Annotated in this window: 57 protein-coding genes (1 of these 57 cut by a window edge); 12 read left to right on the top strand and 45 right to left on the bottom strand. The window is 55.2% G+C overall.

Features of this window, described 5'->3' with window-relative positions:
• Positions 1-44, bottom strand: partial view of a histone deacetylase family protein gene (locus DU506_RS09630; RefSeq protein ID WP_114486724.1) — the 5' portion only. The gene continues 907 nt to the left of window position 1, outside the view; only the first 44 of its 951 coding nucleotides appear in the window; the start codon lies at positions 42-44; its stop codon lies beyond the left edge, outside the window.
• 104 nt (positions 45-148) lie between these two features.
• On the opposite strand from DU506_RS09630, the gene DU506_RS09625 reads away from it, so the two are divergent.
• Complete coding sequence (locus DU506_RS09625; RefSeq protein WP_114486723.1) at positions 149-2,896, top strand: bifunctional acetate--CoA ligase family protein/GNAT family N-acetyltransferase; 2,748 nt, start codon at positions 149-151, stop codon at positions 2,894-2,896.
• A 71-nt stretch (positions 2,897-2,967) separates the two neighbouring features.
• On the opposite strand, the gene pdxH is transcribed toward DU506_RS09625, so the two are convergent.
• The 3 genes from pdxH to DU506_RS09610 all read right to left on the bottom strand — a co-directional run bounded on the left by pdxH (position 2,968) and on the right by DU506_RS09610 (position 4,742).
• Positions 2,968-3,612 (bottom strand): pyridoxamine 5'-phosphate oxidase, encoded by a 645-nt coding sequence (gene pdxH / locus DU506_RS09620; protein WP_114486722.1) that lies wholly within the window; start codon positions 3,610-3,612, stop codon positions 2,968-2,970.
• Positions 3,613-3,706: 94 nt separating this feature from the next.
• A complete protein-coding gene (locus DU506_RS09615; protein WP_235825495.1) occupies positions 3,707-4,060 on the bottom strand; it encodes a branched-chain amino acid transporter permease in 354 nt (117 codons plus the stop codon).
• Positions 4,044-4,742, bottom strand: a complete 699-nt coding sequence (locus tag DU506_RS09610; RefSeq protein ID WP_220254337.1) for an AzlC family ABC transporter permease — start codon at positions 4,740-4,742, stop codon at positions 4,044-4,046. The genes DU506_RS09615 and DU506_RS09610 overlap by 17 nt, the downstream gene beginning before the upstream one ends.
• Before the next feature lie 122 nt (positions 4,743-4,864).
• Here DU506_RS09610 and DU506_RS09605 point away from each other — a divergent pair, with 122 nt between their 5' ends.
• Positions 4,865-5,554, top strand: coding sequence for a cytochrome b/b6 domain-containing protein (locus DU506_RS09605; RefSeq protein ID WP_114486721.1), 690 nt, complete (start codon positions 4,865-4,867; stop codon positions 5,552-5,554).
• Between the two features lie 30 nt (positions 5,555-5,584).
• On the opposite strand, the gene DU506_RS09600 is transcribed toward DU506_RS09605, so the two are convergent.
• From DU506_RS09600 to DU506_RS09590, 3 genes are all read right to left on the bottom strand, one after another.
• Entirely contained in the window at positions 5,585-5,980 is a 396-nt protein-coding gene (locus tag DU506_RS09600; protein WP_114486720.1) for a DUF2069 domain-containing protein, read from the bottom strand.
• Positions 5,977-6,600 (bottom strand): NAD(P)H:quinone oxidoreductase, encoded by a 624-nt coding sequence (gene wrbA, locus DU506_RS09595; protein ID WP_114486719.1) that lies wholly within the window; start codon positions 6,598-6,600, stop codon positions 5,977-5,979. Before wrbA ends, DU506_RS09600 begins: the two co-directional genes overlap by 4 nt.
• A gap of 110 nt (positions 6,601-6,710) precedes the next feature.
• Positions 6,711-7,169, bottom strand: coding sequence for a gamma-glutamylcyclotransferase family protein (locus DU506_RS09590; protein ID WP_114486718.1), 459 nt, complete (start codon positions 7,167-7,169; stop codon positions 6,711-6,713).
• Between the two features lie 112 nt (positions 7,170-7,281).
• On the opposite strand from DU506_RS09590, the gene smrA reads away from it, so the two are divergent.
• On the top strand, positions 7,282-7,872 hold the full coding sequence (gene smrA / locus DU506_RS09585; RefSeq protein ID WP_114486717.1) for a DNA endonuclease SmrA: 591 nt from the start codon (positions 7,282-7,284) through the stop codon (positions 7,870-7,872).
• A gap of 22 nt (positions 7,873-7,894) precedes the next feature.
• Here smrA and DU506_RS09580 read toward each other — a convergent pair whose 3' ends face one another.
• The 4 genes from DU506_RS09580 to metH all read right to left on the bottom strand — a co-directional run bounded on the left by DU506_RS09580 (position 7,895) and on the right by metH (position 15,221).
• Positions 7,895-8,407: a DUF934 domain-containing protein gene (locus tag DU506_RS09580; RefSeq protein WP_235825494.1), complete on the bottom strand. Its 513-nt coding sequence runs from the start codon at positions 8,405-8,407 to the stop codon at positions 7,895-7,897.
• On the bottom strand, positions 8,400-10,052 hold the full coding sequence (locus DU506_RS09575; RefSeq protein ID WP_114486715.1) for a nitrite/sulfite reductase: 1,653 nt from the start codon (positions 10,050-10,052) through the stop codon (positions 8,400-8,402). The genes DU506_RS09580 and DU506_RS09575 overlap by 8 nt, the downstream gene beginning before the upstream one ends.
• A 115-nt stretch (positions 10,053-10,167) precedes the next feature.
• Complete coding sequence (locus tag DU506_RS09570; RefSeq protein ID WP_235825499.1) at positions 10,168-11,523, bottom strand: MATE family efflux transporter; 1,356 nt, start codon at positions 11,521-11,523, stop codon at positions 10,168-10,170.
• A 2-nt stretch (positions 11,524-11,525) separates the two neighbouring features.
• Positions 11,526-15,221: a methionine synthase gene (metH, locus tag DU506_RS09565; protein WP_114486713.1), complete on the bottom strand. Its 3,696-nt coding sequence runs from the start codon at positions 15,219-15,221 to the stop codon at positions 11,526-11,528.
• Between the two features lie 287 nt (positions 15,222-15,508).
• Between metH and nfuA the strand changes: the two genes are divergently transcribed.
• Positions 15,509-16,114 (top strand): Fe-S biogenesis protein NfuA, encoded by a 606-nt coding sequence (gene nfuA / locus DU506_RS09560; RefSeq protein ID WP_114486712.1) that lies wholly within the window; start codon positions 15,509-15,511, stop codon positions 16,112-16,114.
• Positions 16,115-16,159: 45 nt separating this feature from the next.
• Here the strand turns inward: nfuA and DU506_RS09555 are convergent, their stop codons facing one another.
• Positions 16,160-17,242: a DNA-binding protein gene (locus DU506_RS09555; protein WP_114486711.1), complete on the bottom strand. Its 1,083-nt coding sequence runs from the start codon at positions 17,240-17,242 to the stop codon at positions 16,160-16,162.
• Between the two features lie 198 nt (positions 17,243-17,440).
• Here DU506_RS09555 and DU506_RS09550 point away from each other — a divergent pair, with 198 nt between their 5' ends.
• Positions 17,441-18,592: a tyrosine-type recombinase/integrase gene (locus tag DU506_RS09550; RefSeq protein ID WP_114486710.1), complete on the top strand. Its 1,152-nt coding sequence runs from the start codon at positions 17,441-17,443 to the stop codon at positions 18,590-18,592.
• Positions 18,593-18,688: 96 nt separating this feature from the next.
• On the top strand, positions 18,689-19,108 hold the full coding sequence (locus DU506_RS09545) for a SufE family protein (protein ID WP_114486709.1): 420 nt from the start codon (positions 18,689-18,691) through the stop codon (positions 19,106-19,108).
• 24 nt (positions 19,109-19,132) lie between these two features.
• Here DU506_RS09545 and yidD read toward each other — a convergent pair whose 3' ends face one another.
• The 10 genes from yidD to gorA all read right to left on the bottom strand — a co-directional run bounded on the left by yidD (position 19,133) and on the right by gorA (position 28,138).
• Positions 19,133-19,513 carry a membrane protein insertion efficiency factor YidD gene (yidD, locus tag DU506_RS09540; protein WP_114486708.1) on the bottom strand — a complete coding sequence of 127 codons (381 nt, stop codon included), beginning with the start codon at positions 19,511-19,513 and terminating at the stop codon, positions 19,133-19,135.
• Positions 19,513-19,980: a phosphoribosyl-AMP cyclohydrolase gene (gene hisI / locus DU506_RS09535; RefSeq protein WP_114486707.1), complete on the bottom strand. Its 468-nt coding sequence runs from the start codon at positions 19,978-19,980 to the stop codon at positions 19,513-19,515. The genes yidD and hisI overlap by 1 nt, the downstream gene beginning before the upstream one ends.
• Positions 19,977-20,432, bottom strand: a complete 456-nt coding sequence (locus tag DU506_RS09530) for a transcriptional repressor (RefSeq protein WP_114486706.1) — start codon at positions 20,430-20,432, stop codon at positions 19,977-19,979. The genes hisI and DU506_RS09530 overlap by 4 nt, the downstream gene beginning before the upstream one ends.
• 31 nt (positions 20,433-20,463) lie before the next feature.
• A complete protein-coding gene (locus DU506_RS09525) occupies positions 20,464-21,459 on the bottom strand; it encodes an alpha-L-glutamate ligase-like protein (RefSeq protein WP_114486705.1) in 996 nt (331 codons plus the stop codon).
• Positions 21,456-22,979, bottom strand: coding sequence for an inactive transglutaminase family protein (locus tag DU506_RS09520; protein WP_114486704.1), 1,524 nt, complete (start codon positions 22,977-22,979; stop codon positions 21,456-21,458). Before DU506_RS09520 ends, DU506_RS09525 begins: the two co-directional genes overlap by 4 nt.
• A 37-nt stretch (positions 22,980-23,016) precedes the next feature.
• On the bottom strand, positions 23,017-23,856 hold the full coding sequence (locus tag DU506_RS09515) for a putative ATP-dependent zinc protease (protein WP_114486703.1): 840 nt from the start codon (positions 23,854-23,856) through the stop codon (positions 23,017-23,019).
• Between the two features lie 290 nt (positions 23,857-24,146).
• Positions 24,147-24,557: an ectoine synthase gene (locus tag DU506_RS09510; RefSeq protein WP_114486702.1), complete on the bottom strand. Its 411-nt coding sequence runs from the start codon at positions 24,555-24,557 to the stop codon at positions 24,147-24,149.
• Positions 24,558-24,662: 105 nt separating this feature from the next.
• Positions 24,663-25,931, bottom strand: a complete 1,269-nt coding sequence (ectB, locus tag DU506_RS09505; RefSeq protein ID WP_114486701.1) for a diaminobutyrate--2-oxoglutarate transaminase — start codon at positions 25,929-25,931, stop codon at positions 24,663-24,665.
• 81 nt (positions 25,932-26,012) lie between these two features.
• Complete coding sequence (ectA, locus tag DU506_RS09500; RefSeq protein ID WP_114486700.1) at positions 26,013-26,591, bottom strand: diaminobutyrate acetyltransferase; 579 nt, start codon at positions 26,589-26,591, stop codon at positions 26,013-26,015.
• 170 nt (positions 26,592-26,761) lie between these two features.
• A complete protein-coding gene (gene gorA, locus DU506_RS09495) occupies positions 26,762-28,138 on the bottom strand; it encodes a glutathione-disulfide reductase (protein ID WP_114486699.1) in 1,377 nt (458 codons plus the stop codon).
• A gap of 151 nt (positions 28,139-28,289) precedes the next feature.
• Between gorA and can the strand changes: the two genes are divergently transcribed.
• Positions 28,290-28,937 (top strand): carbonate dehydratase, encoded by a 648-nt coding sequence (gene can, locus DU506_RS09490; RefSeq protein ID WP_114486698.1) that lies wholly within the window; start codon positions 28,290-28,292, stop codon positions 28,935-28,937.
• Positions 28,938-29,023: 86 nt separating this feature from the next.
• Positions 29,024-29,563, top strand: coding sequence for a YaeQ family protein (locus DU506_RS09485; RefSeq protein WP_114486697.1), 540 nt, complete (start codon positions 29,024-29,026; stop codon positions 29,561-29,563).
• A gap of 89 nt (positions 29,564-29,652) precedes the next feature.
• On the opposite strand, the gene DU506_RS09480 is transcribed toward DU506_RS09485, so the two are convergent.
• From DU506_RS09480 to galU, 7 genes are all read right to left on the bottom strand, one after another.
• A complete protein-coding gene (locus DU506_RS09480; protein WP_114486696.1) occupies positions 29,653-30,159 on the bottom strand; it encodes a c-type cytochrome in 507 nt (168 codons plus the stop codon).
• A gap of 119 nt (positions 30,160-30,278) precedes the next feature.
• Positions 30,279-30,848 (bottom strand): peptide-methionine (S)-S-oxide reductase MsrA, encoded by a 570-nt coding sequence (msrA, locus tag DU506_RS09475; protein ID WP_114486695.1) that lies wholly within the window; start codon positions 30,846-30,848, stop codon positions 30,279-30,281.
• 102 nt (positions 30,849-30,950) lie between these two features.
• Positions 30,951-35,003 (bottom strand): autotransporter assembly complex protein TamB, encoded by a 4,053-nt coding sequence (gene tamB / locus DU506_RS09470; RefSeq protein ID WP_328587966.1) that lies wholly within the window; start codon positions 35,001-35,003, stop codon positions 30,951-30,953.
• Positions 35,004-35,084: 81 nt separating this feature from the next.
• Entirely contained in the window at positions 35,085-36,935 is a 1,851-nt protein-coding gene (tamA, locus tag DU506_RS09465) for an autotransporter assembly complex protein TamA (protein ID WP_114486694.1), read from the bottom strand.
• A 50-nt stretch (positions 36,936-36,985) separates the two neighbouring features.
• A complete protein-coding gene (locus DU506_RS09460; RefSeq protein ID WP_114486693.1) occupies positions 36,986-37,783 on the bottom strand; it encodes a hypothetical protein in 798 nt (265 codons plus the stop codon).
• Positions 37,784-37,798: 15 nt separating this feature from the next.
• Positions 37,799-39,088: a nucleotide sugar dehydrogenase gene (locus DU506_RS09455; protein WP_114486692.1), complete on the bottom strand. Its 1,290-nt coding sequence runs from the start codon at positions 39,086-39,088 to the stop codon at positions 37,799-37,801.
• Between the two features lie 3 nt (positions 39,089-39,091).
• The gene (gene galU / locus DU506_RS09450; RefSeq protein WP_114486691.1) at positions 39,092-39,982 is read right to left on the bottom strand and encodes a UTP--glucose-1-phosphate uridylyltransferase GalU; all 891 of its coding nucleotides are present in this window, start codon (positions 39,980-39,982) and stop codon (positions 39,092-39,094) included.
• A gap of 128 nt (positions 39,983-40,110) precedes the next feature.
• On the opposite strand from galU, the gene ubiG reads away from it, so the two are divergent.
• A complete protein-coding gene (ubiG, locus tag DU506_RS09445; protein WP_114486690.1) occupies positions 40,111-40,863 on the top strand; it encodes a bifunctional 2-polyprenyl-6-hydroxyphenol methylase/3-demethylubiquinol 3-O-methyltransferase UbiG in 753 nt (250 codons plus the stop codon).
• Positions 40,860-41,549 carry an HAD-IA family hydrolase gene (locus tag DU506_RS09440; protein WP_114486689.1) on the top strand — a complete coding sequence of 230 codons (690 nt, stop codon included), beginning with the start codon at positions 40,860-40,862 and terminating at the stop codon, positions 41,547-41,549. Before ubiG ends, DU506_RS09440 begins: the two co-directional genes overlap by 4 nt.
• Positions 41,550-41,560: 11 nt before the next feature.
• On the opposite strand, the gene DU506_RS09435 is transcribed toward DU506_RS09440, so the two are convergent.
• The 13 genes from DU506_RS09435 to DU506_RS09375 form a co-directional block, all read right to left on the bottom strand.
• On the bottom strand, positions 41,561-42,319 hold the full coding sequence (locus DU506_RS09435) for a YciK family oxidoreductase (RefSeq protein ID WP_114486688.1): 759 nt from the start codon (positions 42,317-42,319) through the stop codon (positions 41,561-41,563).
• Positions 42,320-42,403: 84 nt separating this feature from the next.
• Positions 42,404-43,201: a tol-pal system protein YbgF gene (gene ybgF, locus DU506_RS09430; protein WP_114486687.1), complete on the bottom strand. Its 798-nt coding sequence runs from the start codon at positions 43,199-43,201 to the stop codon at positions 42,404-42,406.
• An 11-nt stretch (positions 43,202-43,212) separates the two neighbouring features.
• Positions 43,213-43,770, bottom strand: coding sequence for a peptidoglycan-associated lipoprotein Pal (gene pal, locus DU506_RS09425; protein ID WP_114486686.1), 558 nt, complete (start codon positions 43,768-43,770; stop codon positions 43,213-43,215).
• A 40-nt stretch (positions 43,771-43,810) separates the two neighbouring features.
• Entirely contained in the window at positions 43,811-45,052 is a 1,242-nt protein-coding gene (gene tolB / locus DU506_RS09420; protein ID WP_235825497.1) for a Tol-Pal system beta propeller repeat protein TolB, read from the bottom strand.
• Between the two features lie 101 nt (positions 45,053-45,153).
• On the bottom strand, positions 45,154-46,311 hold the full coding sequence (tolA, locus tag DU506_RS09415) for a cell envelope integrity protein TolA (RefSeq protein WP_114486685.1): 1,158 nt from the start codon (positions 46,309-46,311) through the stop codon (positions 45,154-45,156).
• Entirely contained in the window at positions 46,301-46,741 is a 441-nt protein-coding gene (tolR, locus tag DU506_RS09410) for a protein TolR (RefSeq protein WP_114486684.1), read from the bottom strand. The genes tolA and tolR overlap by 11 nt, the downstream gene beginning before the upstream one ends.
• A 12-nt stretch (positions 46,742-46,753) precedes the next feature.
• Entirely contained in the window at positions 46,754-47,443 is a 690-nt protein-coding gene (gene tolQ / locus DU506_RS09405) for a protein TolQ (protein ID WP_114486683.1), read from the bottom strand.
• A 67-nt stretch (positions 47,444-47,510) separates the two neighbouring features.
• On the bottom strand, positions 47,511-47,942 hold the full coding sequence (gene ybgC, locus DU506_RS09400) for a tol-pal system-associated acyl-CoA thioesterase (RefSeq protein ID WP_114486682.1): 432 nt from the start codon (positions 47,940-47,942) through the stop codon (positions 47,511-47,513).
• A complete protein-coding gene (gene ruvB / locus DU506_RS09395; protein WP_114486681.1) occupies positions 47,939-48,976 on the bottom strand; it encodes a Holliday junction branch migration DNA helicase RuvB in 1,038 nt (345 codons plus the stop codon). Before ruvB ends, ybgC begins: the two co-directional genes overlap by 4 nt.
• A 32-nt stretch (positions 48,977-49,008) precedes the next feature.
• Positions 49,009-49,617 carry a Holliday junction branch migration protein RuvA gene (gene ruvA, locus DU506_RS09390; protein ID WP_114486680.1) on the bottom strand — a complete coding sequence of 203 codons (609 nt, stop codon included), beginning with the start codon at positions 49,615-49,617 and terminating at the stop codon, positions 49,009-49,011.
• Between the two features lie 90 nt (positions 49,618-49,707).
• Positions 49,708-50,238, bottom strand: a complete 531-nt coding sequence (gene ruvC / locus DU506_RS09385; protein WP_114486679.1) for a crossover junction endodeoxyribonuclease RuvC — start codon at positions 50,236-50,238, stop codon at positions 49,708-49,710.
• Positions 50,239-50,339: 101 nt separating this feature from the next.
• Complete coding sequence (gene aspS, locus DU506_RS09380) at positions 50,340-52,121, bottom strand: aspartate--tRNA ligase (protein WP_114486678.1); 1,782 nt, start codon at positions 52,119-52,121, stop codon at positions 50,340-50,342.
• Positions 52,122-52,186: 65 nt separating this feature from the next.
• The gene (locus DU506_RS09375; protein ID WP_114486677.1) at positions 52,187-52,516 is read right to left on the bottom strand and encodes an FmdB family zinc ribbon protein; all 330 of its coding nucleotides are present in this window, start codon (positions 52,514-52,516) and stop codon (positions 52,187-52,189) included.
• Positions 52,517-52,701: 185 nt separating this feature from the next.
• Here DU506_RS09375 and DU506_RS09370 point away from each other — a divergent pair, with 185 nt between their 5' ends.
• Complete coding sequence (locus tag DU506_RS09370; RefSeq protein ID WP_114486676.1) at positions 52,702-53,646, top strand: D-2-hydroxyacid dehydrogenase; 945 nt, start codon at positions 52,702-52,704, stop codon at positions 53,644-53,646.
• Here DU506_RS09370 and DU506_RS09365 read toward each other — a convergent pair.
• Both DU506_RS09365 and DU506_RS09360 read right to left on the bottom strand, forming a co-directional pair.
• Positions 53,643-53,963: an acylphosphatase gene (locus DU506_RS09365; protein WP_114486675.1), complete on the bottom strand. Its 321-nt coding sequence runs from the start codon at positions 53,961-53,963 to the stop codon at positions 53,643-53,645. The two genes, DU506_RS09370 and DU506_RS09365, sit on opposite strands and share 4 nt — an antisense overlap.
• A 48-nt stretch (positions 53,964-54,011) precedes the next feature.
• Entirely contained in the window at positions 54,012-54,911 is a 900-nt protein-coding gene (locus DU506_RS09360; protein ID WP_114486674.1) for a YihY/virulence factor BrkB family protein, read from the bottom strand.
• Between the two features lie 119 nt (positions 54,912-55,030).
• Here DU506_RS09360 and DU506_RS09355 point away from each other — a divergent pair, with 119 nt between their 5' ends.
• Positions 55,031-56,125 (top strand): bifunctional nicotinamide-nucleotide adenylyltransferase/Nudix hydroxylase, encoded by a 1,095-nt coding sequence (locus tag DU506_RS09355; protein ID WP_114486673.1) that lies wholly within the window; start codon positions 55,031-55,033, stop codon positions 56,123-56,125.
• A 7-nt stretch (positions 56,126-56,132) separates the two neighbouring features.
• Here DU506_RS09355 and DU506_RS09350 read toward each other — a convergent pair whose 3' ends face one another.
• Complete coding sequence (locus DU506_RS09350) at positions 56,133-57,050, bottom strand: LysR substrate-binding domain-containing protein (protein ID WP_114486672.1); 918 nt, start codon at positions 57,048-57,050, stop codon at positions 56,133-56,135.
• Positions 57,051-57,307 lie beyond the last annotated feature (257 nt).

Genomic DNA, 57,307 nt, shown 5'->3' with positions numbered 1-57,307 from the left:
TGATGCAGCTGGCAATCAGGGTGGGTAAGGTAAGCGGTGATCATTCAAAGGCTCCATTATGACTAAAGTCACCTTAATCGGGATATGCCCTTGCGCGACACTGGCAATAAGTCTTACATAGACATATATATTTTAGGGAGAAATCCACGTGAGCACCCGTTTTCTACATCATTTCTTTGAACCACGTACCGTGGCTGTGTTTGGCGCCTCCGAAAAACCTAATTCTCTTGGTGGCCTTGTATTGCGCAATCTACAGGAAGGTGGCTTTAAAGGAGAGGTGTGGGCGGTCAATTTAAAAGGTTACGACAGTGTCTTGGGTCACGTCTGTGTCAAGAGTGTTTCTCAACTACCGGAAATCCCGGATCTCGCCGTGGTTTGCTCGCCTATCGAAGGGGTTCCCAAGCTGATTAGTCAGCTTGGCCATTTTGGCATCAAGGCGGCGCTAGTGCTTTCCGGTGGAGCGTATCTTGATCGCGATAGCGACAATAAAGGCTCTATTCGGACACGCATGCTGAGTGCCGCGCGCGAGTCGGGCATCCGGGTGCTGGGGCCTGAATGCATGGGGTTGATCGTTCCCGGAAAAAATCTCAATGCATCCTATTCCAGCCAACCTGTGAAGGCCGGGCGTGTGGCATACCTGGGGCAGTCTGGCATGTTGGCCAATGCCATGATCGACTGGGCGGCAGGCAGGGGCGTCGGCTTTTCCCATTTGGTCACCGTGGGTGACAGTGTCGATGTACTGCTTCCCGATATCATCGACTACGTCAATCAATTCTCTCCTGCCAAAGCTATCTTGCTGCACCTGGAGCGGGTCAATGATGCCCAGCATTTCATGACCGCGGTGCGTGATGCCTCGCGTAATCGCCTGGTGGTGGCGATCAAGAGTGGACGTACACAGGAGTCGGATATTTCCGGCATGGCGCCTACGCCGGGTATTGCCAATCGTGACACGGTGTTCGATGCGGCTTTTTCGCGTGCCGGGGTGGTTCGTGTCAATGACTCCGACGAGTTGTTCGATGCACTCGAAACCCTGTCGCGCGTGAAGCCGCTACGTGGTGATCGTCTTGCGGTGGTATCCAATGGCCTAGCACCGGCTATGCTGGCGATTGACAAGTTGATCAGTGCCGGAGGCAAGCTTGCCGAGTTCAGCATTGAAACACGCGACGCCCTGCGCGAAAGTAACGTGGACATGAGCAAGCCCGGTGAAAACCCGGTTGATCTTGGCGGCAACGCCACTCCTGAGCTGTTTGTCGATACACTGGAAGTGGTGGCGGCAGATCCTAATGTGGATGCGGTGCTTGTCGTTCACGCGCCCACTCGCTTGGCACCTTCCAAAGTCACCGCTGAAGCGCTGATAACCCATCGCAAGCGTTTTCGGCGTAATTTACTGACCAGCTGGATGGGGTTGCAAGAAGCGCTGAAGGCACGACACGAATGCAATGTGGCGGGCATTCCCACCTATATTTCCCCGGAAAAGGCGGTAAAAGCCTTCATGCATATGGTGGACTATCAACGGGTTCAGGCCTTATTGCATGAGATTCCCCCCAGTTTGCCGTTTTCGACCAGCAAGGAAATTCGTGCGCGCTGTCGTACCTTGATCGAACGCGCCAAAGAGCAAGACCGCCAGACATTGACCCACTCGGAAACCGCTCAGGTACTTGCAGCCTACGGCATCCCTGTGGCTACCAGCCATTACGTTACGACACCGGAGGAAGGGCGAAGCGCTGCGGAGCAACTTCCCGGACCAAAAGCGCTAAAAGTAGTGCATGCTGGCAATTGTCGTCCTTATCGTTATCGCAAGCACCCTCACAAGATTTCCGCCGGTTTATTGCAAGACCTGGAAACCCCGGAACAAGTAGCCGATGCGGTGCGTCAGCTAGGCGATAAGGTGAAAGAAAAGTTTCCCGAGTATGAAATACGCGAATACTGTCTGCAGCCCATGCAACGAGGCAAGCATTCAATGCAGATATGCGCGGGCATTACCCGCGACCCGGTGTTCGGCCCCCTGATTGTATTCGGGATTGGCGGTTACAAGGTCAACATCCTGGCGGATCGCCAAGTGGCATTGCCACCGCTCAACATGAGCCTGGCAGCGGATATGGTCGGGCGAACTCATGCATCGTCGTTGATTCGTGAACATTCCGCCGATCCTCAGCGTGACATCGAACGCTTATGCCAGTTGCTGGTCAAGCTGTCGCAGATGTCTTCGGACCTGGGAGAGTTGCGTGGGCTTGAGCTGAATCCACTGTTACTGAACCATGACGGCATCCTGGCGGTCGACTTTGCCATGGATCTGGGCACACCGGCCCGCTTTGCCATCATGCCGTATCCGGAAGACTTGAGAGAGTGGGTCACACTGAAAAATGGCTGGCAAGTGGAGGCGCGGCCTATTCGGGCGGAAGATGCACCTCTGATCACCAACTTTCACCGCCAGCTGTCAGAAGAAAGCATCCGCTTCCGTTACTTTCACAACAAGTCGAATTTGACTCAGCGAGATCTATCGGTACTTTCTCACATCAATTACGACCGCCAGATGGCCTTTATCGCTGAGCATCAACGTGATGATGGCAGCAAGGAGATGCTCGGGGTGGTCAGGGTGTGGAACGATCCGGACAATATTCGTACCGAGTTTTCCGTGATCATTCGCGATGACCTTCAAGGGCTGGGTATCGGCAGCCTGTTGATGAAGAAAATGATCGACTATTGCACCAGCATCGGTACCTTGGAAATGATCGGCAAGATCATGGTGGATAACCATCCCATGCGCGCGCTAATGAAACATCTCGGCTTTCGTTGTCGCTATAACATGGAAGAGCAGGTGATCGATGCCGTGATGCGTTTGAATGAGCCGGAAAGCGAGTGGCAACGCCATCGCTTGGAAAGCCTGCCGGACTGAAAACCCGGCTCATATCGCTTTTTTAAGAGCCCGGTTTTTAGAAGCGAGCTGCGAAGCTTGAAGTAACGAGTTCAGGGGGCGAGACGAAAGCGGTTCCAGGCGCCGGCATCGCGTCTTTCGTAGCGAATACGGTCATGCAAGCGACTGGGTTGGCCTTGCCAGAATTCGATCATATCCGGGACCACACGATAACCACCCCAATGGATAGGGCGGGGAATGACCTGACCGTCATAAGCCCGCTCGAAACGTTTCTGACGTTCTTCAATCCAGTTTCTGTCTGGGATCACGACGCTTTGCGTGGCGATCCAGGCCCCCAACTGGCTGGCACGTGGTCGGCTACTGAAATATTCATCCGACTCTTCAGCGCTGATCGGCTCTACGCTGCCCTCGATTCGCACCTGGCGCGATAACGAAGGCCACCAGAACGTCAGTGCAGCGAAGGGCACGTTCATCAGTTCACTGCCCTTGTGGCTATGGTAGTTGGTATAGAACACCATGCCCTGTTCATCGAAGCCTTTGAGAAGTACCACCCGAGCATGGGGCCTTCCCTGACTATCCACGCTGGCCAACGTCATGGCATTACCATCCTGACCCTCGCTTTCCAGCGCCAAGGTAAACCACTCGTCGAACAGAATGAATGGATCCTGCGGCGTTTTGTCTTCTTCCAACTGTCCGCCTTCATAGTCACGCCTGATATCGGCAATATTTCGAGTCATCAGCTTGTTCTCCTTGACGTTTTAGTCATGTTCGCCGCTAGGCGAGTAAAGCTCAACCAGTATACGGGGTTGTTTGTCCTTGATGGAATCCTGGCTACGCTGTCCCACTCAGTTGGACCATCGCCATGTAAGCGCCAGTTCCTAACATGATGGATAGCAGAGCGTTACGCCGCCAGAGGTGAAGTATTGTCACAAGCCCCGCGGCTAGAAACATGGGAAAACCAGTTTCCCCCATGTTTAGTTGCCAATCGATTAAAGGGCGAAAATCACGCAAGGCATAGATGACCAGTATCATCATCACCGCCGGAGGAAGGTAGCGCCCCAGATGGAGAACAAGCGGATGCTCTGCCTGCTCGGCCAAAGCAATAAAGGGTAACACTCGCGTGGCGAAAGTGGCCAATGCGCAGGTAGCGATCAATAGCCACAAAGGGTCAGCTAGCATGTCCATGCGACCTCTTGCTTGCCAAGTGATAATGTACGAGCAGCAGCAGGCTCGCGGAGCCGATGGCGCCTAGCAACAGATGTTGATCCGGCAACCATAAAAGTGCGCCAAAGCCGGTTCCCAGGGCGATGATAAACGGCAATGCCTGACGCAGGCGTCTAGCCTGTTCAAGCGTGAGAACGATAAACAATGCCGTCAGGGCAAATTCGATGCCTTGGCTATCGAAAAGCTTGGCCGAACCGACGGCAACCCCAAGCAAAGTGCCCAGTACCCACCAAAATTGATTGAGTAGACTTATCCGAAACGCCAAACTGTGATTGGCAGCATTGGAGCCGCTCTGGCTGGTCAGTAAAGAGTAGGTTTCATCCGTGAGCGCGAAGATCAGATAGGGTTTTCGCCAGCCGGCTCCCTGGAAGCGCTTGAGCAAGGAGAGACCGTAGAATACATGACGAGAGTTGAGCATCAAGGTGGCGACGGCCACTTCTATTATCCCGGCACCTGACGCTAACAAGGCGATAGCCAGAAACTGGCCCGCCCCGGCATAAATCAGGAATGACATTGCCATGGCGGCGTACCAGGGTATGCCCATTTCTACAGCAAGAATCCCAAACGCCGCCCCCAGGGGCAAATACCCGAACATAACCGGGAGTGTTTGAAGACCCGCTTCACGCCATGCCTGGCTTATCAAGGCAGTACTCCTGAGGTAAGTGCGACTAAAACTCAGCGCATTCTATGAGAAACTTTGAATAAATGCGAAAATGCGGCTAGCACCCCGTCGTGTCAGTGCCATCATCCTGTCAGGAGACCGTAATGCAGCGTTTTTTCGTGTGGGATATTCCAGTCAGAGTATTTCATTGGGGCATGGTCATTTGCGTTATCTTGTCGTTTTATACGATGAAAACGGCAGGAGCTCCATTCTTGTTTCCCGTGGAGACCCACGCCAAGGCGGGCTATATCTTGCTGGGTTTGCTATTTTTTCGCTGGGTATGGGGAGTGGTGGGGAGCTTTCATGCACGCTTTGCTACCTTCATTCAGTCCCCTGCATCCATCTGGCGTTATAGCGTCAGCGTGATCAAAGGTAGGTCCAAGCCGTTTATCGGCCATAACCCGCTAGGCGGCATCATGGTGATGGCCATGCTGCTTTCACTGACCTTTCAGGGGGTAAGCGGGTTATTTCTCAGCGATGACATTTTCTTCCAGGGGCCGTTGTATGGCTTGTTCGGACGAGATGTCAGTCGCGAGCTGGGCAGTTTACACTACTGGAATTCGCAGCTACTGATCGGTTTGATCGTGCTCCACCTGACGGCCTTGGTGATCCATCGTTTGTTGGGGGAGAGACTGGTGATGCCCATGATCACCGGTCGAAAGTCAGTCAAGGAAGCACCCTGTGACGCCATCGACCAACGCCAGCCTGGTCAAAAGCAAAACGGTAACCGCTGGCTGGCGGTTACCGTAATGATCATCGCAGCGGGACTGAGCTATTGGCTTTGGACGCTATGAGTCAATTTTAGACCAGTTCAACAAACGTTATCAGCTTTGCTGACGCTGTTGGCGGCTACGAAAACGTGCGTATCCCGTGCAGCCAACGAACAAGGCTAACGACACGATAGCCTCCGTGACTCCCCGCATCCCTTGACCGGGCAGAGTGGCCACCATAACGCCTTGCATGAAATACAATAGGCTGACGAATGCCAGCCAGGCATGCCCACGTGGTCGGCGGCTGATGATGGAAGGTGAAAACAGCAGCAGCGGCAACACAAACACCAGCATCGGCGCCACATTGATTGTGTCGCTTTGAACGGCAAACCCGCGATAGACCATCAACAATATCAAGAGAACGAAGCTGCCCAGCACCAATTGACGTGAACGCCAGGTCAATTTATCAAGCCCCTGCTCGGCTTCCAGACCATCCAGCCACTTTCTCATGAAGCCTCCTTGCGCATGCCGTCCAAAGCCAGGGCCAGGCGTGCCAAGCGACGTCCTTGAGCGTAGGCAAGTTCACTTTCGTTCTCATCCAGCAAACGGTCACTGCGTTGCCCGGCAAGGTGAGTTGCGCCATAGGGCGTGCCACCGCTTTGTGTCGTAAACAGTGCCGTTTCGCTATAGGGCAGCCCCGCGTAAACCATGCCATGATGCAGCAGTGGGACCAGCATGGTGAGCAGGGTGATTTCCTGACCACCGTGCAAACTGGACGTTGATGTAAAGGCACAGGCCGGCTTGTCGATCAGTGCTCCATTCATCCATAGATTACTGGTGGTATCGAGAAAGTGCTTGAGCGGTGCTGCCATGTTACCGAAGCGTGTGGGGCTGCCCAAGGCTAAAGCGCTGCAATGGCGCAGTTCTTCAAGGTCGGCATACACTGCGCCTTCCTCGGGAATTTCTGGATCCACCGCTTCACAAGTAGGGGATACCGGCGGCACGGTACGCAAGCGTGCCTGAATCCCGGATACGCTTTCCACTCCTTTAGCTAGCTGCCGAGCCATGGAAGCAGTGGCACCAAAGCGTGAGTAATACAGAACAAGTACGTAGGGCGTCGAATCGCTCATTGGCTTTCCTGGCGTCTGGATAAATTTCGCCTATGGTAACTTTTTCCCGTGCTAACTTCTCTCTGTCTTAAGGTCTGTCTGTCTTAATGTTTCTCAGTCCTGACGTCTTGTTAGCGCAATAAAGACAATTGCCACTTGAGCGGATCAATGGCACTGGTGTCATGCTCTGGGAAACGACGATAGACCCACACTGGCGTACCATCCTTCAATTTGAGTTTGTCTCTTTGATAGCGAATACCCAGGCGTTCGTATCGGTCCAATCGACGCAACTCATCAGCGGAGACTTCCAGACGCAATCCTTCGACCTGGGCGTCGTCATCCGCTTTCAAATCCAGCCCTTCGCGACGATAACCTTCCAATACGGCGGGCTCCGGGGTGCCGGTGCTGCCCATGACCAGCCAGCGCACCGGAGCAAAGCGTAATGTGCCATAGACAAAGACGTCATGTTGACGATCCTCGACGGGCGCCAACGATTCCGGTCGGTCGTAAAACCAGGGACTGAGCATCGACAGCCATAGCCAGCCGGCCACAGCCACCACCACAAGTCCCAGACTTATCAAACCCTTCATCCACCAAGTGAATTTTATTGTATGGTGTTTTCTTCGCTGGCTTTTAATACTCACCTCCATTATCAATAGCTTTGCTAGAATGCCAGCATTCGTCAGCCGGGAGGAATCTGCCATGAACCAACCGCTTCGTGATGACGTGGACTTTCGCGCCCTGGTGGGGGAAGTCAAACCACTGCCCTCGGGCAATCGTGCCGATACGGGCAAGAAACACAGCACACCTTCGGAGGCGCAGCTCGCTCGCCGAGAATGGGCCGAAGAAGATCACGCTGAGAGCAATTTTCTCTCGGATGATTTTGTCGAGCTTATCCCACCCTTCGATCCCATGCAGTACTCCCGTAACGGCATTCAGCAAGAGGTGCTCGACCGTTTGCGCCATGGCGGCTATAGCGTCCAGGCACAATTGCACCTGTTGCGCCGCCCGCTGACAGAGTGCCGGCGGCAACTTTTTCCCTTTATTCAGGAAGCTTACGCCCATGACCTGCGCTCGGTGATGATCATCCATGGCCGTGGCAAGGAGATCGACAGCCCGGCTAACGTGTTGCGCTCGTATCTTGCCAAATGGTTGGCTCAATTTGACGAAGTACAAGCGTATACGTCCGCGCAGCCGTCGGAAGGTGGGTTGGGCGCCACTTGGGTGATGCTGAAAAAAAGCGAAAGAGCCAAAGCCGATAACCGCGAGCGCCAGCAGAAGCGTCGCGGTTAGACTGGATATAGATCAAGAAGATTCAGTGGCTTTTCAGACGCCGTTCAAACAACGCAGTGCGCTCTTCGACATCGGGTTGATAGCGCACGCTGAAAGCGCTCAAGGCGCGTAACGCATCTTCCGGATCCTGATCGTCACGCAGCGCCATCGCATCGAAACCACAGCGACGCATGTAGTCCAGCTGGTCGACCAGCACATCGCCTACCGCGCGAATTTCCCCTTGATAGCCGAAGCGTTCCCGTAATAGCCTTGCCAGGGTGTAACCGCGCCCATCGGTAAAGGCGGGGAAATCCACCGCCAGCCTCGGGCTTTGCTTGAGTTGCGCTACAAGCTCAGCCGTCAGTTCCGCATCACTGGTAAGCAAGGGAGCCAGTTCGCTGTCTTCACGATTTTCCTGCCACAGGGTAAGCGGCACGAAAGCGGGAAGTTGCTCGGGCGGTAGCGCCTCGGCGTTATACGATACGGCCCAGGCATTTTCGTCGGCAAGCTCACCCTGACGAATCAGGTGGTGTGCATGGATCAGAGATTCAGGCATAGACACGCTCCTTGAACGGCTTGAGGCCGATGCGGCGATAGGTATCCAGGAAGCGTTCTTCTTCATGACGCTGTTCGACATACACTTTCAGTATCTTGTCGATAACGTCCGGCACGTCTTCGCGGAAAAACGAGGGACCCAGAATCTTGCCAAGGGAGGCATCGTCGGTGGAATTACCCCCAATCGAGATCTGGTAATATTCCTCGCCTTTCTTGTCGACGCCCAGGATGCCGATATGGCCTACATGGTGGTGGCCACAGGCGTTCATGCAACCCGAGATATTGAGATCCAGCGGGCCAAGGTCATACAGGAAGTCGAGGTCTTCGAAACGCTCCTGCAATGCCTGAGCGATCGGTATCGACACGGCATTGGCCAGGCCACAATAATCCCCGCCCGGGCAGCAGATGATGTCGTTGAGCGTGCCGACGGTGGGGTTGGCCATGCCCAATGCTTCCAGTTCCTTCCAAAGGGCTTCCAGCTCATCCACGGGGACATCCGAGAGCACCAGGTTCTGCTCATGGGTCACTCGCACTTCACTGAAGCTGTAACGATCGGCCAGGTCGGCCACGGCATTCAGCTGATCGGCGGTAACGTCACCCGGCGCATGCTCCCGACGCTTCAACGACAGGGTGACCGCCTTGTAGCCCGGCACCTTATGCTCGGTGACGTTGTTGGTCATGAAGCGGGCAAAGGCGCGGTTTCCGCTGCGCAGGCGAACGCACTCGGCGATGGCTTCTTCCGATACCGGGCGTCGCGGTGGCTCGGGGAAGTGTGATTTGGCGGCTTCCACCGCAGCCTGGTTGAGCGTCTGAGCGCCATCCTTGAGATGCACCCATTCCTCTTCCACCCGCCGACGAAACTCTTCGATTCCCAGCGCCTTAACCAGAATCTTGATGCGCGCCTTGAACTTGTTGTCGCGGCGGCCGAACTGGTTGTAAACCCGCACGCAGGCTTCGAGGTAGGTGAGCAGGTGCTGCCAGGGCAGGTCTTCCTTGACAACATCGCCAATCATCGGTGTACGACCCAGGCCGCCCCCGGCGAGTACCTTGATACGTAACTCGCCTTCGGCGTTATGCCACAGGCGCAACCCGATATCGTGAACCTGGATTGCCGCCCGGTCTTGCGCGGCACCGCTCACTGCAATCTTGAATTTACGTGGCAGGTAGGCGAATTCCGGGTGCAGGGTCGACCACTGTCGAATCAGCTCACACCAAGGGCGGGGGTCTTCGACTTCGTCCTGGGCGATACCGGCAAATTGGTCGCTGGTGGTATTGCGAATACAGTTGCCGCTGGTCTGGATCGCATGCATCTGCACTTTCGCCAGGTCGGCCAGGATTTCCGGCACGTCGTCGAGATCCGGCCAGTTGAGCTGCAGATTCTGGCGCGTGGTGAAATGGCCATAGCCACGGTCGTAGCGCTGGGTGATTTCGGCCAAGGCACGTAACTGATAACCGGCCAACATCCCGTAGGGGATCGCAATGCGCAGCATGGGTGCATGCTTTTGAATGTACAGGCCGTTTTGCAAACGCAGCGGCCGGAATTCTTCTTCACCCAGGCGTCCGGCACGGTAACGCGCCATCTGATCGCGAAACTGGGCAACGCGTTCATCAACCAAGGTTTGGTCGTGATTGTCGTAACGGTACATTAGGCACGGTCCTGCAAAAACGAAGTGATCGCGTCCAGACGGGGACATCGAGGTTCCCATTACTGTAACGCGGGGCATATATTCTACAAAAGAATATATAATTATCTTTTTATTTCTAATTGGTCTTAAGGGCGGGGTTGCTCATCCAGCGCTGACGTTGCCAGACCCACACAAAGCCGCTCGAATTCAATATTCGATAAGCTAGCTGAACCCACCAGATGCCCAGCAGACCATAATCCAGTACAACGCCTACCCACCAGGCCAATGGCAGAAAGATCAGCCACTGCATTCCCAGCGTCAGCAACATCACGGTGCGTTGAGCGCCGGCACCCAGAAGGGCCTGGGTCAGCACCAGGGCGGCCGCATCGAGCACGATCATGATGCCGGTCAACTGCAAGGGCAGGCGCCCCATTTCAATCAGGTCAGGGGAGGCCAGAAATAACCCCAGTACCCATTCCGGGATCAGCAACATGGGCAACGCCATCGCCGCAAGGCTCATCCAGGCAACGCGCAGCGCATCCCACCCCCAACGGTGAGCGTCTTCCCCGGCATCGCGTCCCAGGGCTTCACCCACCAGGCTCATGGCGGCAATGCCTAGCCCGACGCCTGGCAGGATCAGCAGCAGGGAAAGATTCACCAGCACATGGCCCACTGCAACGCTTGCCGTGTCGAGTTGCCCGAGCAACCAGAACAACACCGCATACCCACCCGCGAACCACAGCTGCTGAAAGGAATGAGGCAAGGCTAGCGAAAGCATTTTCCAGAGGGTGGTTGCTGAGGGTAAGTTCGAAAGAAAGCCATCCTGGCGAGCGCCAAGCGAACTTACCCGAATCCACAAGACCAGCCCCAGTAGCAAGGAAAGAGTAGTACCGGCGCCAGCACCTGCCGCTCCCATCTCGGGTAAACCGGCATGGCCGAAGATCAGCCCGATACTGGCAAGCACATTGAAAGCATGCACCACAATAATGATGCGCAGGTAGACGCCAGTTTGCTGCATGCCATTCCAGTAACCGCGAAAGCACAATGTCATGGCGATCGCGATCAAGGAAAGCATCCGCCAGCGAAAATACTCCACTGCTACCGCCTGAACCTCGGGCGTTTGATTGATCAACCCCAGCAACGCGGGTGCCTGCCATATGCCCAGAATGGTCAGCGGCAGTGCCATGCCTGCCGCCAGCAGCAAGCCGGCATTGAGAGGCAGGGCACGAGCATCACGTTGATCAGTACTCTGGCTATTCGCCCCGAAACGTTGAGCGGTCTGGGATTGCACGCCGGAAGACAAGCCGAACACCAGGGCGGTAACCATGAACATGGCGTATCCGCCGACGCCCACGCCTGCCAGCGCCACTTCTCCCAATGACCCCACCAAGGCGGCGTCGACAAGATTGAGCACGCTCTGAGAGAGCATGCCGACGATGATCGGCATGGCCAGGCGGATGATCCTGCGATGGCGAGTGGCGGCAGGCAGCACGGTCAACTCGGATCGTAGGAGAGTACCGGTGACAGCCAGCGCTCCAGCTCCTCCATTGCCATGCCTTTGCGTCCGGCCAACACTTCGACCTGGTCGCGGGTGATCTTGCCGGTGGAAAAATACTTCGATTGCGGGTGCGAGAAATACCAACCCGATACCGCCGCCGCCGGCCACATGGCAAAGTTTTCGGTAAGCGCAAGGCCAGTGTTGCGTTCAGCGTCGAGCAAACGGAACAGTGCCGCCTTTTCGGTGTGATCCGGACAGGCGGGATAACCGGGAGCGGGGCGGATGCCCTGGTATTTCTCACCGATCAGGGCGTCGTTATCCAGCGCTTCTTCGGGGACATAGCCCCAGTATTCCTTGCGTACCCGTTCGTGCATGCGCTCTGCAAAAGCTTCGGCCAGGCGGTCGGTAAGTGCCTGCACCATGATGGCGTTATAGTCGTCACCGGCGGCCTCATAGGCTTTGGCCAATTCATCGACGCCGTGGCCGGTGGTGACCGCAAAGGCCCCGATCCAGTCCGGCTTGCCGCTGGCTTTGGGTGCGACGAAATCCGCCAGACTGTAGCAGATGCCATCCCGCCCCTTGGTGGTCTGTTGACGAATATGATGGAGACGCTCGATGATCTCGCTACGCGACTCATCGGCATATACCTCGATGATATCGTCATCCACGCTATTGGCTCGCCACAACCCGATGACGCCACGCGCCTGGATCAGGTTTTCGTCGAGCAGTTTCTTCAGCATCTGCTGGGCGTCTTCGAAAAGGTTGCGTGCCGCCTCGCCGACCTTCTCATCATTCAAGATCTTGGGGTATTTGCCCGCCAGCTGCCAGCTCATGAAAAACGGCGTCCAGTCGATACGCTCGACCAATTCATCCAGCGGATAGCCTTCGAATACCTTCAACCCGGTCATCTTGGGCGCCGGAGGGGTGTAGTTCGCCCAGTCGGTACGAAAGCGCCGTTTGCAGGCCTGAGCGTAATCCAGATCCGCCGCCTTGGGACGCCGCTTGGCGTTACGCTCCCGAACCTTGGCATAGTCTTCGCTAATCTCGTCGACGTAGGCTTGCTTGAGATTCGGCGCCAGCAGGCGACCGGCCACACCCACCGCACGCGAGGCATCGGTGACGTAGATCACCGGGTGTTCGTATTGCGGGGCGATCTTCACCGCCGTATGCGCTTTCGAGGTGGTCGCACCGCCAATCAACAAGGGCAACTCGAATCCCTGACGCTGCATTTCCTTGGCCACATGCACCATTTCATCGAGCGACGGGGTGATCAGGCCGGAAAGCCCGATGATGTCGGCGTTGACGGCTTTCGCCGTCTGAAGAATCTTCTCGGTGGGCACCATCACGCCGAGGTCGATCACTTCGTAGTTGTTGCACTGAAGTACCACGCCGACGATGTTCTTGCCGATGTCGTGGACGTCGCCCTTGACCGTGGCCATGACGATCTTGCCCTTGGCTTGAGTCTCGCCGCTCTTTTCCGCCTCGATATAGGGAATCAGGTAGGCAACGGCCTGTTTCATCACCCGCGCCGACTTGACCACCTGGGGCAGAAACATCTTGCCGTCGCCGAACAGGTCGCCCACCACGTTCATGCCGTCCATCAGCGGCCCTTCGATGACCTCGATGGGGCGAGGTGCACGGGCGCGAGCCTCTTCGGTGTCCTCTTCGATATAGACGGTGATGCCTTTGACCAAGGCGTGTTGGATACGCTTGTCAACGTCCCAGGAGCGCCACTCCAGGTCTTCCTTCTTGGGGCCGCTGCTGCCGTCGCCCTTGTACTTCTCGGCCAGGTCCAGCAAGCGCTCGGTGCTGTCCTCGCGCCGGTTGAGCACCACATCCTCGACCGCATCGCGCAATTCGTCGGGCAGGTCGTCATACACCGCCAGTTGACCGGCGTTGACGATGCCCATGGTCAGGCCGGCGCGGATGGCGTAGTAGAGAAATACCGAGTGGATCGCTTCGCGCACCACGTTGTTGCCACGAAACGAAAACGACACGTTGGAGACGCCACCCGAGACCATGGCGTGGGGCAGGTTTTCGCGAATCCATTGAGTGGCTTCGATGAAGTCCACCGCGTAATTGTTGTGCTCCTCGATGCCGGTACCGATGGCAAAGATGTTGGGGTCGAAAATGATGTCTTCCGGAGGGAAGCCTATCTCGTCGACCAGCAGGCGATAGGCACGTTCACAGATCTCGGTCTTGCGTGCGAAGGTGTCGGCCTGTCCCTGTTCATCAAAAGCCATGACGATGATCGCAGCGCCGAAGCGGCGACATTTGGTGGCTTGTTCGCGAAAGGCGGCTTCGCCTTCCTTCATCGAGATGGAATTGACCACCGCCTTGCCCTGGACGCATTTCAGACCGGCTTCGATGATCTCCCACTTGGAGGAATCGATCATGATCGGCACCCGGCAAATATCCGGTTCACCGGCGATCAGGTTCAGAAAGCGCACCATGGCTTCCTGGGACTCGAGCATGCCCTCGTCCATGTTGATGTCGATCACTTGGGCGCCGTTCTCGACCTGCTCCAGGGCCACTTCCAGCGCCGTGGTGAAATCTTCTTCGACGATCAAGCGCTTGAAGCGTGCCGAGCCGGTGACGTTGGTGCGCTCGCCGACATTGACGAACAGTGAGTCGGCTTGGATATTGAACGGCTCAAGGCCCGAGAGGCGGCAGGCACGCGCTCGCTCGGGCACCTCACGAGGGGCCATTCCCTTCACCGCTTCGGCAATCGCCCGAATGTGTTCAGGGGTACTGCCACAACAGCCACCGATGATATTGACCAAGCCGCTCGAGGCGAATTCGGCAACGATCTCGGCCATTTCCTCAGGTGTCTGGTCGTATTCGCCGAATTCGTTGGGCAAACCGGCATTGGGGTGCGCCGAGACGAAGGTGTCGGCCTTGACGGAAAGCTCTTCGAGGTAAGGGCGTAATTCTTCAGCGCCCAAGGCGCAGTTCAATCCAACCGACAACGGCTGCGCATGACGCACCGAGTTCCAGAACGCTTCGGTGGTCTGACCCGACAGGGTACGCCCGGAGGCATCGGTGATGGTGCCGGAAATCATGACCGGCAAGCGTTCGCCGCGATCCTCGAACAGCTCTTCAAGGGCATAGATGGCTGCCTTGGCGTTGAGCGTATCGAAAATGGTCTCGATCATTATCAAATCGGAGCCACCGTCGATCAGTGCTTCGGCGGCCTGGTAATAATTCTCGCGCAACTCGTCGAAAGTAACGTTACGCTTGGCCGGGTCGTTCACATCCGGCGAGAGCGAGGCGGTGCGAGAGGTGGGCCCGAGCACACCGGCGACATAACGGGGAATGCCGGTCTCTGCGGCGACGTCATCGCACACCTGGCGGGCCAGGCGCGCGGACTCGCGATTGAGCTCCACCACCAACGCTTCCATGCCGTAATCGGATTGAGACAGCTGGGTGCTATTGAAGGTGTTGGTTTCGATGATGTCGGCACCGGCTTCGAGGTAGTCGCGATGTATCTCGCGGACCAGGTCGGGGCAGGTCAGCGCCAAGAGATCATTATTACCCTTGAGATCCGATGGCCAGTCCTGGAAGCGCTCACCGCGGAAATCGGCTTCGTCGAGCTGAGCGTTCTGCAGCATGGTGCCCATGCCGCCATCCAGGATCAGGATGCGTTGAGCGAGGCGTTGGGTCAGAGAAGCAGTCAGAGCACTAGCAGCCATGGTGAGGGTAGATCTCCAGCATGAAAGGGAACATCAAGGGGCTTTTTTAATTCGTCGTTTAACATCTTCATACGTTCGAGCGGCGCTCATGATAGCAAAGCCCGCCACGCGGGGGCAGGTCTATCCGGCGAGGCTCGATGTTCCGGCTGAAAAAAATGCAATAAAACAGCAAAAGAATAGTCTACTAAATTACTCAGGATTGTGTCAGCCCTCGGTTTTGCTTACCATAGGGGCATTAATGTCATGTGAAGTGGCATCGCCACTGACAGGGGGAGGAACAATACCTCATGAGCACCACTACAGAACGCAACGAAATCAACATCACCGACAGTGCCCAGGAGTATCTGGCAGAGTTGCTGGAGAAACAGAGCGTCGAAGGCATTGCCGTGCGCATCTTCATTACCCAGCCGGGTACGCCTTATGCGGAAACCTGCCTGGCCTATTGTCGGCCCGGCGAGGAAGAGCCGACCGATGAGCAACTGACGCTAGAAAAGCTCAATGTGTTTCTCGACAAGAACAGCCTGGCGTTTCTCGAGGATGCAGTGGTCGACTTCAATGCCGACCGCATGGGCGGCCAGCTGACCATCAAGGCGCCTAACGCCAAGATGCCCAAGGTCAACGCCGATAGCCCACTGGAGGATCGCGTCAACTATATCCTCTACAGCGAGATCAACCCGGGGCTTGCCTCCCACGGTGGTGAAATCAAGCTGGTCGAACTCACCGAAGACAAGCACGCTATTCTGGCGTTTGGCGGGGGTTGCCAGGGTTGCGCCGCCGTGGATCTCACCTTGAAAGACGGGGTCGAGAAAACCCTGATGGAGCGCATCCCTGAACTGGGTGGCATCCGTGATGTTACCGACCACACCGACACTACGAACGCCTACTACCGTTAAGCGTTTTATTTTCAGGGCTCTGCATCGGCAGAGTCCTGTTTATTTCTAAGTGACTTTATTTTCCGGGTCGTTTTCCTCGTCTGAATTTTTCTCGCCCTTACTCTTCTCGCCCGTACTTTTTTCCAGAATCTTTTCCTCCATTCTTGCTTGCAGGCCTTCCAGGCTATGCCAGAGTTTGGCTTCCCACCGCTCTTCAATTGCCGTCAGGCGCTTTTCCCGTGCGTCGAGTTCGCATGCCTGAGATTCCAGCTGCATGACGAGCTGTTGATTTTCACGCATCAATGCGCCGTGCTTTTCCTCCTGCCGAGCAAGCGCCAGACGTGCCTCACGGTGCTGAGTTTGCTCTTCGTTCATGGCGGCTTGTTGCTGAGTCTGTTGTTGAGATAGGGCTGCCTGCAAGGAAGACGCTCGCTGTTCAAGCTGCTGGTAGCGAGCCTGGAAGCTTTTTTGTGCGCTGAGCTGTTCCTGGCGAGTGGTATCCAGCAAGCCCATCAATCGCGCTTCCGCCGCTTCATGGCGTTTTTCCTCCTGCTCCAGGCGTTGCTGGTATTCCTGCTGTTGCACCGTTTGAATCTGGCGGTGTTGCTCTGCCTGGTGTTCAAGTTTCTGGAGTGCTTCGTCTCGTTGCCGGGCAAGGGCGGCGAGCTTGCGTTTATCCGCCTCCGCTTCGGCTTGTTCCTGGCGACGCTGGGTTTCACTTTGCGCAAGTTCGCTACTCAGTGCTTCAAGGCGCTGTTCGGTATGGCGCAGATGTTCCGCCAGGGCGCGCTCGCGTTGCTCGGTGTCGGCTGCTTGTCGGCCAGCTTCCTGTGCCTGTTGCTGGGCCTTTTCCACCTGCTGATTGGCATCTTCCCGATAGTGGGCAAGGGTGTCATTGGCCGTCTGCTGTGCTTCACGCCACATCCCGGTGGCCAGCTCCACAATGACCTCCGGAACGCCCTTGGGCGGCGGCACATCACGATTCAGTTCTCGTTCGCTGCGCCAGTGGCGTAAATGCTCACTGATGGTGGTGAAGCTGCCGGTGCCCAGCACTTCGCGAATGCGCTGCACGCTTGGGGTGTCTCCGCGTACAAGCAGGGTATCGATGGCTTCTTGTACATCGGGATATTGAATGCCGTTGCGTGCCATGCGGCGGAGCTCCTTGGTTAATCCTGAGATGAATGAAGGCTATTTTCGGGCTTTTGCTGGAAATAGGCAATAATTACGTAAAGCATAATACGTAATTTTATTTATGAAATGGCTAATAAATTCAAGATTACGCGGCTTATCTTGAATTTCTAGTCACTACAGACCAAACTAGGCAAGCCAAATTCAACGAGTGCTGTCATGGCTGATTTCCCCTGGGTATTACCTGAGTTTTCGCAATCAGCGACCCGATCATCGGCGCTGCCCGCATTGCCAAGCCAATCGTCCAACTTGCACATCCGCGCGACCAGTGATGCCGAGGCGGTCATACAATGGCTGGAGGAGTACCGCGCCAGCTCGCAGACTCTGCGCAGTTATCGGCGTGAAGCGGAGCGCTTGCTGTTGTGGCTGCATGCCCGGAACATGGCGCTTGCTGACATGAACCGAGAGGTCTTGTCGCACTTCGAAGAGTTTCTCAGCGACCCTCAGCCCCGTTCGCAATGGGTGGGGCCTTCAAGGCCACGCCAGCATTCCGAATGGCGGCCTTTTCGGGGCTCGCTAGGAGCGGCCAGCCGACGCCAGAGCCTGGTTATTTTGCAAGGGTTGTTCAGCTGGCTGGTGGAAGCAGGGTGGTTGGCTCACAATCCCTTTCGCTTGATGCGCGACAAATCACGCCGCCTGAACAATCAGGCACCCGGTATCGAGCGCTACCTGGAGCGCGAACTGTGGCAATGGTTGTGGCAATGGCTGAATGAGCCTTTGTCAGAACAGGCGACACCGCGCGACCGCTACCAACAAGCTCGACGGGTATTTCTGTTCGGTTTTGCCTACTTGCTTGCTCCGCGTATAAGCGAAATGGCCAACGCCCGCATGCAGGATTTCCAGCGAACAGAAGGGCGCTGGTGGTGGCACGTGGTTGGAAAGGGGGCCAAGACAGCCCGCATTCCTGTGCCGGATGACATGCTGTACTTCTTGAAACATTGGCGAGCAGCACTCGCCTTGGTGCCGTTACCCGAGCACGACGATGACACGCCGCTGTTGCGTGCCTTGGATGGAAGGCGTGAGGTAGGGGAAAATCAGCTTTATCGCGTGATTCGAGCCACCTTTCAAGAGGCAGCTCAGGCGCTGGAAAATGCCGAGGGTGAGCGCCGTCATATTGAGGCATTAAGGCGGGCGACACCTCACTGGTTGCGCCATACCGCTATCACCCATCAGGCCCAGGCCGGGGTGGAGCTTCGCTACCTGGCGGAAAGTGCGCGTCATTCACGCCTGGATACCACGGCGCGCTATCTGCATACCGAGGATGAGGAATGGCACCGTCAGTTGACCAGCCATACCTTGTCTCGTGAGTAAGGTCTTGCAATAGATGCTTTGTCTCGAAGAGCAGGGAGGACAGACGTGGTGGGGCGGCAGGCGGTACAATAGAGAAAATTTCTTGAGGAGGTATCAATGAGCGCAGAGTTAACCGTCGAACAGGCCCAGCAAGAGCTGGTGGAAGAATTCGAGATATTCGATAACTGGATGGATCGTTACCAGTACATCATTGATATGGGCAAGCAACTGGCGGATTTCCCTGAGGCCTGGAAAACCGACGAGCATAAAATCAAGGGCTGCCAGTCCAATGTCTGGATGCATCACGAGGTCGATGGCGGGCGCTTGCATTTCAATGCAACCTCCGATGCAGCGATTGTGTCCGGTTTGATTGCCGTATTGTTGCGCATTTACAACGACCGTCCAGCAGAAGAGATCCGTAATACCGAGCCGCATTTTCTCGCGGATCTGGGGCTGGACAACCATCTGTCACCGACACGCAGCAACGGCCTGCATGCCATGTTGCAGCGAATTTTTCAGGTAGCGGGCAAGCAGTAAGCTGAGTTCAAAGCGCATAGGCAATCAGTGTCGCCTGGAGGCACATTCGCAATCGCCGGACTGATGGTGACTGCCGTTTTCTTTGCGTCCCTTATCATTAATAAACTCTTGGTCTTCACGACAAAGGGTTTCACTGGGGCCGCCGGGAACCGGGTCCATGCCGCCCGAATGGATGGGGTTGCATTTGACAATCCGTTTGATGGCTAGCCACGCGCCTTTCAGCGGCCCATGAACCTGGATCGCTTCCACCGCGTAGTTGGAGCAGCTCGGCCAGAAGCGACAGCGTGGACCCAGCAGGGGGCTGATCACATACTGGTAGACCTTGAGCAGCACAATCATCACTCCGCTTGCCAGGCGAGCCAGAAAATGCCCTGCCACATGAACCCAGCGTGACAGACAAAGCATCATCGCTCCTTGGCGTACAGCTCGGCCGGGTCGATCAACGGCGTGCTGGTGATGCGTGCACGCTGTGAACCCGGCTCCAGCGCCACGTAAAAACAGCTGCGCCGGCCGCTATGACAGGCCGGGCCGGTCTGTTCTACCTGAAGCAGCAGGGTGTCGCCGTCACAATCCAGGGCGGCACTTTTCAAATGCTGCTGCTGTCCCGAGGATTCTCCCTTGCGCCACAATTTGCCTCGTGAACGCGAGTAGTAGCACACCCGCCCGGTATCCAGCGTTTCCCTGAGCGCTTCCCGATTCATCCAAGCCATCATCAGCACTTCGCCGCTATCATGCTGCTGGGCAATGGCCGGCAATAGGCCGTCGGCATTGAAGCGCACTGCATCGAGCAGATCGGTCAATGCCAGTTGGTGGCCCTGTTCAGCACCTTCCAATTGTTTGAACAGGTTTTGGGAGACATTGGCTTGGTTCATAAAGACTCGCTCGTGGTAGGGGTGCAGGCTTCACAAAGGCCCAGGAGCTCTATGGTTTGACGCTCCACACGAAAGCCTTGGCTTGCGGCGTGCTTACTTAGCTTTCGGGTAACGTCATCCAGGTGCAGCTCTTCGACATGGCCACAAAGCCGACAGATGAGGAACTGAAAACCATGAGCATGTTCGGGACAGGCGCAAGCCACGTAAGCATTCTGTGACTCAATCCGGTGCACAAGCCCTTGTCCGATCAGAAACTCGAGCGCGCGATATACCGTGGGCGGGCGCGCCGCAGCATGTTCGGTGCTCAGTTGATCAAGAAGGTCATAAGCCTTGAGCCCACCGCCATTTTCGGCGATAAGCTCGAGCACGCGACGGCGCATCGGGGTAAAGCGAACCCCGCGTGCCTGACATTGATGTTCCGCCTGTTCGAGCAGGTTTGGGGCATGCGGCATGGGTCACTCACATCAAGAAGATGGCCATAGTCTACGCGGTAGACGTAGGCATGTCAGCGGGGAGCCCAAGCTCGCTATGTCGCGCAAAATGCTGCTGAGCAAATGCCACGCGAGCCTCGGGGCTCTGGCCTTCAGGTTGAGCTTCTATCATGTCCAGGCGCGGCCTTAGTCCTTCCCCGTTGGTCATCTGAATGGCAAGCCCGGGCCTGGCGTTCAACTCGAGCAACATGGGACCATGCCGGCGGTCCAGCACCATATCCGTTCCCAGGTAACCGAGCCCGGTCATTTCATAGCAGCCGGCAGCCAGCAGAAGCAAGGTTTTCCAGTCAGGCACCACCAGGCTGGCCAGGTCATGCCCAGTATCGGGGTGGGCATAGCAGGGGCGGTCGAATTGTACGCCGCGAAGCGCGGTACCCGTCGCAATATCCAGACCCACACCCACCGCGCCTTGATGCAGGTTCGCCTTGCCATCCGAGGCGGCGGTGGACAGCCGCATCATGGCCATCACCGGGTAACCTTTGAAGATGATCACCCTTATATCGGGAACCCCTTCATAGGTGTAAGCCATCAGGCTTTCATCGAAATGAATCAAGCTTTCGATCATTGCCACATCCGGCGAGCCACCCAGCGAGTAAAGCCCCGACAGGATATTGGACACATGCCGTTCGATATCAGTCAGGTTCAGCACGGCACCGCTGGGCTTGATATAGGCACCGTCTTTGCTCTGTTCAATCACCAGTATGCCTTTGCCGCCGCTCCCCTTGGCCGGCTTGATGACAAAGCCTGCATGACCGGTGAGCATGTCGAGAATATGCTTTACCCCGAACTGAGTGGTCACCGTGCCGATAAGCGCAGGGCTGGTGATGCCGTGCTGCTGGGCCAACAGCTTGGTTTTCAGCTTGTCGTCCACCAAAGGGAACAGTCGGCGATTATTGTAACGGCCGATATAGCGAATATTACGCCGATTCATACCGATAATGCCCTTGCTTCGCAGCTTTCCAGGGGAGGTCCAGGAAAGCCACTTCATGAGGTTTTCTCCTCATCGGTGATCGGCTGAAAGCGGCGCAATTCCAGGAGCCGGTAGCCGGTGTAATTGCCCAGCAACAGTATCAATGCCATCAAGATCAGCTGCACCCCCAGGAAGTTGAACGTGATATGGCGTACCCAAGGGTTATTCATTGCGAGATAGGCCAGCACGGCGGTAACCAAGCTACCCCCCCCCTGAATCAAGACTTCCCTGGGGCCTTCTTCCTCCCACAATATCGACATACGCTCGATGGTCCAGGCAAGAATGATCATGGGAAAGAAAGTAATCGTGAGTCCGGCATTGAGTCCCAGCTTGTAAGCAACCACCGAAAATATCGAGATGATCGCAATCACGGTGATGATCACCGCTGACACTCTGGCGACCAACAACAAATTCAAATAGGAAAGGTAGTTGCGAATGACCAGACCGACCGCCACCACCAGCAGAAAACCGATCAACCCGGTCATCAGCGTGGTTTGAATGAACGCCAGGGCAATCAGTACCGGCATGAAGGTACCGGACGTCTTGAAGCCGACCAGAACACGTAAGAAGACCACCATCAGGGCGCCAATCGGAATCAACAGGATGGTCTGGAATAGTGCCTGTTCTTCCAAAGGCAAGCTGTGAATTGAAAAATTCAGCAGAGTATCTTCAGAAATATGGTTACGCACCGCAGCGGAAGCAGGTTGCGAGTGGGTCATCATGGAAAAATTGACCCGAGAATTGGTGCCGCCCGCGACTTCCAATACGGCCTGACCGCCGGCCTCCCATAACAAGAGATTATCGGGTTTGCCTTGTTCGCCGCTAAGGGGATTAAACAGCGCCCATTTCTCTTCACTTTCATCAAAGACTTGAATCCACTGAGTCAAACTTTGACGACGACGTCCATCCTCCAACAACAACCCGCTGACTTCCCGCGCATTGACACCGGCATGGTTCAGCAAGCGAACCACCAAGGGCACCAAATCATATTGGGTAAGCAGTAACCGGGCATTTTCGCCTTGTCGCTCACCGCCCATATCCAGCATCAGTTCACGGGCAAACGTATAATTATCGGCACTGCGAGACCAGGCGCGCTCGACAATGTGATTGGCCGCGGTGTCATAGGGGCGTTCCCAGACAATATCGACAAGAGGTGGCGGGGGGGTGAGATCGGGCGTTTGGGAGTCCGGCGAGACCAGCATTTGTACGGAATAATACAGCTGCTGACTGCCTGCGGCATCACGAATCGACCATTCCGCGCGACGGCCGAAATCATCCGCTTTAAAAGCAAGACCATAGCCGGAGGAGGCGGTATTTTCAGTCAAGACTCGAAAACCCGCCTGGTGCGAGGGCAGGGCCATGTCGACCATTACCGGACCGTCCTGAGCATTGAAATTGACCAGTGCCTCTATTTCCCAGACTTTACGCTGCTCGCCAGGCACCCAAGGAATTTCAAATTGAACATGGCGCTGAACGCTCATGGCGATACCCGCCAGCATGAGCACGCCGACAATCAGGTAAAAAGGTAACCGTGACATGAAAATCCTTCAGGTAAATGACGACGAGCAAGACGTCTCATTCGTCGTTATCGAGTTGATCATCAAGCTCATCTTCTTGTGCTTGATCGGCCGGCTTGCCGCCTGGGTATTCAGGGCGGGGATGACGATAGGTTTCGGCAACGTCAATAAGAATAATATCCATCATGAAACGCCGCCCTAGAAGCACGGGATAATCCAGGTGGGTCCGGTCCGTAAGGGTGAACTCAACGTTTTCGCGAATTGGCCCTAATGTCATCAATAAGCTAATGACAGGCCTGGATTCATCACCGGACGCTTGAATAACGCGTACCCGTCTTTCCACGGGGGCTTCAATCCATTCGTCACGCTGACTGTCTACGACCACATCTTCTTCGGTAAGTGCCAATTTGAAACGCACCCAGTTTTCACCATCCCGTTCGAAGCGGGAGATTTCTCTAGCGGAAAGCGACGAGGTATTGGCACCAGAATCCACACGGGCCTTTAAATAGGTGCCGATGACTGGCAAGCCGATCCATTCGTTGCGGCCCACGATCGTCTTGGTATCCAGGATGTCATTCGCTTGGCATTCTTCGCGAATGATCACGGGCTCTCCTTCGCGCTGTTCCAATCGCTGGACATCCTGGCGAAGATTGCGCAATAGACTGCCTACTTCTCGAACGTCGGCGTTCAGCGCTTGCTGTTGATTCAGCTGCGACTGATGCCAGGCAGGGGCTCGGGAACACTGTGATGCCAGATTAGTTTCCAGCTGATCGATTCGTGTCTCGAATTGAGAGGCCTCCAAGGGCTGTAATTGCTCGGAAGGATCGGGTGAAGTAGCTGCACAGCCTGCCAGGGAAAAAACAAGGCCCATAGCAAGCCACAAAGAACCTTGGCGCATGACACGGTATCCTGAAAAATGGGAGAGGAATAATACGGAGTCGGTTAGGGCATTGTCCATTCTGGTTCCGGACGGCATGTCATGCTTTCACTTTCAAACAGCTTTTTCAAACCACCTATTTAACATAATATATATTATGCGAACCGGCGGTCCGAAAGTAACATGAATGCTTGACCAGTAAGATCCGTGAGACCGAATCGATAAGAACCCCGATGATAATTCACCGAGGTTCTTTTTGCCGCTACGTCGTGTCTTTTACTGGCGATACTGCGACGTTCAACAGCAACGACTTACAATGGCTTATCGTCACTTGTTTCAGGCGGTGCATAAGAACCATCTTGACGATGAACCTCGTTGCCAGTGATCGGCGGCGTGAAAACGCATGCCAAATGCATGGTCTTGGAGGCACGCAGCAAGTGTTCGTCATGCTGATCCAGAATGTAGATATCGCCGGGCTTTATCGGCCAGATTTTGCCATCGGCCAACGTTTCAACTTCGCCTTCGCCTTCGATGCAATACACTGACTCATAATGATGCTTGTAGTGAATGTGCGTCTCGGTTCCCTCGAAAATGCGCGTGATGTGAAACGAGAAATTTCCACCGTCGTTGGCCAGCACCAGGCGCGTGCTATCCCAGTTGCCATTTTCCGCGGTGACCAAGCGATCTGTCTGGCGAGCTTCTTCAATATTGCGAACAATCATGGAGTGACTCCTTCAAATGGCAAATGACAGTCGACCCGCGCCGACTGTCGTGGGGTGCAAGCAATTTCTCGACTGCTTTTGTTGAGCACCTTCTCAAGTACTTTCTTACTGACTTATAACAGTCTTGACAGAAGCTTCAAGAATGTCCAGACCTTCAAGCAGGTCCTCATCGGTGATGGTCAGAGGACACAAGCATTTAACGACTTCCCCGGCCTGACCACTGGTTTCAATGATAAGCCCATGCTCAAAGGCTTTTGCAGTGATCTTGTCAGCGAGGTCACCATCGACAACATCAATGCCGCGCATCAATCCACGGCCACGCTCCGTGGCAGGCATGCCGTTTTCGCTGAGCAGTGCGGCGAGTTTCTGGAAGCGTTCTTCGACGATCCGCCCCTTGCGTTGCACATCGCGCGCGAAGGTATCGTTGCTCCAGTACTTACGCATGGCGGCAGTAGCCGTGACCATGGCCAAATTAAAGCCACGGAAGGTACCGTTGTATTGTCCCGGCTTCCATTTGTCGAGCTCAGGACGCATCAGCACATGGGCGAAGGGCAAGCCAAGGCCGGAAAGTGATTTTGAGTTGGTGACAATGTCCGGCTTGATACCAGCATGCTCGAAGCTGAAGAACTTGCCGGTACGTCCGCAACCCGTCTGGATATCGTCAACGATCAATAGAATATCATTGGCATGACAGATTTTTTCGAGCCGCTTGAGCCATTCAAGACCGGCCACGTTGATACCGCCCTCGCCTTGCACGGTTTCCACAATAACGCCTGCAGGAACGTCCAGGCCACCGGATTTGTCGCCTAGCAGCTTTTCGAAGTAATCCAAGGTGTCGGTGTTTTCGCCCAGGTAACCATCATACGGCAGAAAACTTGCGCCCTGGGTGGGAATGCCGCCCGTGGCTTCGCGGAACTTGCGATTACCGGTAGTGGCAAGCGCCCCCATGGTCACGCCATGAAAACCATTGGTGAAAGTGACGATGTTATGCCGCCCTTTGACTACGCGTGCCAGACGAATGGCCGCTTCCACCGCATTGGTGCCGGTGGGGCCCGGAAGGTGGACCTTGTAATCGAGTCCTCGCGGTTTGAGGATTAATTCTTCCAGCGTTTCCAGGTAGTCACGCTTGGCGGCCGTCCACATGTCCAGGCCATGGATAACACCATCGGTCGCCAGATAATCAATCATGGCCTGTTTGATATGGTCATTATTGTGACCGTAGTTAAGAGTTCCCGCGCCGGCCAAAAAGTCGATATATTCGCGGCCGTCTTCGTCAGTAAGGCGCGCATTTTTTGCCTTAGTGAAAACTACCGGAAACGAACGTGAATAAGTACGAACGTTGGATTCCATGCGTTCCATCGACTGGGTCTGCATTCAGCGAACTCCTTTAACAATTACTTTTTTGATGATTGGTTAAATCTAAATCTTGGAAATCAGATCAAGCTCAGTGACACATTAGATCCGATCCGTTTGAAACGGGCCGATGCGCACCAGGTTCTCGGGGTCGTGCTCGCCTCCGAGCTGTTCGGTGGAAAAATATTCACGACTATTGAGCGGTGCATGCCAGCGTGCCGCTAGGCGGCGGAACAAGCCCCAAGACGCAAGGTTGTCAGGCGTGATGGTGGTTTCCAGATGATGCACATCGGCAAGTTCGGGGCGTGACATGATGGCTTCCACCAAGCGCCGGGCCAGGCCGGTACCGCGGGCTTTCTCCCCTACCGCCACTTGCCACAGAAAGTAAGTATCAGGCGCATTGTCCTTGACATAACCGGACACGAAACCGACCACCTCCCCTTCTTCATTGGTCGCCACGGCACAGGTTTCGCGAAACTGTGTCGCCAGCAGGAGGTATGCATAAGCCGAGTTCACATCCAGTGGAGGACAGGACTTGATCAGTTCATAAACACCCCAGCCATCGTCGGCGTTAGGCTTGCGTATGAACAAGGGTGTTTCAGCGTGTCCGACGACTGCATCGGCGACTGAAGGCCGTGCCAGATCGGCGGAAGGCGTAAAAGGCTGGATAGGGGTACTCATATTTTTGCTTCGCTGTAGCGAATTTACCTGTGATTATACCAGTGGCTTATCATCAATTCAAAAGTTTGGTTATCTTAGTGTCATTTTGTCATAATTTTTCGTTATATAAATAATGTCTAATTATTTTGGATGGCGCACCGCTAGCCGCTACATGCGGCTAGCGGCACCAATTAATGGCGAGCTGGGGTACGTAATGTGACGAATTCTTCGGCTCCGGTTGGATGTATACCTAACGTCGAATCGAAATCCTTTTTGGTGAGTCCCGCACGCACAGCGATCGCTACCCCCTGTATTACTTCACCCGCGTCATCACCTACCATATGGGCGCCGACAACGACATCCGTGGCATCATCCACCACCAGCTTCATCAAGGTCCGTTCCTGGCTGGCGGAAAGCGTATGCTTCATGGCCTTGAAGTCGGTTCGATAAACGCGAATTGCTGCATATTTTTCTCTGGCTTCTTCTTCCGAGAGCCCTACCGTGCCGATATTGGGATGACAGAACACCGCTGTGGGAATAGCTGCGTAATTCAGGGGTGCCGGCTCGTCCGGGCTGAAATGATGAGCTACCAGCTGCATGGCTTCAGCCAAGGCCACCGGCGTCAATTCCGGCCCGGCAATCAGGTCACCCAAAGCCAGAATCGAAGGCACCTGGGTTTCGAAGCGCTCATTTACCGGAATCTTACCAGCCTTATCCAGCGAAATTCCCAATGCCTCAAGACCTAACCCCGTCACATTGGCCTTGCGGCCTGTCGCGGAAAGAATAGCGTCCACTTCCATTTTTCGCCCGTCGGTCAGGGTTACCGAGTAGACGTCGCCCACGAGCTCGATAGTTTCAATATTGGTATTGAAGTGCAAATTGACGCCCTTGCGGGTCATTTCCGTCCGTGTGAATTCGCGCACTTCATCATCGAAACCTCTCAAGAACAGGTCGCCGCGATATATCAAGTGGGTATCGCTGCCCAATCCATTGAAGATACTGGCAAATTCCACTGAAATGTAACCTCCGCCCAGCACCATGAAACGTTCAGGGAAGCGTTCCAGATCAAAAATCTGGTTGGAATCCAGCGCGTATTGGTTTCCTGGAAAATCAGGCACCCAAGGCCAGCCGCCAGTGGCCAACAATATCTTTTTCGCACTCACCTCCTGACGGTTTCCTTCGGCATTTTTCAACACGACGGTATGGGGATCTTTCAAACTGGCGCGAGCATCAAATAAAGTGACATCGGCATTTTCCAGCATGCGCCGATAGATCTCGTTGAGGCGTTTGATTTCCCCGCTTTTGTTATCTCGTAGTGTGGCCCATTCAAAACGCGGTGGCTCGGACAGATGCCAGCCAAAACCAGCGGCATCATCGAAGGCATCATGAAAATGCGCAGCATACGAATACAGCTTTTTAGGAACGCAACCCACATTGACGCAAGTCCCCCCTAAGTAGAGATCCTCCGCTATTGCCACGTTAGCCCCTGCAGCGGCAGCAGTGCGTGCTGCACGTACGCCTCCCGAACCTGCCCCAATCACAAAAAGGTCATACTCAAATTCCGCCACACCACTCTCCTATATCTTTATTCATTGCATCTATTGAGTTGATTTTATCTACCGCTGTTTCCCTTCCGTCAAGCATGCAATATTGACCCCATTCACGCAGAAGGTTAAAAAAGCCTGGCTATTTTTTATCTCCCTGACTCATGGAATCATTATGACCGACCCTATTGCCACGCTGCTGGAGAACAACCGCAGTTGGGCTGAGCGTATGTGTGAGGAAGACCCGGACTATTTTGCCCGGCTCTCACGGCAACAAAACCCTGATTATCTGTGGATCGGTTGTTCGGATAGCCGCGTTCCCGCCAATCAGATCATTGCCCTGCCTCCCGGTGAAGTATTCGTTCACCGCAATGTCGCCAATCTCTTGCACCACACCGACATGAACGCGCTTTCCGTGGTCCAGTATGCAGTGGATGTGCTCAAGGTCAGCCATATCATGATTGTCGGCCATTATGGCTGCGGGGGCATCAGAGCCGCCGTCACCGGCGGTGAATGCGGTGTTGTGGACTATTGGCTCCACTCCGTGCGCGAGCTTTACAACCGGCACCGCGAGTCTCTGGCTCACCTCTCTTTTCAAGATCAGATCGACCGGATGTGTGAGCTCAATGTCAAAGCTCAGGTCAATAGCCTGTGCCGTACCAAGATCCTTCAGCTTGCTTGGCAGCGCGGCCAGAGTATTTCAGTTCATGGCTGGGTGTATGGTTTGGACGATGGCCGCGTCAAGGATCTCAACTGTACCGTCAGCGGACTTGATCAAGTCGCCACTCTCTACCGCATTGACCGTTTGCATCCCGAAGGTTGAGTCACCCTATGCTTGTTGAGCGAGAGTTTGCCCAGTACCCAGCATTCACTTAAAACTAATTATCTAAAACTAACGTTGGTATATTCATGGCGCAAAAAGCCAGTGTCATCAGGGTACAGCTACAGATCGCGGATATGGATCGCCATTACTATCAGGACCATAACCTGACCTTGGCGCAGCACCCTTCTGAAACCGACGAGCGCTTGCTGGTACGCCTGCTCGCTTTTGCCTTGAACGCCTCGGAGAACTTGGCTTTTTCCAGCAATCTCAGCGATGAAGGCGAGCCCGAGCTTTCTGAAAAGAATCTGCATGGAGACATCGAGTTATGGGTGGCTTTTGGACAAGGTGATGAAAAATGGCTGCGTAAAGCCAGCCAAAAAGCTAAACAGGTGAAAGTGTATGCCTATGGTGAACGCAGCGTACCCATCTGGTGGCAGCAAAATGAAAAAGCCCTGAAGCGCTACAAGAACCTGCAAGTCTGGGAAATCCCTGAAGCTGCACTCAAGGAAATGACCCAAATGACGAGTCGTAGCATGCAGTTGCAATGCACCATCAATGAGCAGCAGATATGGCTGTCGGATGGCAGCACCAGTGTCCCGCTGGAGCTTACCCTCCTTACCCGATAAGACGCTCGCCAACCAAATATAGACATGAATTCTGTCTGAAAAAATCGGCAAGCAAAGGGAATTTTCAGACAGTATCTATCAGTCAGTGTCTAATCGTAACGATAAGCGCGGTGGCAGCTCTTGCAGCTCTTACCCACATCGGAAATTGCCCTTGCCGCGTTTGAATAGTCTTCTGCGTTGGCAGCTTCGATCAAATCATCAATGCGTGCTTCAAGATGATCAAACCCAGCGGCAAACTCTTCCCATTCCTCCCAGATTGAGGGATGGGCTTCCGAGCCGCGCCCATGAGTGCCTTCAATGAACGCTGGTAGCAAATTATCCGCACTGGCCCTTTTAGCCAGCTCCTCAAGTCGAGGGATCGCCACGCTTGCATCTTGATTGTTAACCAGGTCGAAGCGCAGTTGACGTATCAGGCTCTCGATATCCTTGAGCTCTTCTTGTCGCCACATGACCGCTTCACGATCATCAGTAAAACGTGTCTCATCGGCATGCTGGGGCATCTCTGGCACAGCAGCTGTCGAGTCGGCGGCTACCTGTCCCAAGCCCAGGATTGAGGCAAGCAACCAGGAAACAGCCATAACGTTGCGTTTCGACATACGGATAAACACCTGTTTTATCTAAGGAGACGGGGAAAGCCAAGTATTGAAGAAATGAGCATTGAAAAAAATGAATACTGAAAAAGTGCGTATTGAAAGAATACGCGGATGAAACAGAATCAAGAGAGCGGACAGCTGATACCGGTACCTTTCAAACCGCAATAACCGCCAGGGTTTTTATCGAGATATTGCTGATGATATCCCTCGGCGTAGTAGAAATGGTCCAGCATGCCTATTTCAGTGGTAATTTCACCCTTTCCAGCTTTTCCCAAGGCTTCTTGATAGGCTTGCCGGCTAACTTCGGCGACTTCCAGCTGTGCTGGTGTGGTGGCATAGATAACGGAGCGATACTGAGAGCCAATATCGTTGCCCTGACGATTGCCCTGGGTGGGATCATGATTTTCCCAAAATACTTGGAATAAGGTTTCGATATTCAGACGTTGAGGATCAAATACCACCAGCACTACTTCAGCATGGCCGGTACGCCCGCTACAGGTTTCTTCATAAGTGGGGTTGGGCGTTACCCCGCCGGCGTAGCCCACGGCAGTGACGTAAACGCCGGGCAACTGCCAGAACAGCCGTTCAGCCCCCCAAAAGCAGCCCATGCCCAGGACGATTTCTTCGTGCCCGGCAGGGAACGGTGGCGTCAAGGAATGTCCGTTGACGGTATGCACGGCATTGGTAGTCATAGAAATCTCTCTCTTTCAGGAACGTTTTTTTCAGACACACTTTTCAGGTGTATTTCTCAAGTGCATCTATCAAGTACATCGGGGGTGAAGTGTCGTCGTCAGTTAACGTTGCTCGATAATCTCAGGATCTCCCGAGCGAGAAAAGGTGTAGACCAGATCCACTGCCTGATTGGCGCCGGAGACCACCTGAACATATAAATTACGCCAGAGCGTATAACGCAGTGTCAGCTCGGCAATCGGCGAGAAGATTCCCACCCCGTAGCTGATACGCAAGTCGTCGGTCAATTGGCCGCTGACTGCGATCTGGCTTTCGTCACCGGCACCAGTAGTTTCCAAGGTCAGATCATCCACCCCGAAAGACTCGCCAATCGACCCGACGGCACTGCCCGTGCGACCTAGCGACATGCCGATCAGCCCTGTCACCAACGCCCCTTCTAAACTGCCACCATCACCTTCCGGGGGGCGCCCTCGCAACAGGTAGGAAAGTGCTCGCGTTTCATTCATGGCCGGTTCCGAGAAAATCGAAACGTTCGGCTCTTCCGCACTCCCGGAAACACGCAGCCCTGCGATAACATTATCCTGAGTGGTATCTGGATTGCGAATTGCCTCGAAATCCAGTATAGGAAGATCCGGTGGGCCACTGAACAACAACGTCCCACGGCGAATCAACAGGTCTTGACCAAACGCCTTAAAACGGCCATCGACAAGATTGACATCACCGAACAGTTGAAGTGCCCCGCTCTCCTGGCGAACTTCCAAGGTTCCCGACAAGCCGGACTCAAGCCCATAGGCAGAAATCATCATATCCGGCCCCAGGCTCAATGTGATCAATACATCCAGCATGATACCTGTCTGTGCCAGTTCTTCGGAAGCATCGGGGCCCTCATTGCGGGTTGAGGCTGCTGCCGCGCGCTGCGCTGCCAGCTCGGCTTCGCGTTCATCACGCTGAGTAATGATGATCTCATCCTGGCTCGGAGAAATCGCCGAGGCGGGAATATCACCCACCTCCAGGCGTGCCCAGGGAATATCCACATTGCCTCGCACTTGAAGCAGGTCCGAGGTCACCCGGATACGCAGGTCGGGGGCGGCTTCCAGACGACCTAACTCAGGCAGTACCACCAACAGCGGAGATTCCACAGCACTCAGATCCACGCCAATACGCCATTCATTGCCCCCCGGCCAATAGGCATCACCGGTAATTTCCAGGCGTCCGCGTTCGGCAGCCAAAAATCCGTTGATATCGCCTCGCTCACCTTCCAGACGTACTTCAATATTGCCATCCTCGACTTCCACTGGAATATCCATGCCACTCGCCTGGATACCCTGCAAGCGTAGACGGCCCTGTAAATCAGGCGCTGTTGTGGTACCACTGAGCTGAATTTCACCACCCAAATTCCCTTCGAGTACCTCCATACCGGCGACCAGACTGCGATAGGGCCGTAAGGTTATATCACGAGCCCTGATCACCCCGGTCAGCCGACCTTCACCGATAGGCTCATCAATGGTGAGATTCAGGCCTACTTCACCAGCATCCGCCAAGGTTAACGTGGCCTCCACAGTAGCCTGGGTTTGTGTGGCTTCCACCCGTGTATCAAGCCGCGTGCGGGGTAATGAGACCGGTTGGCCAAACTCATTCAGCGCGGTAATCGCCAACTCACTTATCAGGCGTACATCCGCTTGCCACTGGGTTCCACCCTGACCCCAGGTAGCCAGTGCATCAGCTGTGGTCTCGCCTTCCAGCTGCCAGCCTTCGGGCAACCCCATCTCCAGCATTTCCATGGGAACGTCGCGAAGCGTCAGGTTGGCCTGGCCTTGCTCGACGGAAGCCTCTAGCGGTTGGTCGAGGCAAAGCACGCCGCCTTGTTGCCGGCGTAGACAAAATGGCGACAACTGAGCCTGGCCGTTATTGAGGTCGTAATCCACCGCTACTTCACGATCCAGGCGGATGTCGCCAACCTCGGCATCGACTTCGAGCAAGTTCAAGTCACCTTGATAACGTCCGGCCTGTTGATTGAAACGCCCATCCAAGGCGAGTTGAGCCCTTGAAAAAGCGGCATTGGGGCCACCTTGAGTCTCAAGACGCAGGCGGTGATCCGAAACCCGTCCTTGCAGGCTCAAGGCAAGCATTTCCAGGCGCTGGCCGACAGCATTCAAGTTCTGGATATCCAGCTGTAGATCAATGTCCGGATCATCCACTCCTTGTATTCGGCCTTCCAAAGACAGTGTTTCCAGATTATTTTCGGCAAAGCGCAAGTCGCTGCCGCGCAGGGCCATGGTCACATTGGGCTGTGACAGGCTACCTTGAGCCTGTACGTTGCCGGTCAACAGCCCGGCAAGCTCGGGATGAAGACTTTCCAGCTGGCGCAGATCAATGTCTGCATTCACATCCATTTGTTGCTCACTGACCAGCCCGGAGGCCTGCAAGCGATTTTCGCCCTGCGCAAAGTCAAAGCGCTCGAGTTGCACCCGTAAGTCACTGTCCGCTTCAAGAGCGGCCTGCAGGGAAAGAGGGTAATCCTGTAAGTGTCCATCAATGGAAAGGGTAGGAATTGAAACCGTCCAGTCGTTATCCTGCTGCACGAAAGCCAGCTCCAGGTCTCCGTTCAACCGCCCTTCCAGTTCCTCCATGAAAAGGGAAGGGTCGAGTTGATCCAGACGCAGCCGGGCTTGCACTTGCAGAGTATCGAGCCAGTCTATGCGCCCATGACTGACCAGCGAGCCCTCGTCGAGCGTGAGTGACAAAGGCGTCCAGCGAAAATGTTCAAGGTCGCCTTCGCCGGTCAAGGCCACACGGGTACGAGGCACTTGCGGTCCTTTGGCAATCAGCGATAGTCCGACCCGATAATCGGTCAAACTGCCGTTCAGATTGGCTACCAGAGATTCCACTACGTAAGGTGGGCTTTCAGCAGTAGCTTCATCTTGTTGCAATGGCCATTGCAGGCGCTCGCTTGCAATATTCAGTTGGAATGGTATCTCGGGGGCGAGAACATCCACCTTTCCACGCAAAGTGGTGTTCAGCGCCCCCCTAGTGTCAAGGGCTACTTGCAGAGCCGACAAAGAGCCATCCAGGTGCAATTCAATCTGCTGGCCTACCAGGGCCGGATAGTCTTCAAGCAATCCTCCCTCATTGTTGAGTTTCACGTTGAGGGTAGCATTCAGCGGATAGTTTTCACTCAAGGTTGCCGACGTTTCCAGAGTGGCCTCGGCATCGGGAGTGATGACATTCAGGCGCTGCACTTCTATTTCCTGGCGTCGTGCCATTGCGCTGAGCGCTAGATGGTTCACGGTATACGCCACGGCCCCTTCCACCTGGAAGTCGTCGATACTGAGGTCTGGAATCTGGATTTCCAGAGGCAAGGTAATCTCGGGTAACGCCAGGCGGGCACGCTTTTCCAACGTATCTTCAATTTCTTGAAGTGGCGGTTCTTCAGCGACGCTCACCTTTTCGGGCTGATGCAGCGCAATAGCGGCATTGATGGCTTGGGCGTCAAGGGGAGTGTCGGTGTGCTCCGTCAGCAATATGCCCGGAGACGGCGGCAAATAAAGCCGGGGCTCAATCAGTTTGGTGGGCAGCAACTGAAGCTGGTTGTCTTCAGCAATGGCACCGGAAGAAAAATGCTTCCAGCGAAAGCGTTTGCCGTCGGCTAAATGCAACGCAACGTTTTCAAGCTCAAGGGCACGCAGCTCGATCGGGAAGGGAAATTCAATATCGGGAAGCTCGATATCACCGGTTTCTATTTGAGGCGCTTCCTCAGCGTCATCGGCCGGTAGCAGCCGAACATCCGCGCCCTCGATATACAGTCGATCAATACATAGCCGCCCGGAAAGCAGGCAGTCGTCCGCCCACTCCAGTTCGAACCGAGAGACATCCACCTGGGCACTGCCGGTTTCCAGAGAAAACCCTTCCAACACCAAGTGAGTGAATAAATCACCTTCGTGATGCTCCAGGGTATACAACCCTCTTTGCTCACCTTGAGAGAGTAAAAAACCCATCCCCCAAGGAGATAATGCAAGGCCTGATAGAAGCATGACTAGCCCGATCAACCACAGCGGAAAAACGACAACCAGGCGTAAAAGGCTCCATCCAAATAGCACCCAGCGACGCGACGGCGAGAGGAAATGACGAGTCGTGGTGCTTTGTGAGGCTTGCGTCAACAGAGAGTCTCCTGGATTCTGTATGGGATATTGGCGGGGAACGTCGGCCAGAGCGAGCGCAGGCAGCTTGTGAAATCATCTCTAGAATTCCGGTCCGATAGAAAAGTGCAGCCGCCAGTCATCTTCATTATCGAAGGGGTGGGCGACATCGAGCCGAATAGGCCCGACCGGAGAGACCCAGCGGACACCGAGACCCGCGCCGGTATTGAGTGAATCCGGTGTCCAGTCATCGAAGGCATCGCCAGTATCGACAAAGGCTGCGCCCCACCAATCGCCAGTAACACGACGCTGATATTCGACACTAGCGGTGAGTTTTTGTTGTCCACCACGCAGGCGCCCTTCTTCATTGACGGGCGATAAACTATCAAATGAATAACCACGCACACTACGATCACCTCCAGCGAAAAAGCGCAGTGAAGGCGGTAACTGATCAAAATCATCGGTGGCAATGGCACCAAGACTTGCACGCCCGACAAATCGGTTGTCGTTACCCAGCATCCGTATCCACTGAGTATCGGCGGTCAGACGGCCAAATTGAGCATCGGACCCCCAGGCTGTATCCGAATATTCCAGAGACAACTGCTGGCGATCGCCCCAAGTGGGAAAGCGTTGAGTACGCGTGCGAGTACGCGACCATTGGATGCCAGGATAAAAAATCCAAACCTGGTTTGCTTCTCCACCCTGGGTAAAGTCTTCGAAGGTGGCCCGAAAATACAGGGTCTGCACCCAACGGTTTTCGAACTCCCACCGCCTGGCGACTTCCACCGTGCTTTCCAAGGTGCGGGTGTCATTGTCATCCTCATTACGAATCCCGTACTGCAAACGGTAATTATCGCGAACTGGATCTTCCAAGGGAATATTGTAGGTGCCGGTAAAACGTTGTTCCGGTGCGGAAATGTAAAGGTCGTGGTCAAGGCTGTGACCTAACCGGTTGATCCAGGGTTGTCTCCAGCCAAGACCCAGGCGTGGCCCCACATCCGTGGCGTAGCCAATACCCACTTCAAACTGATGGCGATCCGCAGGTGTAACAGTGACATCCAACGGCAAACGATTGCCTTTGGGTTGATACAGGCTGATGGCGCTGGTGAGCGCTGCCATACTCAGCTGTGGCTGGCGCTGCATGGTGCCGGTCGCCTCAAGAAACCAGGGGTCGGGATCAGGCTCGAAAATGAGAAGTTCCTGCGCCGTTTGTAGCCTGGGCCGGACCATGACCGATTCAAACCAGCCGGTTTGTGCCAACTGTTGGTTATAGCGTGCCAACGCCTGAGCCTCATACGGCTCCCCGGTCGTAAACGGCTGCATTCGCTGCAGCTTTTCTGGTTCGATATGGCTGCCAATAATACGCACATTGCCGAATTGGTAGCGTGGGCCGCTATCAAAGTCCATGTATAGGCGGGCACTTTGCTCGAAGGGGCGCACTTCCATACGGCGGTCAGTGAACGCCCAATCGAAATAGCCACGCTCCAGGGCCAAGCCGGATAACTGTCCGCGCAGCCGATCCCAGGGCGAATGAAAAAGAGGATCACCTACCTCAAGCGGGAACCCATCGACAGCTTCGTTGAAGGGCGGATCGTCAGCGGCTTCACCCCGCAGGTTGATATCCAATACTTCGATTGTCACCCTGGGGCCTGAAGTAATATCGACTTGAACACGCTCTTCTTCCAGCTGTTCGATAGCGATTTCTGGTTCGTAATATCCATACACCCGCATGGCTTCACGCACACGGCGTTGAATCTCACCTTTCAACCGGGCCTCGGTGTACTGCTCTGCGTCTACGTCACTGAGATACAGGCGCACGTTTTTTTCAACGTCACCTTCGATGCCTTCAATTCGAGCATTCAGTGCCCATGCTGGAAGACTTATCAGAACGGCACTCGCCACCAGAAGGGAACCTTTCCCCCAACGTGATAGTCGCTGACGTTGTGTTGGCATACTGTCATCTTCCCGACGCAAGGATTGAAACCCATCCTGAACAAGCTAGCTCAGCGTAGCATTTCCAGTTGGGCACTAAAGGCCAGCTGTGCCTGACGTACCTGCCGCACTTCGGATTCCAGCGTATCGATACGTTGTACCAACTCTTCATCCAAGCCGGCATCCACCTCAGCTAACGCCTGATCGAGTGCATCCAGACGTTGCGTCATGCTTTCTTCGAGAGCCGTTTGTCTTGTCGTCAACGACTCCTGCAGGGCGGTCATTTCTTCTTCGATGAGCTGAGATCGGCTATCCAGCAACTGTTCCAGATGCGTCACCTCCTCCACCAAGCGCTGCCTGCCTTCAACCCCCGCTCGTTCGAGGGCATCGAGTGAGACATGGATGGCTGCCAGCTGGCTATCCCGAACTTGGGCATTCTCACGCAAACGCTCGAGTTGCTGGTCTAGCGTATCCAGTGATTCAGCCGATACCAGCTCATCACTGTCGGTCAGAAATGCATACAGTTCCTGGCGAGTGCCCGATATCGTCTCAGCCAGTTGCTCCTGTTCTTGAAACAGCGTAACCACCTGGGCTTGAAGAAAGCTCAAGGTATCCTCAGTATCTCCATCGCCCGAATCAAGTCGGGCATGCATGTTGGAGATCTCTCCACTCAAGCGGTTCATTTCCTGTAACAAACGCTCCCGCTCATACCACGCCACCGCTCCCGCGCCTGCTACCGCCACCAGCAGCAGACATATCATCAGCCATATTGGCCACAAGCTCGGGCCACGGCGAGGCCGTAGGTGCCGACCTGTCAGACTTTGATCCACATCCGGAACGATACGAGATGACGTAGCTGAGTCGGGCATTATGCTTCCTCAAGGTTAAGATGGGTCGGCGCGACGCCCAATACCGCGGTAATGTAAGCCACAGCCAGCCACAAAGCTCGGGTCGTAGATATTACGCCCATCCAGAAGGAGGTTTTCCTTGAGCAACCCGGCTAGCCTGGCCCAATCCGGGTTCCAGTAAAGCTTCCATTCGGTGACCAGCATTAATGCATCCGCGCCTTCACATGCCTGATAAGGATCCTCACTAAAGGTGAGCAGGTCATCCCGCTGACCTACTTCTTCAAGCAATGCAGGTATAGCCGCCGGATCATGCAGCCGTACTTTAACGCCCTGCGCCCAGAGGGCTTTCAGCAAGGTCAGCACCGGAGCATGCTCGATGCGTGCGGTACCCGGTTTAAAGGCTGCCCCCCAGATGGCTACGGTACGACCGTTCAGATCCCCTTGGAAATGCGCCCACAATTTGCGAAACAGGGTTTCCTTTTTCTTTTCATTGATATCCAGTACTTGCTTGAGCAGTTCGGAATAGCGCCCACTGGACGACTGAACGTCGGCGAGGCGCATCAGGTCACGCGAAAAATTGGGCCCACCGAAACCACAGCCGGGATAGAGGTATTCAAACCCGATACGGGTATCCGCCCCCATGCCTTGGCGAACGTATTCGACATCCACCCCCAGCGTATCAGCCAGGCCGGCCACTTCGTTCATGTAGCTGATACGTGTCGCCAACATACCGTTGATTGCCAACTTGGTAAGCTCCGCCGCGCGACGCGGCATCCGCTGGAACACTTCACTTCGCCGATTGAAAGCGCGCAGTAGTTCGCGCACCATGCTTTCTCCGATCGCCTCATCGCAACCTAACAGCCAGCGGTTGGGGCGGGTAAACATATCCCAGGCGCGCCCTTCTTCCAGCATGTCTGGCAACGCCACACTGTAGTGGGTGGGTGTCCCTACCAGAGATCCCAAACGCTCGGTTTCTCCCACTGGAAAGGTGGAGTTGTTCACCAACACCAGTCCCCCGGGATGATTGCGTGCCACTTCTTGTACCAAGCTATCTGCGGCGCTGCGCTGGGAGGGAGATAATGACAGCCAGAGCACCTCCGGCACCGCGATCGAGTCAACGTCGCTACAAATTTTCAGGGTGCCGTCGTGACAGCTCCGATTGATCTGGTCCAGAAGATGCGGTTCGCGCTGTAACCAGTCGACTTCCCGCAAGCTGAACCAAGGCATGTCTGCATGAGGTAGCCATTGTACTTGGTGGCCTACCCAGGAAAGCGCGGCGGCGGCAGTGGCGGCGGTAAGTTCGCTTCCATGAATCAAAACCCGCATCGATCATTCTCCCTGATAATAGCGTGCCAGCAATTCTCGGAACCCATTACCGAACTGTGGGTGAGCACGTCCGTAAGCCATGATGGCTTCTAGATAACCCAATGGATGACCACAATCGTAGGTTTTGCCTACCATGCGATAGGCCTGTACACCTTGGTGACTGCGCAGGGTTTCCAGTGCGTCAGTCAATTGTATTTCACCACCCGCCCCCGGCGGAGTATCCGCCAATATCGCAAAGATACTCCCGGGCAATGCATAGCGGCCGATTACTGCAAGATTGGAGGGAGCCTGGTCACGGCCGGGTTTTTCCACCATTCCTTTCAGAGGACCTGATTGACCCGGTGAAGGGATATTATCGACAGGTTCCACGATGCCATATTTTTCCACTTGGTCCCAAGGCACTTCCTCAACCATCAACTGGGCACTGCCGGTGGCATCAAAGGCTTCCAGCATACCGGCCAGGTCGGTTCGTGTACGGGGTTCATTGTTTACCAGCACATCCGGCAACAAGACGGTAAAGGGTTCGTCGTCGCCGATGATCGGGCGAGCACAGAGCACTGCATGCCCCAGACCTAGAGGTTCGCCTTGGCGAATGCTGATAATGTTGACGTCATCCGGCACAATTGAACGCAATGAGGCGAGCAACTCATGCTTGCCTTTTTGTTCAAGGCTTGCTTCCAGCTCCACATGTGTATCGAAGTGATTCTCGATAGCTGCTTTACTTGAGTGAGTCACTAATATGATGTCGCGGATACCTGCAGCTACCGCTTCTTCCACCACATACTGAATCACGGGCCTATCGACAATCGTGATCATTTCCTTGGGAATGGCTTTGGAAGCAGGCAAACAACGTGTACCCAAGCCCGCCACGGGAAGTACAGCCTTACGAATCATATGGATGTCCTTTTCATCAAATTGCGCGTTCCGCCTCAGGAGTGGTTAGAATGCCATGATACTGAAGGCGTTGAGGCGGATGCCACCTTGCTCTTTGCGCTGACTCACACCGACCACGGAGCCTTGCCATGCAAGCGATACCTCAGGATAGCACTGCTGCGCCCCATTCCGATAACGTGGATGCAGCGGAAATCGCCAAATTCGAAGCCTTGGCCAGCCGCTGGTGGGACCCCCACAGCGAATTCAAACCATTGCACGACATTAATCCCTTGCGCCTTGATTTTATTGACGCTCGTGCAGGACTCGCCGGCAAGAAAGTATTGGATGTCGGCTGTGGCGGAGGCATTCTCAGTGAGTCCATGGCTCATCGAGGGGCGGATGTCACCGGGATAGACCTTGGTGAAGCACCGCTTGCTGTAGCGCGCCTGCATGCCCAGGACAGCAGCTTGACGATCGACTATCAGTGCATCAGTGTCGAAGCGCTGGCCTCCCAGCAACCGGGTGAATTCGATGTCGTCACCTGCATGGAAATGCTGGAACACGTTCCCGATCCCAGTTCCGTGATTCGCGCCTGCAGTACCTTGGTGCGCCCGGGCGGCTTCGTGTTTTTCTCGACACTCAATCGCACCCCCAAGGCGTATGCGTTTGCCATTCTGGGCGCAGAATACATACTTCGGCTATTACCCCGGGGAACCCATGATTACGCCAAGTTCATTCGCCCTTCTGAAATGGCGGCCTGGAGTCGGGCAAGTGGTCTGGATGTACGTGAACAAAGCGGCATGACCTATAATCCGCTGACCCGCCGATACCGCCTGGAAGCCAATGATGTTTCAGTCAACTATTTGATGTATTGCCGCAAGGTGGGGAAACAGTCCGCATGAGTAGCGCGCGATTACCGCAAGCCGTGTTGTTTGATCTAGACGGCACCCTGGTAGACACCGCCCCTGATCTGGCCAACGCTACCAATATGCTGCGACGGCATCACGGCCTCGAGACCTTGCCGTTCGACGTGATCCGCGGTCAGGTATCCAATGGTGGCAGCGCCTTGGTCACCCTGGCGCTGGCATTAGAAATAGATGCGCCAGGGCATCAAGAAGCACGTGATTTTCTGTTGCAAGCTTATGATCAGGCGGTGGCCACCCATAGTCGGGTATTTTCGCCATTGGATCGTTGGCTGAAAGATTGGCAAGCAGCCGGGTTGCCTTGGGGAATCGTCACCAACAAACCCCGGCGCTTTACCGTCGCCTTGCTTGACGCTTTGGCCTTGCAGCCGGGCGCTCTTTTGTGCGCCGATGACCTGCCGGTGAAAAAGCCCGCCCCACAACCCCTCTGGGCGGCAGCCGAGCAGTTGGGCGTCTCGCCTGGCAACTGTTGGTACGTGGGGGATCACCTGCGCGATATCCAGGCGGCACGCGCCGCCGGGATGACCGCAGTGGCAGTAGGTTATGGCTATATCGCCGAAGGGGAAGACTACCGCCGCTGGCCAGCCGATTTATGGTTCGATGGCTGTGAAGCGCTGGTTGAAGCCCTTGAGCCGCTCATGCAGCCGACCCACAGCCCGGGCTGAAGATTGCTGGATCAACGCGCAGGCTGGGCGTCGATTTTCTCTCCATGGGTACCCTGGCTGTCCGGCCCCATCAACCAGAGATAGGTGGGCATGATCTCGTCAGGGGTGCGCAATTTGGCAACGTCTTCGCCAGGGAAGGCACTACGCCGCATCTGAGTCCGGGTTGCGCCGGGGTTGAGGCTGTTGATCCGGATGTTGTCCTGATTTTCAAGCTCGTCGGCCAGCACTTCCATGAACCCTTCTGTGGCGAACTTGGAGACCGCATAGGCACCCCAATAAGCCCGCCCTTTGCGCCCTACTCCTGACGAGGTGAAGATCAACGAGGCATCCTCCGAGGCTTGGAGCAGGGGCAACAATGCTTGGGTCATCCAGATAGGTCCGTTGATATTGACCTGCATGACCTGAGCCCAGAGCTCGGGATTGTACTGCTCGAAAGGCGTGATTCTGCCCAGTATGCCTGCGTTGTGAAGAATGCCATCCAGCCGGCCGAATTCCTTGTCCAAGGTTTCTGCCATCTCGTGAAAGTCTTTCAGCGTAGCGCCTTCCAGGTTCAGCGGAAAAATAGCCGGCTGGGGACCACCCTGGTTTTCTATTTCGTCATACACGCTTTCAAGCTTGGCGATGGTGCGCCCTAACAGAATCACGGTAGCCCCATGGCGAGCATAATGTAATGCGGCAGCACGTCCGATACCGTCACCTGCGCCGGTCACCAGCACCACCCGATTTTCCAGAATATTCGGTGCGGCCTGATAGTCGATCTTGCAAATCATAGCGATTCCTTGAAAGCGATGTCCTTGAAAGTACAGGCCTTGAAAACAGTGGCCTTGAGATAAATGGGCAGTCAAGCTGGCCGGTTAACTATTACCTTGACGCAAGAAGTCGTTGGCAAGCCCGGCAGCACTGCTTTGCGGATAATCATCACGAACTCTTTCCAGCAGTTCACGGCTCGCCTCCGGCTCTCCTTGGCGGGCTTTTACCAGCCCCAGTTTGTAAAGTGCATCCGGTACCTTACTGCTGGCACTGTAATCAGCAACCACACGGTTGAATGCTTGATCGGCAGCGTCCAGATCACCTTCGGCGGCATAAAGCTCGCCCAACCAATAATACCCGTTAGCGGTCAGAGCGGTATCCGGGTAGCTTTCGACAAAGGCACCGAATGCCTGGATAGCGTCATCAAAACGACGCGCCTGGACGTGAGCAAAAGCGGCTTGATAGTCAGCCTGTGCCTCGGCGCTGATGCCACTCACTGAAGGCGCACTTGCCACTTTTTTCGCAGCTTCGGGCTCTACCTCAGGGGTGGCTTCTTCGAGCTGGGTTGGACCACTGCTCATCAGCCGGTCTTCAATGTCCAGGTACTGTTGTTGTGACTGGCGACGCAACTGCTCCAATTGATGGCGCAGCTCTTCGATTTGTCCACGCAATTGCTGAATTTCTTGCTGGTGCTCTTCTACCTGGTTGAACAGCACCAGATTGCCTGAGGAAGCTTCATTGGTTTGGGTGTGTTGATAGAAGTTGCTGCTACCCTGTTGCGAGGAAAGGTCTTCCACCACGGGGCGCTGCGCTTGGGCGTGCAAAGGCAATACGGACAGCGGGAGCACCAAGGCTCCCGCGCCGCACAGCCTCACAAGACAATACTTGAGACTGTGATTCATGAAGGTCTTCCTCAGTAATTGAACACCACACGACGGTTCTGGGAGTACGCCTGTTCGGCTTGTCCTCTGGCTGCCGGACGCTCTTCACCGTAACTCACGACACTCATTTGTGAGGGTGATACGCCTTGAATATTCAAGAAGCGCTGAACGGCATTGGCACGACGCTCGCCCAGCGCCATGTTGTATTCACGTGTCCCGCGCTCATCGGTATGTCCATGCAGGACCACTTGAGCATTGGGATTGCTGCGCAAGTAACGGGCATGAGCCATGACGACCGATTCGTACTCACTCTTGATGCTGTCACGGTCATAATCGAAATGGATGGTACGTACTTCAGGAATCCGCGAATCCGCTTGTTGCCCAGCACCCGTGCCGCTGGTGCCGGAAGTGGAGCCATACTGGCCACCCGCGCCGGCACCTGTGGTTGAACCGGAACTAGTGCCCGTACCGGCGGCACCCTGAGTACCGTAAGAATCCCCGTCCTGAGTGCCCCCCGTGCTGGAACAGCCCGCGATAACCACCAAGGACAGCGCAATTGCCAATGAACGGGCAAACGGCTTGAGTTGCATAGTCAGACTCCTTGCCTGAAAAATAGGTGTGATGCCAACATCAATTCAAAAAAGGTGACCACGCCGGTTCACGTATATCACCTTGTGGGGAGGGAAGCCTGAATGAGGAGCGCCCATCAGCGGAAACCGCACTCAGCACTCCATTGCCACCCTGCTGGGTAGCGAAGATTACCATGGTCCCATTCGGTGCAACACTAGGAGATTCATCACGCTGTGTTTCACTGATGACCACCAGACGACCACTTTCCAGGTTCTGGCGCGCCACTTGAAATCCTTGGTTTGAACGATGAATCAAGAACAGTTCTTCACCATCAGGAGAAAAGCGGCCACGAGCGTTATAGTCGCCGGTAAACGTCAGTCGCTGTGTCTCGCCGCTACCCAGGGTATAGCGATAAATCTGGGGGGCACCACTGCGGTCGGAAGTAAATAGCAGGCTACGGCCGTCCGGTGCCCAGTCAGGTTCAGTGTCGATACTGTTGCTTTGAGTAAGACGCTCGAATGAACGATTGGCTATGTCCATGACATAGATGTCAGGCTGGCCGTCCTTGGAGAGCGACATGGCTAGTTTACGTCCATCCGGCGACCATGCCGGAGCGCTATTGAGCCCTTCGAACGAGGTGGCTCGAACACGACGACCGCTATCCACTTCCTGGATATAAATCGCCGGTCGCTCGGTTTCAAACGATACATAGGCGAGCTTACGCCCGTCCGGCGACCAAGCCGGCGAAAGAATCGGCTCATCGGAAGTCAACACCTGCTGGCTGTTACGTCCATCGGCATCGGCAACGTACAATCCGAATTGCATGGTATTGCCCACGCCTTCCGCAGTGACATAGGCAATGCGGGTGGAAAATGCGCCCCGAATATCGGTAATCGCTTCAAATATCTGATCGCTGGCGAGATGGGCGGCACCACGCAAATTACCACTCTCGGCGGTGATGGTTTCACCTAGCATCTGCCGCTGCCCACTGACATCCATGAGGTCGTATTCAATACGATAGCCGCCTCCGGTTTCAGTGACTCGCCCTACCACCAGGTAGCGCACATCCAGCGAACGCCAGGTCCCGAACTGTACATCTTCCGCCTGGTTAGGACTTTCAAAAATGGCATTACGCTCCAGCGGTGAGAAAAAACCGCTGCGTTCAAGGTTGTCTTGAATAATTTGCGCCACATCTTCTGAAGGCGCGCCTTCTGTCGCAAAGGGCACAACAGCAATCGGTAGAGCCTGGTCGCTGCCACGGGTAATCTCGATAGTCAGATTGGCATGCGCCATGGCGCTCATCAAGAGGGCACTTATCAGGATGGTGCTCTTCGAAAGTAACGAAGCCAACCATCGTCCTGACCATGCTCCCTTCCACAAGCCTGCTTTAGTCAACATTTGCATCAGCGAACATCCCCCGGGGTAAACCGTAAATTGAACTGTCGCAAGTCGCGTTGATATTCGCTAGGCACATCACGCAACTCGCCAAAAGGTGCTGCATGTTCGACCGCTTGTACTGCGGAACGATCGAACGTTGTATCGCCACTGGAACGCACGATGGAAATATTCAGGATCTCACCCGATGGGCCAAGCCTGATTTCCAGCATAGCATCCAGCGAATCGCTCGCTCCGGGTGGAATCAACCAAGCCTGTTCCACCGCTCTACGAACAATGGTAGTGAAACTATTGACCGCTTGCTGCGCCTGTTGAGCATTGGCGGCAGCTTCCGCCTCTCCTGCCAACTGGCGTTGCATGGCCTGTTCGGCGGCTTCAGCCGCTTCACGCCGACGCTGTTCTTCGACTTCGCGCTGTTGCTGAGCTTCTTCTTCCCGGCGTCGCTGTGCCTCGGCTTCACGCTGACGTTCGGTCTCCTCTTTGCGTCGCTGTTCTTCGGCTTCGCGCTGCTCTTGAGCTTCGGTTTCCTGTTGGCGCTGAGCTTCAGCTTCACGCTGCTGCTGGGCCTCGGCTTCTCGTTCCTGCTTGGTTTCAGCTTCGCGTTGCTCTTGAGCCTCGGCTTCGCGCTGGCGCAGGGCTTCCGCCTCGCGTTGACGCTGAGCTTCGATTTCCTCGGCACGCACGGCCGCTTCTTCTTCACGTTGTTGCGCTTGTTGCTGAGCCTGCTCGGCTCGGCGTTGAGCTTCTTGCTCGGCTGCCAGGAGAGCCGCCTCTCGCTCCGCTTCACGCTGGCTATCTTGTGCGGCTTGCTGCTCGGCCTCCTGGGCTGCCGCCTCTTCGGCTGCTTCGGCCTGAGCGCGTTGGCGCTGCTGGTCAGCTTGAGTCTCGGTCTCTTTTTCTAGCGCTTGCTGAGTGTTGAGCGCTGCCTGCTGTTCGGAGACTTGCTGTGCTTGGTCAGTGAAAGTTTCAGTACTCACCAGCGTCGCCTGAACCACCGAAGATGTTTCGGATTGAGGGTTCGAAGCAGGCAAACTGATCATACTTATCGCCAACACCAGCAAATGCACCCCCACCGCCAAAAGCGTGGGGAGGACATAGCCGACATCTTGATTATCATGTGGTTTGAAGCCTTTTTTCACGCTGTTTTCAACCTCTTCAGCCGCCATCCTGAGGTGGCTCGGAAATCAACCCCACATTGGCGACGCCCGAACGTTGCAGTGTGCTCATCAACACCACAATTTCCCCATAGGGCACGTTGCGGTCTCCGCGAAGCATGACCGGCGCTCCAGGACGACGCTGTAGTATTGCCATCACGCGCTGAGCCATCTCATCCAGCGTCACCTCGGAGGACTCGTCTCCCAAGGAGAGGTGGTAATTCCCCTCCCGATCAACGGAAATGAGAATCGGCTCGTTGTCTTCCAGCGCTTCGATAGGTTCCGAGGAAACTTGGGGCAGATCGACCTGGACACCTTGGGTCAACATGGGTGCGGTAATCATGAAAATTACCAGCAACACCAGCATGACATCGATGAACGGAACGACATTTATTTCCGCCATCGGCTTGCGCCGGTGGTTACGATTGAAGGGTCCTTGCATGGTATGACTCCCTTAGCCCGAGGTGGCATCACGACTCTGCACGTTACGATGCAGGATGGCGTGAAATTCTTCGGCAAAGGCCTCGTATCTTCCCAATAGCCGAGTGGCTTCACTGGATAGTCGGTTATAGAAAATAACCGCAGGAATAGCGGCAAACAGCCCCATGGCGGTGGCGATCAGCGCTTCGGCGATCCAAGGAGCGACAGTGGCCAACGTGGCCTGCTGGGAAAGTGAAAGCGACTGGAAGGCCCCCATGATTCCCCATACCGTACCGAATAGACCTATGTAAGGACTGGCGGATGCTACCGTTGCCAGGAAAACAAGATGCCGGCTCAGGCGATCCTCTTCGCGTGACCAGGCGACTCGCATGCTGCGCTCAACACCTTCAAGCACGGCCTGCGGGTTGCGTGTCTTGGGTAACAGGCGATTGAACTCTCGAAAACCGGCCTTGAAAATATGCTCGGCACCACTACGGAGATCTTCGTCGGGAATATCGCGGTAGAGTTCGTTGAGATCGACTCCCGACCAGAAGGTTTCTTCAAAATCGGCGCATTCACGCTTGGCTTTGCTTAACGCCAGACTGCGTTGAAAAATCACCACCCAGGAAAGAACCGACCCCACCAGCAGCAGCAGCATGACAACTTGCACAACGGTGCTTGCGCTCATGATCAGGTGGGGTATCGACATGCTGTTATCGTTCACGAGTATCCTCATCAATCAAAGCGCCGGCAGTTCCGCCGGCGTGGAAAATATGCTTAGGCACTGGTGCTCAGCTATGACAGTTGTTGGCAGCGCCACTGAACAACACAGCCTGCATGGCGGAAGGCCATGCCTTGGGACGCAATCGTTTGGCGCTCAAGCAGGCTATCTCGACTGTTGCGACGCACAAAAGTTCCTCACCACGTAACACTTCCTGCTGAAACGTCATCCGGCAGGGTCGTTGGTTTTCAATTCTTGCAGTGATCGTCAATGCATCATCCAGCCTTGCCGGACGACGATACTGGCAATTCAATTGGTGTACCACCAGCTGAGTGTCGTTCTCGAGAAGAACACCTTGATTGAGGCCGTGATAGCGAAGCCATTCGCTACGAGCGCGCTCCATGAATTTCAGGTAATTAACGTAGTAGACGATACCACCGGCGTCAGTATCTTCGATATACACCCGGACGGGAAAGTGAAAATGAGGGACTGACTGGCTCATGGCCGCACTTCCCCTTCAACGTCAGCCGCATCTTCATGGGGCGTCAGCTGGAAGTGTTGCCATGCCTGCCGAGTCACGACTCGCCCGCGCGCCGTTCGCATCATCATTCCTTGCTGAATCAGGTACGGCTCGATGACATCCTCGATGGTATCGCGCTCTTCACCGATAGCCGCCGACAGGGAATCAACACCCACCGGCCCACCATCGAACTTTTCGATCATTGCCAGCAGTAACCGCCGATCCATGTGATCCAAACCATGGTGATCCACATTGAGCATGTTCAGCGCTGCGTCGGCAATCGCCGTATCGATGTGGCCGCTCCCTTTGATCTGGGCATAATCACGTACCCGGCGGAGCAGACGATTGGCAATTCTGGGCGTACCACGAGAGCGCCGCGCTATTTCTATGCCTCCCTGATGGCTGGTTTCGACTTCGAGCAGGCGTGCCGAACGCTCCACAATCTCGGTGAGCTCTTCCAGGTTATAGAATTCCAGCCGTTGAACGATACCGAAGCGATCACGCAGCGGTGAAGTCAAAAGTCCAGCGCGAGTGGTGGCTCCCACCAAGGTAAACTGGGGCAAATCCAGTTTTATCGAGCGTGCCGCCGGACCTTCACCGATCATGATATCAAGCTGAAAGTCCTCCATGGCGGGGTACAATATTTCTTCCACTACAGGGGAAAGGCGGTGAATTTCATCAATGAATAACACATCACCGGGCTCCAGATTAGTCAGCATTGCCGCCAGATCCCCGGCTCGCTCCAGTACCGGCCCGGAAGTGGACTTGAGACCCACCCCCATTTCGGCGGCAATGATATTGGCCAGGGTGGTCTTGCCCAACCCGGGAGGGCCGAATACCAGGGTGTGGTCGAGACTTTCCTGACGCTTGCGCGCAGCCCCGATAAAAATTTCCAATTGCTCGCGCACCCGGGGCTGGCCGATGTAATCCACCAAGCGTTTGGGACGAATCGCATGATCGAAACGCCCTTCCCCCGGCTCTCTTTCCGCGGCGATCAGCCGGTCGTGTTCCAACATAATTCCATCTCGGTTTGCGGCGCAGGCATCGCCTAGCCGGCCATGCGGTTACTCAGCGCCGCCTTGATCAAGGCTTCGGTGGACTGATGGCGGTCAAGGTCTGCAAGCATTTTCGCCGCTTCGGTAGGCTTGTAACCCAGGCTTATCAACGCCGCTTCAGCATCGGCAAGGCCGTCTCGTGCCGCATGTACCCCAGTGGTGGCTTCCAGCGGCAAGCTGCTGTCGTTGGATACCTGCCAGTGCGGAAAGCGGTCACGCATCTCGATGACCAGTCGCTCGGCGGTTTTCTTGCCCACGCCCGGCAAGCGGGTCAATGCTTTGCTGTCGTCGTCACGTACGCAGCGCATGAAGGCGTCTTCATCCATTCCTGAAAGAATGGCCAGGGCCAACTTGGGGCCGACACCATTGACCTTAATCAAGGCACGAAACAGCGCCCGCTCTTGCTCGCGCAGGAAACCGTACAGCAAATGGGCGTCGTCTCTTACCGTCAAGTGGGTATACAAGGAAACGGGCTCTCCCACGACCGGCAGTGCCACCAGCGTAGTCATCGAGGCTTCCACCTCGTAACCCACACCGCCGACATCCACTACCAACCAGGGTGGGTGTTTTTCCAGCAAATGGCCGCGTAGACGTCCAATCATGACAAACTCGCTACAGGCAGAAAAAGAAGAATCCGAGGGCTTACTATAAAGCGCCCATGTACAAGTGACCAGTACTCGATCATCGTCTGCTCAAGGCGTGAATTGGCGCCAACTGCTGGTTTTTCGACGACTCCCGACGGCCTCGACACTCACATAACCACTTTGCGAATAGGCATAGGTCAGCGCTGCCGCTAACGCATCGGCGGCATCTTCCTGAGGCGTGGCACTCAAGCGCAATACGGCGGTGACCATATGCTGCACCTGCACCTTGGCGGCGCCTCCCTGGCCGGTGACCGCCTGCTTGATCTGGCGAGGTGCATATTCCGCCATCGGCAAGCCGTGGTTGGCAATGCATACAATGGCTGCTCCCCGCGCCTGCCCGAGTTTGAGCGCTGAATCGGCGTTTTTTGACATAAAGACGCGCTCTACCGCCACGACATCAGGACGATGGAGGGCAATCAACTCACTGATCCCCGCGTAAATCTGCGCCAGGCGTTGTTCAAGCACCTCATCACGGGTACGTACACAGCCGCTGGCCACGTAATGCGGCTTGACCTGAACCAGGTCAATGACGCCGTAGCCGGTAATTCTAGAACCCGGGTCAATTCCCAGAATCCGCATGTGGTTCCCCGGTTTTTTTCTTTCTCAATCAAAAACACCGACGCCCTTGGGCGTCGGTGTTACGTCATTCATCATTCATCCAACCCGTATTTAACAGGTTATCATTCGCTGACGGCTTCAGCCTTGGCTTTCTGGCGCAAACGAATGCTGAGCTCCTTGAGCTGGTCGGCACTGACCTCGCCCGGCGCATCGGTCATCAGGCAGGCTGCACTCTGGGTCTTGGGAAACGCGATGACTTCACGAATGGTACGAGCGCCGGCCATCAGCATCACCAAGCGATCCAGACCGAAGGCCAAGCCGCCATGCGGGGGTGCACCATACTGCAATGCATCAAGCAGGAAGCCGAATTTCTCTTGGGCTTCTTCTTCGCCGATTCCTAGAATCTCGAAAACCGTGTTTTGCATGGCCTGGTCGTGGATACGGATCGAACCACCGCCCAACTCCGTGCCATTGAGTACCATGTCGTAGGCGCGAGACAGAGCACTGGCAGGGTCGGTCTTCAAGACTTCCGGGCTACAGGAAGGCGCGGTAAAGGGGTGATGCAAGGGGCTCAGGCGACCCGTGTTATCGGCTTCGAACATCGGGAAATCAACCACCCAAAGCGGCGCCCATTCCTGCGTATAAAGCTCAAGGTCGGCACCCAGCTTGACCCGTAGCGCACCGATTGCTTCATTGACGATGCGTGCCTTGTCGGCACCGAAGAAGATGATGTCACCGTCTTGAGCATCGACGCGGTCGAGCAGTTCTTCGACCACATTTTCCATGAACTTGACGATGGGTGACTGCAAGCCCTCCAAGCCCTTGGCGCGTTCATTGACCTTGATCCAGGCCAGGCCCTTGGCGCCGTAGATACCTACGAACTTGGTATATTCGTCGATTTCCTTGCGCGAAAGCTTGGCACCGCCGGTGACTTTCAATGCCGCCACACGGCCGTCTTCCGCCTTGGCTGGGCCCGAGAAGACCTTGAAATCCACCTGTTGCATCAGGTCGTCGACATCGGTCAACTCGAGTGGAATGCGCAGGTCCGGCTTGTCGGAGCCGAAACGGTTCATCGCTTCCGCCCATGTCATGCGCGGAAATTCCGGCAGCTCGACACTGAGAACATCCTGGAACAGCTGACGAATCATGGCTTCGGTGATGCCCATGATATCGTCTTCTTCCACAAACGATGCTTCGATGTCGATCTGGGTGAATTCCGGCTGACGGTCGGCACGCAGATCTTCGTCACGAAAACACTTGGCAATCTGGTAGTAGCGATCAAACCCCGCCACCATCAGCAGTTGCTTGAATAGCTGAGGAGATTGCGGCAGAGCAAAGAAGCTGCCTGCATGGGTACGGCTCGGCACCAGGTAATCTCTCGCGCCTTCTGGCGTGGCACGGGTCAATACCGGTGTTTCAATGTCCAGAAACCCCTGGTTTTCCAGAAACGCCCGCACATTGTGAGAAATACGTGAACGCAGGCGCAGTTTTTCGATCATCTCCGGGCGGCGCAGATCAATATAGCGATACTTCAAGCGGACTTCTTCGCCCACCCTGCCATGTTCATCGAGCTGGAACGGCGGGGTGGCGGCGGTATTGAGTACTTCCACTTCCTTGGCCAGCACCTCGATCAACCCGGTGGGCATGGTGTCATTCTGGGTGCCTTCCGGACGCAGGCGTACGTGCCCGGTAATGCGCAGCACGTATTCATTACGTGCGCGGTCGGCATTAGCGAAAGCCTCGGCGGTGTCCGGGTCGACCACGAACTGGGCGATACCATCACGGTCGCGCATATCGAGGAAAATCACCCCACCGTGGTCACGGCGGCGATGTACCCACCCGCATACGGTGACCGTCTGGTCCACCAAAGTTTCGTTCAGCTGGCCGCAATAATGGCTGCGCATGTCAAATCCTGTTCTGTTGCGTGGCTATAGAAGAGTAACGGGCCTTACGACCCTGGCATTCACGGTCAGGCCGCGCTGCCCTTGTGCTTGGGTTTACCGCTGGTATCGCTTTTCTGTGTAGCGCTTGTCTTGGCATCACTTTTCACATCACTGCTTTGGGTGGCCGGCGCTTTTTTATCGCCCTCTCCACCGGCAGAAAGATTTTTCTTGCTGCCGGTCTTGAAATCGGTTTCATACCAGCCGCTGCCAGCCAGGCGAAATCCTGCCGCCGACACCAGGCGTACAAGCTCTTCACTTGCGCAGGCAGGACATTCTGTCAAGGGGGCCGCGCTGATCTTCTGCAGTTTTTCCAACCGCTGACCACAGGACTTGCACTCATATTCATAGATGGGCATGTTGATCACTCCTGAAAAAGCTCAACCCATACAGGACAATGGCGGGCATAAGCCCAACTCAAATGCCCTAGGTGGCGGGCCGGGACCAAAACTCCAAGCCTGCCGTCAAAGCCGGACATTATACCCTTTTGTGACCCCTGCCGAGCAAGGCCCGTCAGCTTGTCGGCACGAAATGGAGATATCTGATGCCTAATGCCGTTTTGCTGGACGCTCAAAGCCTAGGACCAGGAGTCGACCTGTCGGTTATAGAGCGCTGTGTCGATCATCTGGACGTGCATGAACAAAGCACCTCCGGGCAGGCGGAAGATCGGCTAAAAAATGCAGACATCGCGCTCGTCAACAAGGTAGTCCTCGATGCACAAACCTTGACGGCACTGCCGCGCCTCAAGCTGATTTGCGTACTGGCCACGGGCCTTAACAACATTGATCTAGATGCCGCCCGACAACAAGGCATTCAGGTCATGAACGTCGCCGCTTACGGCACCGCAAGCGTGTCACAGCATACCTTGATGCTGATATTGACGCTGGCCAATCGTTTGCCGCGCTACCAGCAGGATCTCGTCCAAGGCAAATGGCAAACAAGCCCTTTCTTCTGCCTTCAGGATCACCCCACCCTGCAGCTGGCGGGTAAACAGCTGGTCATTGTCGGCCAAGGTGAGCTGGGGTCCGAGGTGGCGCGCCTTGCCGAGGCCTTCGGCATGAAAATCGCTTTTGCGGCGCGGCCGGGCAATGAAACCGGCGACTCACGCCCGTCACTGGATGATTTGCTGCCCGAGGCGGACGTCATCAGCCTGCACTGTCCGCTGAACGAGGATACACGCCACCTGATCAATGCCGAGCGATTGGCCAAGGCCAAACCCGCACTACTGCTGATCAACTGTGCCCGAGGCGGGGTCATTGATGAATTGGCCGCACTCGATGCCTTGCGCGCGGGCAAGCTTGGTGGGCTCGGGGTCGATGTACTCCCAACTGAACCACCCAAAGAGGGCCATCCGCTGCTGGATGCCTTGCATGAACCACTCAATCTGATAGTAACGCCGCATAATGCCTGGATCGCCCCGGAAGCCCGTCAGAATATCGTCAATCTGACCGCTGACAATATTCACGCCTGGCAAACGCAAACCACTTAACCGGTCGAAAAATGATCCGGCACATGAGTGGTTTCAAGAACCTCGAATTCCACATGAGTCACATGGGCTTTTTCCGGCCCTTGCCATAGCCACTCACTCAGTTCACGCACGGCCCCGGGTTGGCCACACAGCAGCACTTCCACTCGACCGTCGGGCAGGTTCTTGGCGTAACCGGTAATGTCACGTTGCAGGGCTTGTTCCTGTGTGGCATTGCGAAACCAGACACCCTGTACCTTGCCCGTTACCCAAGCACGGGTACAGCATTGTTCTGTCCGTGACGAATCTGCTCTTGACGAATTGGTGCTCGACTGACTCATGAACGGTTTCCTTTTCTGGTCCTTGTGAAGGTCAAGTAGCAGTGAGCATTAAAGAAATTCTCGCCTCACCGCCACGGCAGTATTGCGTGGAATCAATTTACGCCCGCGTCGCAACAACAACGAGCGGGTGAATGCAGCTCCGAAAAGAAGAATAAGCGACGAGTAATAAACCCATAGCAAAATCATGACCACGGAACCTGCCGCGCCGTAAGTAGAAGCGGTGGCAGTATAGGCAAGATAAACTGCAATCAGGTTTCTGCCGATAGTGAAGAGTATTGCGGTCACTAACGCCCCTATAAAGACATCCTGCCAGCTCAGCACGACATCCGGCAACACCTTGAAAATCGAAGCGAAAAGCAACGTCACCATGGCCAGTGAAATAAGCGATTCCAATGCCGTCGTCAGCAGGCCCGCATAGGGCAACAGGTTGTCGGCGACACCTAACATGCCGCGTAACACCACCCCAACCACAAGCGATACCAGCAAGATAAAACCGATAGACAACACCACCGTCAATGACAACAATCGGTTCTTGAGAAAGATAAACAAACTGTTGGAGGTAGGTTTGGCCGTCACTCCCCAGATGGTATTCAATGAAAACTGCATCTGAGCAAATACTGTGGTCGCCCCTACCAGCAAGGCGAGAACCCCTAGCAAGGTGGGCAACAGTCCTGATTCTTCGATTCTGGATTGCGCCACCGCTTGTTCGATAGCCATGGCGGCATCCGTCCCTAATGTTCCCTGTAGCTGGGCGACAATTTGCCCTTGAGCGGCGTCTTCGCCCAAGACAACACCAATTACCGTGACGGCAATAATGATTGTGGGAGCCAACGAGAATAAGGTGTAGAAGGCCAGTGAACCGGCGTAGCTAAATGCATTGCGTTCGAGCCACAACGAAACGGCATCCTGAAACACCTTTCCCCAAAATTTGGCGGCTTCCTTGACCATTTTTACTTTTACTCCCTAAAGACATTCAGCTGTTGACAGCTATTTTCGATACACTACTTACCCGTTTCGGGTTCGTCCATTTACTCATTCATCCACTCAGTGTTTATAGGGAAGCCAGGATGCCTCCAGAATCACTCACATTACCCGCGGCTCCTGAATTCGATTGCCTGGTGTTCATTGGACGCTTTCAGCCTCCTCATCTGGGTCACTTGGCGGTGATACGCGAAGCATTGAAACAGGCTCGCCAGGTAATCGTACTGGTGGGTTCTGCCTGGCAGGCTCGCTCATTGCGCAATCCATGGCGGTTCGATGAACGCCAGGCAATGTTGCGCACCGGCTTTGACAAGGCTGAAAACGAACGCCTAGAAATCGTTCCCCTGCTGGACGCTCTCTACAACGACGATGTGTGGGTAAGGGATGTTCAACGCAAGGTACGCGATATCGCCTCCCCGACGCATGCCCGACTGCCTCGCATAGGCCTTATCGGGGCCAGCCGTGGACAATCCAGTTATTATTTGTCGCTGTTTCCACAATGGGAGTCAGTCAGTGTGCCGCTGGTCGATGGTATTTCGGCAAGCCAGATCCGCGAGCGACTGTTTCGCTCACAGGACGCATCAAACGACTACTTGAGTACTGGTGCTTCGCATGATTTACCGCCGGGTGTCGTCGACCGCGTGGCCCAGTTCTGTCAAGGCGAGGTATATCACCAGTTACTTGAAGAGCAGCAGTTACTTGACCAGTATAGGAAAGCTTGGGCACAAGCGCCCTACCCACCTATTTTCGTTACCGTGAACGCCGTTGTGGTGCAATCCGGTCATGTGTTGCTGGTCCGCCGCACTGCTGCACCCGGCAAAGGCTTGTTTGCCCTTCCCGGTGGATTTATCAACCCCCATGAGCGCCTGTTGGATGCATGCCTGAGAGAGTTACGGGAGCGTTTACGTTTGAAAGTCCCTGAGCCAGTGCTGAAAGGCTCCTTGCGTGGTCAGCGTCTTTTCGATGAACCCCACCGTAGCTGGCGGGGCCGGACCCTGGCAGAAGCCTTTTACTTCGCGCTTCGCCCTGAACAACAGCTTCCGCGGCTAAAACCCGTCAAAGGCGGCGACCATGCTCGCTGGGTAGCCTTGGCGGATCTTGAGCCGGAGAGTCTGTTCGAAGATCACTTTTTCATCATTCAGAACTTTCTTGGCCTGCCTGCCGACCTTGGCAGTGGGTAATTTACTGTCAAGCTTCTAGAAAATCGCGTGGTAATCGCATCATTTGACGCCACAATTTTTCCACACCGGGCTTATGCACCAAAGAACAGCGATAGAGGCGAATTTCCAAAGGAATGTCCCATTTTTCATCACCAGCACGGACGAGTCGTCCGCTGTTCAACTCGTCTCGAATACAGAAATCGGGGATCCAGGCTACGCCAACCCCTTGCAGTACCATGCCTTTCAGCCCTTCAGCCATGGCCGTTTCGTATACCGTACGTAACTTCATGCGTAATGGGTCATTTTTCAACAACATACGCACACTGCGCCCCAAGAACGCGCCTTGCGTATACGACAGGTACGGCAAGGATTCGTCTTGACTAAATGCAAAAAGGGGCTTTCCTTCGGAATCTGGCAAGGTGACCGGCAACATATTTACTTTACCAATTGAAAATGAAGGAAAAACTTCTGCATCCAGCTGCATGGTGGCAAAAGGGTCGTAATATGCCAGCATGAGATCGCAATTGCCCTCACGTAATACGTGGATGGCCTCACCCACATTCATGGCGACAAGGCGCGTTGGCAACTCCCCCAGCCCTTTTTGTAGACGTGAAATCCAGGGGGGGTAGAAACTCAATGCCAATGAATGTGCCGCCACGATATCCAGGGCTTCGTTGGCAATGGATAGTCCACGCAAATGGCTCAATGACTCATTGAGCTGCTCCACCAGATTGCGAGCCGTTACCAAAAACAACTGGCCTTCCGAGGTTAAATCTACCGGCGTGGTGGAACGATCCACCAGGGTTACGCCTACTGCTTGCTCCAGGGCTCGAATACGCCGACTGAAAGCTGGTTGAGTAACATGACGTTGACGGGCGGATGCCGAAAAGCTTCGGGTACTGGCTAATGTGACAAAATCTTCCAGCCACTTTGTTTCAAGATTCAACCTAGACTCCTGTCACCCAGATGACCCAGATGTTCAATGAATATTATCGATAACGTTGCGCTTGAACCCTCCGACGATTCATTCAAAGAATAGAATCGCGGATTCCCATCACTCTCACGCGCTTTGTTGCCAAAGCGTGGAGAGCGTGACCGGAGTTCGCGGTGTGCGAGTCGGCGTTTGCGAGCTCACACGGGCGGTAGCCTTGCGGCCACGCCCTTGGTAAACAACATGCCCGCGGGCGGCGATGTTATAGGCGG

The organism is Vreelandella rituensis (assembly GCF_003336665.1).
Classification (GTDB): Bacteria; Pseudomonadota; Gammaproteobacteria; order Pseudomonadales; family Halomonadaceae; genus Vreelandella; species Vreelandella rituensis.
The sequence above is the reverse complement of the archived record's forward strand: the minus strand, read 5'-3'. Positions and strand labels throughout refer to the sequence as shown.

Bases quoted from the DNA above. Each gene is read 5' to 3' on its own strand.
- DU506_RS09455 (WP_114486692.1), bottom strand. From the start codon at position 39,088: ATGCGGGTTTTGATTCATGGAAGCGAACTTACCGCCGCCACTGCCGCC.
- DU506_RS09550 (WP_114486710.1), top strand. From the start codon at position 17,441: ATGGCTGATTTCCCCTGGGTATTACCTGAGTTTTCGCAATCAGCGACC.
- DU506_RS09355 (WP_114486673.1), top strand. From the start codon at position 55,031: ATGCCTCCAGAATCACTCACATTACCCGCGGCTCCTGAATTCGATTGC.
- DU506_RS09515 (WP_114486703.1), bottom strand. From the start codon at position 23,856: ATGCGCCAAGGTTCTTTGTGGCTTGCTATGGGCCTTGTTTTTTCCCTG.
- DU506_RS09460 (WP_114486693.1), bottom strand. From the start codon at position 37,783: ATGCCCGACTCAGCTACGTCATCTCGTATCGTTCCGGATGTGGATCAA.
- smrA (WP_114486717.1), top strand. From the start codon at position 7,282: ATGAACCAACCGCTTCGTGATGACGTGGACTTTCGCGCCCTGGTGGGG.
- ruvB (WP_114486681.1), bottom strand. From the start codon at position 48,976: ATGTTGGAACACGACCGGCTGATCGCCGCGGAAAGAGAGCCGGGGGAA.
- DU506_RS09375 (WP_114486677.1), bottom strand. From the start codon at position 52,516: ATGCCCATCTATGAATATGAGTGCAAGTCCTGTGGTCAGCGGTTGGAA.
- metH (WP_114486713.1), bottom strand. From the start codon at position 15,221: ATGGCTGCTAGTGCTCTGACTGCTTCTCTGACCCAACGCCTCGCTCAA.
- DU506_RS09360 (WP_114486674.1), bottom strand. From the start codon at position 54,911: ATGGTCAAGGAAGCCGCCAAATTTTGGGGAAAGGTGTTTCAGGATGCC.
- ubiG (WP_114486690.1), top strand. From the start codon at position 40,111: ATGCAAGCGATACCTCAGGATAGCACTGCTGCGCCCCATTCCGATAAC.
- pal (WP_114486686.1), bottom strand. From the start codon at position 43,770: ATGCAACTCAAGCCGTTTGCCCGTTCATTGGCAATTGCGCTGTCCTTG.
- DU506_RS09525 (WP_114486705.1), bottom strand. From the start codon at position 21,459: ATGAAGTGGCTTTCCTGGACCTCCCCTGGAAAGCTGCGAAGCAAGGGC.
- pdxH (WP_114486722.1), bottom strand. From the start codon at position 3,612: ATGACTCGAAATATTGCCGATATCAGGCGTGACTATGAAGGCGGACAG.
- nfuA (WP_114486712.1), top strand. From the start codon at position 15,509: ATGAGCACCACTACAGAACGCAACGAAATCAACATCACCGACAGTGCC.
- DU506_RS09580 (WP_235825494.1), bottom strand. From the start codon at position 8,407: ATGCCTGAATCTCTGATCCATGCACACCACCTGATTCGTCAGGGTGAG.
- DU506_RS09530 (WP_114486706.1), bottom strand. From the start codon at position 20,432: ATGCCGCATGCCCCAAACCTGCTCGAACAGGCGGAACATCAATGTCAG.
- ruvA (WP_114486680.1), bottom strand. From the start codon at position 49,617: ATGATTGGACGTCTACGCGGCCATTTGCTGGAAAAACACCCACCCTGG.
- DU506_RS09365 (WP_114486675.1), bottom strand. From the start codon at position 53,963: ATGAGTCAGTCGAGCACCAATTCGTCAAGAGCAGATTCGTCACGGACA.
- DU506_RS09510 (WP_114486702.1), bottom strand. From the start codon at position 24,557: ATGATTGTTCGCAATATTGAAGAAGCTCGCCAGACAGATCGCTTGGTC.
- tolB (WP_235825497.1), bottom strand. From the start codon at position 45,052: ATGAGCGCCATGGCGCATGCCAATCTGACTATCGAGATTACCCGTGGC.
- DU506_RS09440 (WP_114486689.1), top strand. From the start codon at position 40,860: ATGAGTAGCGCGCGATTACCGCAAGCCGTGTTGTTTGATCTAGACGGC.
- ybgF (WP_114486687.1), bottom strand. From the start codon at position 43,201: ATGAATCACAGTCTCAAGTATTGTCTTGTGAGGCTGTGCGGCGCGGGA.
- ectB (WP_114486701.1), bottom strand. From the start codon at position 25,931: ATGCAGACCCAGTCGATGGAACGCATGGAATCCAACGTTCGTACTTAT.
- ectA (WP_114486700.1), bottom strand. From the start codon at position 26,591: ATGAGTACCCCTATCCAGCCTTTTACGCCTTCCGCCGATCTGGCACGG.
- tolA (WP_114486685.1), bottom strand. From the start codon at position 46,311: ATGGCGGCTGAAGAGGTTGAAAACAGCGTGAAAAAAGGCTTCAAACCA.
- DU506_RS09480 (WP_114486696.1), bottom strand. From the start codon at position 30,159: ATGTCGAAACGCAACGTTATGGCTGTTTCCTGGTTGCTTGCCTCAATC.
- tolR (WP_114486684.1), bottom strand. From the start codon at position 46,741: ATGCAAGGACCCTTCAATCGTAACCACCGGCGCAAGCCGATGGCGGAA.
- DU506_RS09520 (WP_114486704.1), bottom strand. From the start codon at position 22,979: ATGTCACGGTTACCTTTTTACCTGATTGTCGGCGTGCTCATGCTGGCG.
- galU (WP_114486691.1), bottom strand. From the start codon at position 39,982: ATGATTCGTAAGGCTGTACTTCCCGTGGCGGGCTTGGGTACACGTTGT.
- DU506_RS09590 (WP_114486718.1), bottom strand. From the start codon at position 7,169: ATGAAGGGTTTGATAAGTCTGGGACTTGTGGTGGTGGCTGTGGCCGGC.
- DU506_RS09555 (WP_114486711.1), bottom strand. From the start codon at position 17,242: ATGGCACGCAACGGCATTCAATATCCCGATGTACAAGAAGCCATCGAT.
- aspS (WP_114486678.1), bottom strand. From the start codon at position 52,121: ATGCGCAGCCATTATTGCGGCCAGCTGAACGAAACTTTGGTGGACCAG.
- wrbA (WP_114486719.1), bottom strand. From the start codon at position 6,600: ATGAGCGATTCGACGCCCTACGTACTTGTTCTGTATTACTCACGCTTT.
- DU506_RS09545 (WP_114486709.1), top strand. From the start codon at position 18,689: ATGAGCGCAGAGTTAACCGTCGAACAGGCCCAGCAAGAGCTGGTGGAA.
- DU506_RS09615 (WP_235825495.1), bottom strand. From the start codon at position 4,060: ATGGACATGCTAGCTGACCCTTTGTGGCTATTGATCGCTACCTGCGCA.
- hisI (WP_114486707.1), bottom strand. From the start codon at position 19,980: ATGAACCAAGCCAATGTCTCCCAAAACCTGTTCAAACAATTGGAAGGT.
- ybgC (WP_114486682.1), bottom strand. From the start codon at position 47,942: ATGAGCCAGTCAGTCCCTCATTTTCACTTTCCCGTCCGGGTGTATATC.
- DU506_RS09435 (WP_114486688.1), bottom strand. From the start codon at position 42,319: ATGATTTGCAAGATCGACTATCAGGCCGCACCGAATATTCTGGAAAAT.
- ruvC (WP_114486679.1), bottom strand. From the start codon at position 50,238: ATGCGGATTCTGGGAATTGACCCGGGTTCTAGAATTACCGGCTACGGC.
- yidD (WP_114486708.1), bottom strand. From the start codon at position 19,513: ATGCTTTGTCTGTCACGCTGGGTTCATGTGGCAGGGCATTTTCTGGCT.
- tamA (WP_114486694.1), bottom strand. From the start codon at position 36,935: ATGCCAACACAACGTCAGCGACTATCACGTTGGGGGAAAGGTTCCCTT.
- DU506_RS09485 (WP_114486697.1), top strand. From the start codon at position 29,024: ATGGCGCAAAAAGCCAGTGTCATCAGGGTACAGCTACAGATCGCGGAT.
- DU506_RS09600 (WP_114486720.1), bottom strand. From the start codon at position 5,980: ATGAGAAAGTGGCTGGATGGTCTGGAAGCCGAGCAGGGGCTTGATAAA.
- msrA (WP_114486695.1), bottom strand. From the start codon at position 30,848: ATGACTACCAATGCCGTGCATACCGTCAACGGACATTCCTTGACGCCA.
- DU506_RS09575 (WP_114486715.1), bottom strand. From the start codon at position 10,052: ATGTACCGTTACGACAATCACGACCAAACCTTGGTTGATGAACGCGTT.
- DU506_RS09370 (WP_114486676.1), top strand. From the start codon at position 52,702: ATGCCTAATGCCGTTTTGCTGGACGCTCAAAGCCTAGGACCAGGAGTC.
- DU506_RS09605 (WP_114486721.1), top strand. From the start codon at position 4,865: ATGCAGCGTTTTTTCGTGTGGGATATTCCAGTCAGAGTATTTCATTGG.
- can (WP_114486698.1), top strand. From the start codon at position 28,290: ATGACCGACCCTATTGCCACGCTGCTGGAGAACAACCGCAGTTGGGCT.